This window comes from Scandinavium sp. (assembly GCF_051650185.1).
Lineage (GTDB): Bacteria > Pseudomonadota > Gammaproteobacteria > Enterobacterales > Enterobacteriaceae > Scandinavium.
The window spans coordinates 1-57,671 of record NZ_JBOFIN010000135.1 but is presented as its reverse complement, the minus strand read 5'-3'; the positions used below and the strand labels follow the sequence as shown (position 1 = coordinate 57,671).

Genomic DNA, 57,671 nt, shown 5'->3' with positions numbered 1-57,671 from the left:
GGGGTCAGCATTTTGCCGTCGGCTTTTTTCCCACCGCTGCTTACATCCACCAACGAGATGTAATAAGGCGAGTTGTTTTTGACATGCAGGCCATGGCCTGTGTGGCTCCATTGCAGATCGGTCGCGGCGGCTTTCGGGCTGCCGGACAAACCTTTCGGGCGCCAGAAGAATTTGATGCGGCTGCGGAAAGCGACCTGCAGGTAATTATTTTTTTCCGCCGCTGCGTCTTTCGGCTTCGCCGGGATTTCCAGCACGTTTAGCCAGAAAATAGACTCGCGGTCGGCGGGTAAATTATTGGGCAGCGAGCGAATACGCAGCGTCTGACCGCTACCTGGCTCGATACGGTTAATCGGGGGAGTCAGTACAAACGGGACTTTAATTTGGTCGGGTTTGGCTTTTATATCGCCGTTATCCATCCAGCTTTGAATTAATACCGGCGATTGGCCTTTATTACTGACCTTGACGCTAACTTCCCGGGAATCGGACGGATACACCACACGGGTGCCCGTAATCACGATACTGGCCTGCGCAGCGAAACAGAGAGACAACGTAAATAAAGCGAATAAGGGACGAAACACAGGGAAAACCTCCAGAAAAACGGGGGAACTCACATTCCCCCGAACGGCATTATTTGTACTGGATGGAGTACACAACGTCGCTCACAACGGTACCCGCGGTGGTCGCGCCGTCTGCAAAGTACTCAACGGCGTACGGCAGATCAGCAGAACCAGAAGAGATATCGTAGTAAGTGGCGTTAGCCGTCTGGTTGGAGTTACCCGCCTGGATAACAGACTCAGATGCACTTTCTTCACGCAGCTGCAGGCTAACGTTGGTCGCATCACCGGTCATGTTTTTCAGGTGACCAGTAGGCAGGTCAACAGAAGAGCCAGCCTGGAAGAAGGCAGAAGCTGTCTGCAGGGTACCGGCACAGTTGCTCAGGTTGATGTTGAAGCCAGTACGGCCTGCAGTATCACCGGCAGCAGTCAGCTGGTTAGTACCGATAGTTGGCAGTACGATGGTCGCGTCTGCGCCCTGACCGTCAACGTTCGCGTCACAGGTAGTTGCAGTGAGTTCACCGTTAAAGGTGATAGTACCGGTAGATTCGGCCTGTGCGCTCATTGCAGCAGCAGACAGTACTGCCAGCAGGGCAGCAGAAGTGATTACTTTTTTCATTTGTAAGTCCTGTTTTACAAGTTAATAAGCATGAGAAGATGTGCGCTATTTTCATGTAGAAAATAACGTTTATAATTTACATATTCAGATACTCAATTTTTATTAAGACATGCACATTCTCAAATAAACAGAGGAAGAGAGAAGCACCGCTGTTTACGGTTGGGAAGCTTACATAAGCTGACGTTCAAGGTCAAAACAGTCATTAAATCTCAAATTAAAGACACAACTAAACAACGAAAAAGCACGAGGCGACATCATCAACTAAAAAACCGTTAAAGAACAATAAAAAAAACCAGTGAAACCAAAAGTACCCAACAAATAAGCTGGGGGTTAATTAAATGCATTAATTCAAGAAAATGCAAAAGCAAACAAACCAAAACTCTCTAAAGTAAGTATAAGCACTTGTTTTTAAAGCGCTTGCGCTGCAGAAAAACAATTCACCTATATAGTCAAAACAATAAAAACTGAAAATAGAGGTGATGACAATAAAAACCATAATTTTCAAGTGGTTACTAATTGCTTTAATTTATGCTTTCATAATAAAATTTAACGCGGAAATTCTATATTAATGTCAGCAAAAGCCTTGCAAAGCTAATTTTCAACTTAACTAAATATAAGTATTCAATAAAGGTGAGCTTTCGTAAGGTGGCGTTCATTAATCATGCCAGCCTGCGGTGCTTCGCCGAATTACTTCTCAGCAATCGCCGCAGTGCTTACATGTCGACGAACATTCATCATTCGACCATAAAATGCATGGGGGTCAGAGTCAGAAGCCGATTATTCATGATTAGGGTGGGGGCATATTCGGGGTCAGTCCATCAACATTGAAGAAATGTCTGGATTATCCATGGCGATTCAGTATGTGTTGACTAACCTGGTAGGCAGAAGTTGGGCTTTGCCCAGGATAGAGGGTGATGACCGGGCTCGTTCTCTATTGATTGACGCACGGCACTGCTGGCAACATCCATGACGACTCAATTGCCAATGGCCGTTCTTCGCTCAGAGAGGACATTAGACATAGGGTTTCGTGAGAAAACCCTCATCCCCTACCGTGATCGAGTCAATAATCCAACCCAATGTTACACCATAAATAATTGATTTAAATGATGTAAACAACCAAAGGAAATTACATCTCACATTGGGATCTTCCTTCCGGTAATGTCCCTCGTTGGGATCGTTCACCTACGGCCCATTAAGTTGCGGTATCGCGGAGTGAAATTGAAAACGCTCCAGTCTGGAGCTGGAGCGTTTCGCAAAGCGGGTAGGGGAATCAGACACCCTCTGATAACTAAGGGTGTCCTGTGTTCTTATGCCACGTTTTGCTCTTCGGCATCCGGCAGTTTCGGGGCCAGCAGCGTGGGTTTGCTGTCGATGCGGGTCACCAGCAGCTGATCGATGCGGTAGTTGTCGATATCCACCACCTCGAACTTGTAGCCTGAGAACTTCACGAAGTCGGTGCGTTTCGGGATCTTACGCAGCATAAACATCATAAAGCCGCCGATGGTTTCGTAGTTGCCGGATTGCGGGAACTCGTCGATATCCAGCACGCGCATGACGTCATCGATTGGCGTGCCGCCGTCGATAAGCCAGGAGTTCTCGTCACGGGCGACAATTTGCTCTTCCAGCCCCTGGCCGACCAGGTCGCCCATCAGGGTGGTCATCACGTCGTTGAGGGTGATGATACCTACCACTAACGCGTATTCGTTCATGATCACCGCGAAGTCTTCACCCGCCGTTTTGAAGCTTTCCAGCGCTTCTGAGAGCGTCAGGGTGTCCGGCACGATCAGCGTATTGCGAATTTGCACGCCGCTGGTCAGCAGCAGGCTTTGATTCGCCAGCACGCGGTTCAGCAGGTCTTTCGAATCGACATACCCGATGATGTGGTCGATATCCTCTTTACACACCAGGAACTTGGAGTGTGGATGCCCGGCGACTTTGCTCTTCAGGCTCTGTTCATCTTCGTTGATATCGAACCAGATAACATTTTCACGCGAGGTCATTGAGGATGGAACGGTACGCGATTCCAGTTCAAACACGTTTTCGATAAGCTCGTGTTCCTGTTTACGCAGCACGCCCGCCAGCGCACCGGCTTCCACGACCGCGTAAATGTCGTCAGAGGTGATGTCGTCTTTACGCACCATCGGCAGTTTGAACAGGCGGAAAATCATGTTGGCCATGCCGTTGAAGAACCACACCAACGGGCGGAAGACGGCAAGACAGAAGCGCATCGGGTTGATGATGCGTAAAGCCACGGCTTCAGGCGCGATCATACCGATGCGTTTCGGCGTCAGGTCGGCAATCAGAATAAACAGGCTGGTGACGACGACGAATGACAGGGCGAAGCTGATTTGCTCGGCCAGTTCGGCAGACATGTAGTTAATGAAGACACTGTGGAAGGCCGGTGAAAACGCGGCATCACCGACAATACCGCCAAGAATGGCGACGGCGTTAAGCCCAATTTGCACCACGGTAAAGAACATACCGGGGTTTTCCTGCATTTTCAGAACACGTTGTGCATTAACGTTGCCCTCATCGGCGAGTAGCTTCAGTTTGATCTTGCGGGAAGCTGCCAGCGAAATCTCGGAAATCGAGAAAAACGCACTGATGCCGATGAGGCAGAGTATGATTAATATACTGTTTAGCATAGTTTTTCTGGCGGTTTACGCCAGGACCTCGGAAGGGTGGTTGATGATGATTTTGAGTGTGGAATTACACTTAAAAAAACCGGCCCGAAGATTCTGGACCGGTAATATCGGGGATCAGTATAGCGTAAGGGACTGTAAATTCGCCAGAGGTTAACTTCCAGGCTCTAACGCGGCACGTTTTTGGGTACCCTCCGGGCTTGCATCCCACACTTCATCCCAGGCTCGTCCTGTGAGTGCTTTAATCACCAGGCGGGTCTCATCATCGCAATCCTCAGCGTTGCCACCGAGTTTGCGCCGGGCAATTTCTTTGATGAGGATTTTGTGATTCTTTTGCGTCAGTTTGAACCTGAAGGTCATCCAGAAACTGATGGCCAGCAGGGCCGCGGTGGCGAAAACCATCAAACCGATGATCGCATGCAGGGCGCTAATCGGCTGCGAACCGCCGCCTTTCACGAAGCCACTTTCCTGCAGCACCACACCGATAAGCATGATAGCCAACGCAACGGTGCTCTTACGGGTCAGCACCATCACGCCTGCAAAGATGCCTTCCCGTCGCTGGCGGGTGACTATTTCATCCACGCCCGGGATGAAGCTGTAGATGTTCCACGGAATGTAATAAAGGCCGGCACGGGCCACCCCCAACACTACAAAGACCGCTGAGAAGAGCAGCGTCGGCACCACGATATGATTGATATACACCACGAACAGAAACGCCAGCACTGCAAAAATGCAGCTGTAAGACAGGCGCAGCGCGCCTGAAGGCGTCATGTTCAGTTTGTTCATCAGCATCATAAAGCCGAAGGTACCGGGAATAGACACAAAGGCGGCAATGCTTAGCCATCCTGAAACGGCCGCCGCATCACGCCCCAGCCCGTACACCACGAAATAGGTGAAGACTGAGCCGAAGACATCCATCGCCGTAAAAGAGCTAATGTAGATAATAATGTGCTGGCGAAACGCTCTGATTTTAAAGGCAGAGAAGAGGTCTATGACCAGATATTTGAGGTGATTTAGTAAGCCAGACTGGCGGTTGTTATCCGGCGTGAAGGCATACTCTTCACGAACGTCTTTCGCTTCCCAGGTACAGGCCCAGGTAGTCAGGACGGCGAAGAAATAAATGACGGCAAAGACGCTGCCCGTCAGGGTATAGGTCAACGAGTTATCCTTGCCGGTGAACTGCATAATAACGCCGGGCACGGAGACCGCCAGAAACCCGCCCAGCGATGAGCACATCATACGTACACCCGCCAGGCGAGTACGTTCACTGAAGCGGTTAGTCATTTCCGCCGCCAGGGTTTCCCACGGCACTAATACCATCGCGGAGAGCAGCTCGATGGAAAGGTAGGTGCCGAGGTAATACCAATAGTTCATGTCTGTGACCCAGACGAGCGCATACAGGAACATCAGCGGCGCGCTGATCAGCAGGAAAAAACGGCGGCGACCAAATTTTTGCCCAAGCCAGGTATTGCCAAAGTTATCCGTGATGTAGCCCATTATCGGGCTCAGAAGGGCATCAATCACCCTCGCAATCGCGAAGATTGACCCTGCTTCAAGGACAGACAGGCCGCAGTAGGTGGTATAGAAAAAGAGTAACCAGGTGCCGATAACGGCAAAAGCCCCTCCGCCAAAAAGGTCGGTGACGCCGTAGCCTAGCGCCACGCCGTAACCCACTTTGCGTTCGGTCGGTTTTGTCATTTTATTATTCTCATGCTGGTAGTGATTAAGGTTGGCGTACCGCAGTACGCCCCATCGGAATACAGCAAAAGGGGGGTTAGTGGGTCAGCGTGACCCATTGACGTAGTTGTGATGAGCGGTAGATAGCCTCCACGAGTTGTAAGGATTGCGCGGCATCGTTAATGCCTGAAAAACCGGTGCGTACCTGCTGGCGGATAGCGGCATAAAACTGGCTGATGGCCTGAAAATGCCCGACGCCCCAGTAGCTTTTACTGTGGTTGTAAGGTGTGGTGTCGCTGGCAACCATAACCCGTTTATCGCCAGCGACGCGCCAGAGGGTGTTATCCCGCAGCTGTAGCTCGCCGTGCTCGCAGTGGATATCAAGCTGAAGCGGGGCATCGAGCGTGTGGTTATTGCTGGCGAAAAACAGGCCGCGTGCGCCATTGTTGAAGTCCAGCGTTGCCATCGCGGTATCTTCGGTCTCGATGATGTCCGCCAGTCTGGCGCAATCCACCACGCCTTTCAGACGAGTGACGCCGCCGCCAAACCACTGCATTAAATCCAGAGTGTGGATGGCCTGATTGATCAGCAAACTGCCGCCTTCAAAAGCAAATCGCCCACGCCACGAGCTATTGAGGTAGTAAGGTGCTGTACGTGACCAGGTGAGAAATGCCTTAATGCTGAGCATCCGTCCAAGGGCTTTTTCATCCAGTAACTGACGTAGCGCCAGGCTGGTGGGGTTAAGACGGTTTTGATAGCACACGCCTAATAGCCCTTCCGCCTGACGTTCTGCGGCCTTGATTTCCTCAATATCGGCACCGTTCATCGCGACAGGTTTTTCGCAGAACACCTGCTTTCCCGCAGCCAGCGCCGCAAGGATCATCGGCTTATGCTGGTCGTGCGGCGTGCAGATATGCACTGCATCAATGGCGACATCGTTCAGCATTTCCTGATAGTTCTGATAAAAGCGGCAGTCGTATTCCGCAGCCAGCCGCTGCCCTTTCTCGATATCGATATCCACAACGGCGCGGAGTACAACGTCGGGTATCTGTTGCAGCGCTTCAAGATGGCAAGTGTGAATGGCTCCGCATCCGACAATGGCGGCAGTCAGTGTTCTCATGGCAGCCTCCGGTCAGCGAGCGTTCGCCAGCATTTGTGCCTTAATGCACAGCTCCGCTGCTTTGAAAGCATGAGCCTGCGTCATGGCGTTTTCTGTACGGTTCAGACAGTCCTTAATCAGCTCGCCGAAGTAAGGGAAACCGACTTTGCCCGCGACCGGATAGCGGTGTTCGCCTTCGTTATTCACCAGATACACCACGTCCTGCTCGCCGCGAGTCAGGTCGATATATTTGCGAATTTCGATATAACCTTCAGTGCCGAGCAGCGTCAGGCGTCCATCGCCCCATGTCGGCAGCCCGGCAGGGGTAAACCAGTCGCAGCGGAAATAGCCGGTTGCGCCGTTCTCACCGCGCAACATGGCATCACCGAAATCTTCAAATTCCGGGTAGTGCGGGTGATTCACATTGCGCACCTGGCTCGCGACGATTTGCGCGTTTTCATTGCCGGTGTAATAGAGGAATTGTTCAATCTGGTGGCTGCCAATATCGCAGAGAATGCCGCCGAAATAGCGCTTCTCGTAGAACCAGTCAGGGCGGCCTTCCCCTTCACGGTGTGGCCCGGTGCCGAGCGTTTGTATCACCGTGCCAATCGCGCCCTGTTTCACCAGTTGCCCGGCGAAGACGGCGCTTTCGACGTGCAGACGTTCGCTGTAATAAACCGCGTATTTACGCCCCGTCTTCGCCACCATCGCTTTGGCTTCTTCCAGTTGGGCGAGCGTAGTAAGAGGCGCTTTATCGACGAAATAATCTTTCCCTGCCGCCATCACCTTTAAGCCCAGCGGACAGCGCTCAGAAGGAATGCCTGCGCCAGCAATCAGTTGCACCTGCGGATCGTTGAGCAGCGTTTCCAGCGACGGCGCAACCTGCACCTGCGGATACTGCTGCACAAACTTATCTACTTTTGCCGGGTCCGGGTCCCAGATCCATTTCAGATCCGCACCGGCTTCAATCAGGCCGTTGCACATGCCGTAAATATGGCCGTGATCGAGGGCTGCGGCGGCAAAAACAAATTCACCTGGTTTGACAACCGGCTGGGGTTTTCCTGTTGGGGCGTAATTCATACCGTCGTTTTTGTTCATGCTGAGGCTCCTGAGTCCAGATTTTTGCCAAGGGGAATGGCGCCCACTTCGCTGAAGTTGGCTACTGAGGCGGATTTTTGGTGAAAATGCGGGGCGAGGGCGACCAGGCCGCCGGTGCGATAAAACGCGTCGTCTTCCGCTATCGGTAAGGTGACGACAGATCGGGTAAGGGCAGATTTATAAATGGCGGTGATCAGCTCCAGCGAGCGTTTGCCCTGTAAGCCATCCACCAACGGTGCGGTCTGCTGCTCAATCGCGCGGAGGACGTTGTCGATTTGCCCGCTGTGGAGCGTCCATTGCAACGCTGGCGTGCTCCGGAAGACAGTTTCCAGTTCATCTTCAAGTGCGGTGTTATGGATTTCCTGGGGGAAACCATTGTCCGCAGACTGGCTGGCGAATGTAGCCCAGGGCGCGGAGATTCGGGCTTTCTCTCCCTGAATCACAATTTTCTGATCTTCCCCGTGATGGACCACGGAAGCGGTCAACTGCGTCAGCGCACCGGAGGAATATTTAAAGATGGCGGCACTCAGGTCTTCCACTTCTGCATTGTCGTGGGCGACATTGCTCATCATCGCCACCACCTCGCTCGGGAAACCGAGCATCCACTGAATGGCATCGATGTGGTGAACGGCGTGATTGAGCGTGCAACCGCCTCCCTCTTTTTCCCAGGTGCCGCGCCACCACAGGTCGTAATAGCAGTGTCCGCGCCACCAGAAGGAGTCCACCTGGGCGTGGCAGATTTTCCCCGCCAGCCCGGAATCTACGGCGGCTTTCAGTCGCCAGAAGGCGTCGGTGAACCGGTTCTGAGCGATAACTGAGAGCATTTTTCCGCTGGCTTTTTGTGCCGCGATCATCGCGTCGCACTCTTCCAGCGAGGCCGCCATCGGTTTTTCGCACAGCACATGTTTGCCCGCATTCAGCGCGTTAATGCTGATTTCCGCGTGGACATACGGCGGCGTGCAGACATCAACGATATCAAGATCAGGTTCTTCCTCCAGCATTTGCTGGTGGCTGCTGTACACCCGTGCGTGAGGCAGGCCATAGCGGGTTTTCTTCTCCTCGGCCTTTTCCGGGTAGATATCGACAAGCGCGACAATCTGGCTGCGCGCGCCCATCGCCTGATATCCCTGAATATGGCTGTGTGAGATATTCCCTGTTCCCACGATCGCAACACGTAACATAAGCCCTCCTTACCAGGTGCCAGAGGCGTCGAGCGTACGGCTCTCAATCTGCTTCTCCACGGAACCCGCAATGCGTTCGTCGAGCAGCGCTTTGAAGCGTTCTTCATCGAACGGCAACTCGACCCAGCTGTCGGTCCAGGTTGAAAGGTGCATGGCGTTGGAAAGGGTGAGTCCGCGAATGCCTTCGAGGCCGGGAGCAATCAGCGGTTCGCCGCGCAGAACGGCGGCACAGAAATTCGCAGTAATGACGTGGTGATCGCTGCATTCCGGTGCGACGGGAAGGGTGATTTCCCAACATTCCGGTTCGCCAAACCCGTTTTGCCAGCGGGTATTAAATTCGTCTTCGGATTCACGCAGGCGCCAGTAGCGCAGACGGCCTTCCTCCACGACGACTTTGCCGCGTGAACCCGCGATTTCGAGACGGTTGGTTCCCGGCGTTTCAGCGACGGTGGTGATAAAGACGCCGGTGGCACCGTTGGCATATTCGGCGTACGCGGTGACTTCATCCTCCACTTCAATCTGGCGGTGCTTGCCGAACTGGCAGAAGGCACGCACACGTGTCGGCATGCCAACCAGCCACTGCCACAAATCGAGCTGATGCGGGTCCTGGTTGAGCAGCACGCCGCCGCCTTCCCCTTTCCAGGTGGCGCGCCAGCTGCCGGAGTTGTAGTAACTCTGCGAGCGATACCAGTTGGTGATAATCCAGTTGGAGCGACGGATCTCGCCCAGTTCACCGCTGTCGATCAGATCTTTGACCTTCTGATACAGCGGGTTAGGGCGCTGGTTATACATGATGCCGAACACCACCTCGCATTCGCGTGCGCAGGCATTCATTGCCTGAACTTGTGCCGTATAGACGCCAGCCGGTTTTTCACAGAGGGTGTGAATGCCGCTACGCATAGCGAGCATGGAGAGTTCGGGATGGGAATAATGGGGGGTTGCAATAAGTACGGCGTCGATTAATCCACTTTGCAGCAGGTCTTCAGCGTCTTTAAAAATCTCGACTTTTTCACCCACGACATGGCGAATGGCATCGTGCTTATTTTCGTCAATATCACAAACCGCTGTCAGAACGGCATCTTTTACGGTGCCAGCCAGTAAATAGCGTGCGTGGACGGTGCCCATATTACCCACACCCATTATGCCGAATTTGATTCTTTTCATGTCGCACCTTATTCAGAGTTAAGGAGAGGTCAGGTGAAAATAGAAAAGGCAGAGAGGACAAACAAAAGGATTTTGTGAGAATGCTCGCAGGCCAATTATCAAAATCGTCTGCGCCAATAAAATCTGTTTTAGAATCAGATTACTGCGTCTGCAAAAATTTGCAGATATTGATTGCTAGCGAGATCACACCATGTCCGGCAAGCTGAAAATGAATCAAATTGCAGAGATAACAGGGTATTCGGTGAGCACCGTTTCCCGTGTATTGAGCGGCAAGTCATATACCAGCGAACAGGCGCGAGATGCTATTGTGGCCTGCGCCAGAAAGCTGGGCGTCCTGGATGAGCTGGCAAGCGGGCGTTTGTTAATTAATGGGATTGCGGTGTTTGCTCCGGCGAGAACATTCACCGCGCGTGGGGATATTTTTTATCAGGAAGTCACGCGTGGTATAGCCGATGCGGTTGAGCCTCACGACGTCTATCTCACCTATTGTGGGCTGGAGGAACAACACGCCGATATAAAAGTATTTCTCGATAAAGTAAATAATAAAAATATAAATGCGATAATTATCATCGGGACTGATGATTCCACCGTATTAAAGCTCGCGCAGACCCTGAATAAACCTTGTGTGTTAATTAATACAAATGATCATGACCGGTTACTTGATGCCGTCTCTCCCGATCATCGGGCGATCGGATTTAATGCGATGCGTCATGTCTTCGAGCAGGGCCATCGACGCGTATTGACCCTGACGACGCTACGGCGCGAAACGCTGTATGCCCGTCTGGACGGCATTAAAGAGGCGTATCGGCATTATCATGTGCCCTTTAGCGTGCAGCAGAATTTGATCATCACCGAAGGTTTTACCGCGGATGAATCCGAGCAAGCACTGAGCCACTGGCTGGAAAGTACGCCGCGCGAACACTGGCCGGAAGTTATCTTCCCGGGCAGCACCCATATGACCCTTGGCGTACAGCGAGTGCTGGAAAAGCACGGCCTGAAGGTTCCGGAAGATATTTCGCTCATCACCACCGATTTTATCTGGCGCATGGACAACGAACTGCCGAGACCGGTGACCAGCGTTATCGTGCCCTGTAGGGAACTGGGTGTTGAAGCCGTGCATCTGTTGCAAAACCAACTGAACCGGCAGAGCACGTCGGTGCTGAACGTGTTATTGCAGGGCAAATTGCAGGACGCCGGGACGGTCAGCAACGCGACACGGCATGCCGCCCGCGTCGCGATGGAGAGCTAATCAGGCAAGCTGAGGAGGCAGGCAAACGCCGATGCCGCCAATGCCGCAATAGCCGTACGGGTTTTTGTGCAGATACTGCTGGTGATCGTCTTCTGCATAATAGAACGGTTTTGCCGTGGCGATTTCAGTGGTGATTGCGCGGTCATCTTTGGCTTCATGCATCGCAGCCTGGAAGCGTGCCAGGCTCTCTTTCGCCGCTTTTTCCTGTTCAGGGGTCAGCGGATAAAGGGCAGAGCGATACTGTGTGCCCTTATCGTTGCCCTGGCGCATTCCCTGAGCCGGGTCGTGGTTTTCCCAAAACACCTGCAATAACTGCTCATAGCTGACGACTTTTGGGTCGTAGACCACACGTACCGCCTCTGCATGCCCTGTTTCACCCGAGCATACTTCACGATAAGTCGGATTTGGCGTATAGCCGCCTGTGTAGCCCGCCGCGGTACTATAAACGCCGGGAACCTGCCAAAAGAGACGCTCTACGCCCCAAAAGCAGCCCATCGCAAACAGCGCCACTTCCATCCCTTCAGGGACATTTGTCATGGAATGACTGTTAACAGCGTGTAATGTGGCGACAGGCATCGGCGTGTTGCGGCCAGGCAGCGCTTCCGATTGAGCAACCAGGTGATTTTTATCGAATAAGCTCACGGTTTAGCCTCCGGATAAAGGAAATTGGGGTTAAGGTTGTCACAGCGCTTCACTTTGAACACAATAAAGGCAATGAATACGTCTAGATTTAAACATAAGAAATATTGGGGTAGACGTCTTTTTTTCAACCGATAGTGTTGAACTTTTGTTAAGTCGTGGATCGGACTTTGTGTTTCCTGACAGGGTGGAAACAAGGACATTTGGGAGATAACGTGCCACAAATTCGCCAGTTATGTTGGGCCAGCCTGTTGCTGGTCAGTGGTGTTGCCGGTGCGGCAAACATACGTTTGCAGGTAGATGGACTGTCGGGTGAGCTGCTGAAAAACGTTCGCGCTCAGCTCTCAACGATTGAAAGCGACGAGGTCACGCCGGATCGCCGTTTCCGTGCGCGCGTGGATGATGCCATCCGCGAAGGGCTGAAAGCCCTGGGGTACTACGAACCTAGGATTGATTTTGAGCTGAAGCCGCCGCCGGAAAAAGGGCGGCAGGTATTGATTGCGCACGTTACTGCGGGTGAACCCGTGAAAATTGGTGGCACCAGCGTGATTTTGCGCGGCGGTGCGCGCACCGATCATGATTATCTGGATTTGCTAAAGAAGCGGCCTGCGGTCGGCACCGTGCTGAATCACAGCGATTATGACGGCTTCAAAAAGGACTTAACCGGCGTCTCGCTGCGCAAAGGGTATTTCGACAGTGAATTCAAAAAGAGCCAGCTCGGGGTATCGCTCGAACGGCATCAGGCGTTCTGGGATATCGATTACGACAGCGGCGAACGTTACCGCTTTGGCAAAGTGACGTTCCAGGGTTCGCAAATTCAGGACCGTTACCTGCAAAACCTGGTGCCATTCAAAGAAGGCGACTACTACACCTCTGACGATCTGGCTGAGCTGAACCGCCGTTTGTCGGCTACGGGCTGGTTTAATTCTGTGGTGGTGGCCCCCGAGTTCGATAAAGCGCGTAAAACTAAGGTGTTACCGCTGGATGGCGTAGTTTCACCGCGCGCCCAAAATACCATTGAGACCGGGGTCGGTTACTCGACGGATGTCGGCCCTCGTCTGAAGGCCTCGTGGAACAAGCCGTGGATCAACTCCTATGGCCATAGCCTGACGTCCGATCTCAGTCTATCCGCGCCGGAACAGCAGCTCGATTTTACCTACAAAATGCCGCTGCTGAAGAACCCGCTTGAGCAGTACTACACCGTGCAGGGCGGCTTTAAGCGTACCGATCTTAACGATACCGAATCGGATTCCACCACCCTTGGCGTGTCACGCTATTGGGATCTTTCCAGCGGCTGGCAGCGCGCCATCAACCTGCGCTGGAGCCTTTCTCACTTTACTCAGGCAGACGTCACTAACACCACTATGCTGCTCTATCCGGGCGTGATGGTGAGCCGCACCCGTTCACGCGGTGGGCTGATGCCCACGTGGGGCGATTCGCAGCGTTATTCTGTGGATGTGTCGAACACCGCCTGGGGTTCGGACGTCGACTTCCTCGTTGCCCAGGCGCAGAACACCTGGATTCGTACGCTGTACGAACGCCACCGTTTCGTGGTTCGCGGCAATATCGGCTGGATTGAAACCGGCGATTTTGACAAAGTGCCGCCGGACCTGCGCTTCTTCGCCGGGGGCGACCGCAGCATTCGTGGTTACTCCTACCAGTCGATTTCCCCGAAAGATGCTAACGGCAAACTCACCGGGGCCTCGCGCCTGGCAACCGGCTCACTGGAATATCAGTACAACGTGACCGGCAAGTGGTGGGGCGCAGTGTTTGTCGACAGCGGCGAAGCGGTGAATGATTTCCGTGATAACGACTTCAAAACCGGTGCGGGCGTTGGCGTTCGCTGGCAATCGCCTGTAGGCCCGATCAAGCTTGATCTGGCGGTGCCGGTGGGCGACAAAGAAGAGCACGGTTTACAGTTCTACATCGGTCTGGGGCCTGAATTATGAGTTTATGGAAGAAAATTAGCCTCGGCGTGCTGGTCTTTATCGTTCTGCTGCTGGGCGCGGTGGCCTTTTTGGTGGGCACGACAACGGGCCTGCATCTGGTCTTTAAAGCCGCAGATCGCTGGGTGCCGGGCCTGTCGATTGGCCAGGTGACTGGCGGCTGGAGAGATCTCACCGTTAAAAATCTGCGTTATGAGCAGCCGGGCGTAGCCGTTGACGCCGGGCAGTTCCATCTGGCTGTCGAGACGAAATGCCTGTGGAACAGCAGCCTGTGCGTGAACGATCTTTCACTCAGCAACGTGAACGTGGCTATCGACAGTAAAAAAATGCCGCCGTCTGCTCCGGCACCAGAAGAGGACAGCGGCCCGCTAAACCTCTCAACGCCTTATCCCATCACCCTGAGCCGGGTGGCACTCAATCACGTCAATATCAAAATCGACGACACCACCGTGTCAGTGATGGATTTCACCTCCGGCCTGAACTGGCAGGAGAAAAACCTGACCCTGACGCCGACCTCGCTGCAGGGCTTGCTGATTGCCTTGCCGAAAGTCGCGAAAGTGGCGCAGGAACAGGTGGTTGAGCCGAAAATCGACAAGCCAAAACCGGATGAAAAACCGCTTGGCGAAACAATGAAAGATCTCTTCTCCAGGCCTGTGCTGCCGGCAATGACCGATGTGCATTTGCCGCTGAACCTCAACATCGAGGAGTTTCGCGGTGAGCAGCTTCGGTTAACGGGCGACACCGATTTGACGGTCTACAACCTGCTGCTGAAAGTCAGCAGTATCGACGGCAATATGAAGCTCGATGCACTGGACGTCGACTCCAGCCAGGGCACCGTCAACGCCACCGGGACCGCGAAATTACAGGACAACTGGCCGGTTGATTTAACCCTCAACAGCACCCTGAACATCGATCCGGTGAAGGGTGAGAAGATCAAAATGAAGATCGGCGGCGAAGTGCGGAAGCAACTCGACGTGGGGATCAATCTGTCTGGCCCTGTCGATGTGGATTTGCGGGCTCAGGCACAGCTGGCGGAAGCCGGGCTGCCATTGAATCTGGAAGTACTGAGTAAACAGGTTTACTGGCCGTTCACCGGGGAAAAGCAGTTCCAGGCGGATAACCTGAAACTGAAGCTCAGCGGCAAAATGACCGATTACACCCTCTCTTTCCGCACCGCAGTAAAAGGGCAGGGCGTGCCGCCAGCCACCGTCACGCTGGATGCCAAAGGTAACGAGCTGCAGGTGAATCTCGACAAGCTGACCATCGCGGCGCTGGAAGGTAAAACCGAGCTTAAAGCGCTGCTCGACTGGCAGAAAGCCATCAGCTGGCGCGGTGAACTGACCCTCGACGGGATCAATACCGCGAAAGAGACTCCTGAGTGGCCGGCGAAGCTGAATGGGCTCATCAAAACCAGCGGCAGCCTGTACGGCGGCAGCTGGCAGGTGGATGTGCCTGAGCTGAAACTCACTGGCAACGTGAAGCAGAACAAGGTCAACGTTGAGGGCAAGCTGTCAGGGAACAGCTATCTGCAATGGAAAATCCCAGGTCTGCATCTGGAGCTGGGTCGCAACAGCGCGGACGTGAAGGGTGAGCTCGGTGTGAAAGAGCTGAACCTGGATGCCACCATCGATGCGCCGGGTCTGGACAATGCGCTGCCAGGTCTTGGCGGCACAGCGAAAGGCTTGCTGAAGGTGCGCGGCACCGTCGATGCGCCGCAGCTGTTGGCTGATATCACCGCTCGCCACCTGCGCTGGCAGGAACTGAGCGTGGCGCAGGCCGACATTAAGGGTGACATCAAATCTACCGACCAGATTGGTGGCAACCTGGATGTGCGCGTGAACAACATCGCACAGCCTGGCGTTAACATCAGTCAGGTAATACTGTCGGCTAAAGGCGATGAGAAGCAGCACAAGCTGGAGTTGCGAATTCAGGGCGAACCGGTATCGGGTCAGCTTGATTTAGCCGGAAGCTTTGATCGTAAAGAGGTGCGCTGGAAAGGCACGCTGAGCAATACCCGCTTCCAGACGCCAGTGGGGCCGTGGTCGCTCTCTCGCGCTATCGCCCTTGATTACCGTAACAAAGAGCAGAAAATCAGCGTCGGCCCTCACTGCTGGACTAACCCGAACGCCGAGCTGTGCGTGCCGCAAACCATTGATGCGGGCGCGAGTGGGCGTGCGGTAGTGAATCTTAATCGCTTCGATTTGGCGATGCTCAAGCCGTTTATGCCGGAAGCCACCCAGGCCAGCGGCGTGTTTAGCGGTAATGCTGACGTGAGCTGGGATACCACCAAAGAAGGCCTGCCACAGGGCAAGGTGACGCTTAGCGGTCGCAACGTGAAGGTGACGCAAACCGTCAACGATGCGCCGCTACCGGTGGCGTTTGATACGCTGAATCTGAGTGCCGATTTGCACAACAACCGCGCGCTGTTGGGCTGGACAATCCGACTGACCAATAACGGTCAGATGGACGGGCAGGTTGAAGTCACCGATCCGCAAGGGCGGCGTAATCTGGGCGGCAACGTCAACATTCGCAACTTCTCGCTGGCAATGGTTAACCCGATTTTCTCTCGCGGTGAAAAAGCGACAGGTTTGCTTAATGCCAACCTGCGTCTGGGCGGCAACGTTCTGAGCCCGCAACTGTTCGGGCTGCTCGCTCTGAGCGGTCTGGATATCGATGGCAACTTCATGCCGTTTGATATGCAGCCGAGCCGTATCGCGATGAACTTCAACGGTACCCGTTCCACGCTGGATGGTGTCGTTGCGACGAAGCAAGGCCAGATAAGCCTGAGCGGGAATGCGGACTGGACGCAAATCGATAACTGGCGTGCGCAGGTGGCGGCGAAAGGCAGCCGCGTGCGAATCACTGTGCCGCCGATGGTGCGTCTGGACGTCTCACCTGATGTGGTGTTTACCGCGACGCCGAGCCTGTTCACGCTCGATGGCAACGTGGATGTGCCGTGGGCGCGAATCGTGGTTCACGATGTGCCGGAAAGTGCAGTCGGCGTGTCCAGTGACGAAGTGATGCTCGATAAAGATCTGAAACCGGTGAATCCACAGACGGCCGGTATTCCGATCAACAGCAACCTGACGATTCACGTGGGCAACAACGTGCGCCTCGATGCGTTTGGCCTCAAAGCTCGCTTAACCGGTGACCTGAAGGTAGCGCAGGACAAACAAGGGTTGGGCCTTAACGGGCAGATCAACATTCCGGAAGGGCGTTTCCATGCTTACGGTCAGGATCTGATTGTGCGCAAAGGCGTGCTACTTTTCTCAGGCCCACCGGACCAGCCGCTGCTGAATATCGAAGCTATTCGTAATCCGGAAGCGACGGAAGATAACGTCATTGCCGGTGTTCGCGTGACCGGTATGGCGGATCAACCAAAGGCCGAAATCTTCTCCGATCCCGCAATGTCGCAGCAGATGGCGCTTTCTTACCTGCTTCGTGGGCAGGGACTTGAGAGTGAAGGCAGCGATGGCGCGGCGATGACATCGGCGCTGGTCGGACTAGGGGTTGCACAAAGTGGGCAGATTGTGGGTAAAATCGGCGAGACCTTTGGCGTAAGCAATTTAGCGCTGGATACCGCGGGCGTAGGTGATTCCTCGCAAGTGGTCGTCAGCGGCTATATCATGCCGGGTCTGCAGGTGAAATACGGTGTGGGTATCTTTGACTCTTTAGCCACACTCACGTTACGCTATCGCCTGATGCCTAAGCTATATCTGGAAGCGGTGTCTGGCATAGACCAGGCACTTGATCTGCTCTATCAGTTTGAGTTTTAGCAATGCGAATATTTGTTTACGGCAGTTTACGACGCAAACAGGGCAACAGCCACTGGATGACTAACGCTCAGTGGCTGGGCGATCACAGCGTCGATAACTATCAGCTCTACAGCCTGGGCCACTATCCAGGCGCCGTTCCCGGCGAAGGAACAGTAGCAGGTGAAGTGTATCGAATCGACGCCTCGACGCTCGCCGAGCTTGATGCGCTGCGCACCAAAGGCGGTGAGTATGCACGTCATTTGATCCAGACACCGTATGGCAGCGCGTGGATGTATGTCTATCAGCGCTCGGTGGAAGGATTTACCAGGATTGACACCGGAAACTGGCTCGATAAAGACCAGTTCTGACAGGAATAACGCCACTTTCGGGTGGCGTTATTTTTTTGCGAGCAACGCAGAAGAATTTCCTGCAACGTAGTCCCGTTTTCCTCCCTTCTCCGTATCGCCACGCAGTTTTGTTCAAAATCTAAAATCTGTTCTGGCAGGTTAAAATAGAAGCGCGTAGAACATGACATCAGCTCACCAGAAGTTATACTTTGTCTAACTTCTGGAGGGGCTATGAAAATCGTCATTAAAAAATGGGGAAACAGTACCGGTATGGTCATTCCTGGCGTCGTGGTGAAAGCGCTTGGCCTGGTGCCAGGCCAGAGCATGGAGGCAGAAGTGAAAAACAATCAGCTGATTTTGACGCCCGTGGCCCGCAAGCGTTACACGCTTGAGGAATTGCTCGCGCAGTGCGATCTGGATGCGCCTAAGCGTTCGGAAGAGGAAGTCTGGGGCAAAGATAAGCCAACGGGTAACGAGGTATGGTGAAACGACCAGGCTTTGAACGGGGAGACATCGTCCTGGTGAGTTTTAACCCAGTGTCCGGAAGAGAGCAGCAGGGGGAAAGCCGGCCAGCGCTTGTTTTATCGACCCGTGCATTTAACCGGACAGGCACGGCCCTGGTGGCTCCCATAACCCAGGGCGGACACTTTGCCCGTGATGCCGGTTTTAGCGTCTCTTTAAGTGGATGCGGGACACAAACTCAGGGAGTTGTCCTGATGAATCAGGTGCGGATGATCGACCTGGAAAGCCGGGGAGCGAGAAAAATCGAAACGGCGCCGGGTGAGATTGTGGAAGACGCACTGGCAAGGCTGATGGCTATCTTAGAATGAAAAACACCGCCCGGAGGCGGTGTTTTCAAAGACAAAAAAGTCTTATTTCTTCTGAGCGCGCTCGAAGGAAGCAACGATTTCAGCTTTTGCTGCTGCGGCGCTGTCCCAGCCTTCTACTTTCACCCATTTGCCTTTCTCAAGCGCTTTGTACTGCTCGAAGAAGTGGGAGATCTGCGCTTTCAGCAGTTCTGGCAGGTCGTTCACATCTTTGATGTGATCGTACTCTTTGCTCAGTTTGGTGTGCGGTACCGCAACCAGTTTCGCATCTTCACCGGCTTCGTCGGTCATTTTCAGCACGCCAACGGGACGGCAGCGGATCACAGAACCCGGCTGCAGTGGGTACGGCGTTGGGACCAGAACGTCAACCGGGTCACCGTCCAGAGACAGAGTGTGGTTGATGTAACCGTAGTTGCACGGATAGAACATCGCGGTAGACATGAAACGGTCTACAAACAGCGCACCGGTGTCTTTGTCGATTTCGTATTTGATAGGATCTGCGTTAGCCGGAATTTCGATAACGACGTAGATATCTTCAGGCAGCTCTTTGCCCGCTGGGACGTTGAGTAAGCTCATGTCTGATTCCTTTAAAATGTAGGTCAATCAAGTGCCCGGTATTATAGCCAACTCACTGTAAATGTCTTCGCTTCTTTTCAGCGACCGCCCACGTCTGCGCTGATTTTCAGAGCCTTTAACCAGGTGAAAAATCCATAAACATAGCTGCTTCCTCGATACGTTTGTGGAAGCGCTTACAATTTGTGAATTCTCTTTTTGGAAGTGTGATGTAACGCATCCCGTTACATTTCCCATTGTCTATAGTTTTTCGGCAGATGTCGCTTTTACCAACAATAACCCGAAGAGGATACCCTTATGTGGAAGCGCTTACTTCTTGTCTCCGCTGTTTCCGCAGCTATGTCGTCTATGGCGATGGCTGCCCCTTTAACCGTAGGATTTTCGCAGGTCGGATCGGAGTCCGGTTGGCGTGCTGCCGAAACCAGCGTGGCGAAAAGTGAAGCTGAAAAACGCGGTATCACCCTGAAAATTGCCGATGGTCAGCAAAAACAGGAAAACCAAATCAAAGCGGTACGTTCGTTTATCGCTCAGGGCGTGGACGCTATCTTCATCGCACCAGTCGTGGCAACAGGCTGGGAGCCGGTGCTGAAAGAAGCTAAACAGGCGAAGATCCCCGTGTTCCTGCTTGACCGTTCCATCGACGTCAAAGACAAATCGCTCTACATGACCACCGTGACCGCCGACAATATCCTCGAAGGGAAACTCATCGGCGACTGGCTGGTGAAAACCGAAGCGGGCAAACCGTGTAACGTGGTTGAGCTGCAAGGCACCGTGGGCGCAAGCGTCGCCATTGACCGTAAAAAAGGCTTTGCAGAAGCGATCGCCAAAGCGCCAAACATCAAAATCATCCGTTCTCAGTCCGGTGACTTTACCCGCAGTAAAGGGAAAGAAGTCATGGAGAGCTTTATCAAAGCGGAAAACAACGGCAAGAACATCTGCATGGTTTACGCCCATAACGATGACATGGCTATCGGGGCCATTCAGGCCATCAAAGAAGCCGGTCTGAAGCCGGGCAAAGACATCCTGACAGGCTCCATCGACGGCGTGCCGGATATCTATAAAGCGATGCTGGCCGATGAAGCGAATGCCAACGTCGAGCTGACGCCAAACATGGCAGGCCCGGCCTTTGACGCACTCGAGAAGTTCAAGAAAGACGGCACGATGCCGCCGAAGCTGACGCTGACCCACTCACAGCTTTATCTGAAAGACAGCGCTCAGGCGCAGCTCGATAAGAAAAAAGATATGGGTTACTGATGTATGACCCCTCACCCTGGCCCTCTCCCCTGAGGGGAGAGGGGATGGACGGGTGTTCTCCCTCTCCCTTTTAGGGAGAGGGTCGGGGTGAGGGTGATTTTTAGGGGCTGACAATGACCGATGCAATCCACAAGCAGGACATTTTGCGCACGGAAGGCCTGAGCAAATTTTTCCCCGGCGTAAAAGCGCTGGATAACGTTGACTTCAGCCTGCGTCGTGGTGAAATCATGGCGCTTCTCGGCGAAAATGGCGCCGGAAAATCGACCCTCATTAAAGCCCTGACCGGTGTCTATCACGCCGATCGCGGCACCATCTGGCTGGAAGACCAGCCCATCTCCCCGAAAAACACCGCGCATGCTCAACAGTTGGGCATTGGGACGGTGTATCAGGAAGTGAACCTGCTGCCGAATATGTCGGTGGCGGATAACTTGTTTATCGGCCGTGAGCCGCGCAGGTTCGGCCTGATACAACGTAAGGAGATGGAAAAGCGTGCCACTGAGTTGATGGCCTCGTACGGCTTTTCGCTGGACGTGCGCGAGCCGCTGAACCGCTTCTCTGTGGCGATGCAGCAAATTGTCGCCATCTGCCGTGCCATCGATCTCTCCGCCAAAGTCCTGATCCTCGATGAACCCACCGCGAGTCTCGACACCCAGGAGGTGGAGATGCTCTTCACCCTGATGCGCCAGCTGCGCGATCAGGGCGTCAGTCTGATCTTCGTTACCCATTTTCTCGATCAGGTTTATCAGGTCAGCGACAGGATCACCGTCTTGCGTAACGGCGGCTTTGTCGGCTGCCGGGAAACCAAAGCGCTGCCGCAGATAGAACTGGTCAAAATGATGCTGGGCCGCGAGCTGGACAACAATGCGTTGCAACGCGCAGGCCGTACGTTGCTGAGCGACAAACCCGTCGCTGCGTTCAAAGGTTACGGCAAGAAAGGCGTCATCGAGCCATTCGATTTGCAGGTAAGACCTGGTGAAATTGTGGGGCTTGCCGGGCTGCTCGGTTCCGGGCGTACTGAAACCGCAGAGGTTATCTTCGGGATCAAACCCTCAGACAGCGGCAGCGCGGAGATCAAAGGCAAGCCGCAGACGCTGCGCTCGCCGCATCAGGCTTCTTGTCTGGGCATTGGCTTCTGCCCGGAAGACAGGAAAACAGACGGGATTATCGCCGCCGCCTCGGTGCGCGAGAATATCATTCTGGCGCTACAGGCTCAGCGTGGCTGGCTGCGGCCCATCCCTCGGCGTGAACAAAATGAGATTGCCGAGCGGTTTATACGCCAGCTTGGCATTCGCACGCCGAGTGCCGAACAGCCGATTGAGTTTCTTTCCGGCGGCAATCAGCAAAAAGTGTTGCTGTCCCGCTGGCTGCTGACTCGACCACAGTTCCTGATCCTCGACGAACCGACCCGAGGCATTGATGTGGGTGCGCATGCGGAAATTATTCGCCTCATCGAAACGCTTTGCGCTGATGGCCTGGCGCTGTTGGTTATCTCCTCTGAGCTTGAAGAATTAGTAGGTTATGCCGATCGGGTGATCATCCTGCGCGATCGTAAACAGGTGGCAGAGATCCCGCTGGATGCGCTGTCCGTTCCGGCGATCATGAATGCTATTGCGGCATAAGGGGTAAGCAGTGATGCCACAATCCGTTCCTCAAACCACCCCGCCGAAACGCCGCTTTCGCTGGCCGACGGGGATGCCGCAAATAGCGGCGTTGATTTTAGTTCTGCTGGTCGACAGCCTCGTCGCGCCCCACTTTTTCCAGGTGGTGTTACAGGACGGGCGCTTGTTCGGCAGCCCCATCGACATTCTTAACCGCGCGGCACCTGTGGCGCTGCTGGCGATTGGGATGACGCTGGTGATTGCTACCGGTGGCATTGATTTGTCCGTGGGCGCAGTGATGGCGATTTCCGGCGCCACGGCGGCTTCAATGATTGTGTCCGGGCACAGTTTGCCTGTTGTGCTGCTGGCGGCGTTAGGCACGGGCGTGCTGGCAGGGCTGTGGAACGGCATTCTGGTGGCGATCCTCAAGATCCAACCGTTTGTCGCGACGCTGATCCTGATGGTCGCCGGGCGAGGCGTGGCGCAGCTGATCACCTCCGGGCAGATCGTCACCTTTGATTCCCCGTCTTTAGCCTGGATTGGCAGCGGCAAGCTACTGCTGTTTCCAACGCCGGTGATCATCGCCCTGGTCACGTTGATCGTGTTCTGGCTCTTTACGCGTAAAACGGCGTTGGGGATGTTTATCGAAGCCGTTGGCATCAACATCCGCGCGGCGAAAAACGCCGGGGTGAACACACGTATTGTCGTCATGCTGACTTATGTGCTGAGTGGCGTTTGTGCGGCGATTGCCGGGGTGATTGTGGCCGCCGACATTCGCGGTGCGGACGCCAACAACGCAGGATTATGGCTGGAGCTGGATGCGATTCTGGCGGTGGTGATCGGCGGCGGTTCACTGATGGGTGGGCGTTTCAACCTGCTGCTGTCGGTGATTGGCGCGCTGATTATTCAGGGCATGAACACCGGGATTCTGTTATCCGGGTTCCAGCCGGAGCTCAATCAGGTGGTGAAAGCGGTGGTGGTGATGTGCGTGCTGATTGTCCAGTCTCCGCGTTTTATCAGCTTACTGAAAGGAGTGCGCGGCCATGATAAAACGTAATCTGCCGCTGATGATCACCCTCGGGGTGTTTATCCTCGGTTACCTCTACTGCCTGACGCAGTTTCCGGGCTTCGCCTCCACTCGCGTCATCTGCAACATTCTGACCGATAACGCTTTTCTGGGGATTATCGCCGTCGGCATGACTTTTGTGATCCTCTCCGGCGGGATCGATCTCTCAGTCGGCTCGGTGATCGCCTTCACCGGCGTGTTCCTGGCGAAAGCGATCGGCTTCTGGGGGATGTCTCCGCTGGTGGCATTTCCGTTGGTGTTGCTGATGGGCTGCGCGTTCGGCGCGTTTATGGGGCTGCTTATCGATGCCCTGAAAATCCCTGCTTTTATCATTACCCTCGCGGGCATGTTCTTCCTGCGCGGCGTGAGCTATCTCGTTTCGGAAGAGTCGATTCCGATTAACCACCCGCTGTACGACAAGCTTTCGGATATGGCGTGGATGATCCCCGGCGGCGGGCGTCTGAGTGCCATGGGAGTGCTGATGCTGCTGGTGGTCGTGGCGGGGATGTTTATGGCTCACCGTACTCGCTTTGGTAATCAGGTTTACGCCATCGGCGGCAGCGCGATTTCAGCTAACCTGATGGGGATTTCCACCCGTAGCACCACGGTCCGCATTTACATGCTTTCAACGGGCCTGGCGACGCTGGCGGGTATTGTGTTCTCGATTTACACCCAGGCGGGTTATGCGCTGGCGGGTGTGGGCGTTGAGCTGGACGCGATTGCTTCGGTGGTCATCGGCGGTACGTTGCTGAGCGGCGGCGTGGGAACTGTTTTGGGCACGCTGTTTGGCGTGGGCATTCAGGGGCTGATCCAGACCTACATCAACTTCGACGGCACGCTCAGTTCCTGGTGGACCAAAATCGCCATCGGCATCCTGCTGTTCATCTTTATTGCCCTACAACGTGGGCTGACTGTGCTTTGGGAGAACCGTCAGAGTTCGCCGGTGACGCGCGTGGCTCCGGCAATAACAAAGCAATAACATACTGAATTTATTCATAACCCTAAAGTCTTTCCGGTAGCCGCCGATACTTTTTGTTTACGCCAAAAAGTCACTTTGCTACCGGGAATGACATCATGCTGAAAATGCTTTCAATCCGTACCGGCCTGCTTTCTCTACTGGCCGTGATGACCCTGCTTCTGCTGCTCGTCAGCGGCATCGGAATCTACGCTCTCACCAAAAGTTCCTCCTCTTTATCACGCATTAATCATCTCCAGGGCGAGCAGCTTGTGCAGCTCAATAAGGGCTACACGCTTATCCTGCGCGCGCGCAACGAAGCCGGCCAGGCTGTACGTCTGATGGAAATCGGCATGCTTGATGATGCGGCGAAATCGGTGCAGACCATCAACCGTGAAGTCACCACCGCGCAAAAGACGCTGGCGAATGTGATGGCCTCAAACATCGACGATCCTGAGGGGGAACAGCTGCTGGCGAAAGTGGCAAAAAGCTATGCCGCCTACAATCAGCAAGGTATTACCCCGATGCTGGCAGCACTGAATCAGCAAAGCGCAGACAGCTACTACGATCTGCTGGAAAATCACCTGATCCCGGTTTCCCGTCAGTTCGACAACGACATGCAGGCGTTCCAGAGCTGGGTCGACGCGCGCGGCCAGGCGGAAGTTAAAGTCGTTCACGCGAGCAAAAATCGGGTGATGACGCTGATGTTTATCGCCATGCTGCTGACCATTGGCGCGATCGTGCTGGCGTGGCTGGCGCTGCGCCATATGCTGCTCAAACCGCTGAATAAAGCGATTGTCCAGCTGGAGCAAGTCGCTGCGGGCAATCTGACTCACAGCGACAACCCGCCAGTCAGTCTCGAAATTACTCGCCTCAACGCGGCTATCAGCGAAATGCGCCAGTCGCTGATGGATTCCGTGCTGCGCGTTCGCGATGCCAGTTCGCAAATTGATATCGGTAGCCGTGAGCTGACCGCAGGCAACAACAACCTCGCGCAACGAACGGAATCTACCGCGACTTCGCTGGAGCAAACCGCTGCCAGCATGGAGCAGATCACCGCTACCGTGAAACAGAACGCCGATAACGCAGAGCAAGCGCATCAGCTGGCTAAAACCGTGTCCGATACAGCCGACCGCGGCAGCGAAATGGTGTGCTATGTCATCGAGAAAATGCGCGATATCTCCGGCAGCTCCAGCCGCATCGGCGACATTCTCAGCGTCATCGACGGCATCGCCTTTCAGACCAATATTCTGGCGCTGAACGCCTCTGTCGAAGCCGCTCGCGCCGGTGAGCAAGGTCGAGGCTTTGCGGTGGTTGCGGGTGAAGTGCGTAATCTGGCAAGCCGCAGTGCTGACGCCGCGAAAGAGATTCGCACGTTGATTAGTGACTCTCAGACTCACGTCAGCGAAGGCAGTGACCTTGCACAGCAGGCCGGGGAAACCATGGATGAAATCGCGTCCGAAGTGATGCGCATGACCAAACTGATGCGTGAAATCGCCAGCGCTTCGCAAGAGCAAAGCCGGGGGATTGAGCAGGTCAATATTGCGGTGAGTCAGATGGATGAAACCGCGCAGCAAAATGCGGCGCTGGTGCAGCAGTCTTCAGCGGCAACGCGTTCACTGGAAGAGCAGTCTCGTGAGCTGATGGAGGCGATGGCTTCGTTCCGATTGCAGAATCAGGCTGCTTGAGTTTTGAGGGAACCCCTCTCCCTAACCCTCTCCCGTGGGGAGAGGGAACTGTTGGGTGCGGTTTTTGACTTTCTCCCTCTCCACCAACAAGGAGTACTTGTTTTATCTCCCTCTCCCTTTGGGAGAGGGCAGGGGAGAGGGGCGCGCTCAGGCCTGATTACGCGTCCGGGAACTCACGCATAAAGCGCTCAAGGTCATCGACCATGTGTTCGGTGCCGACAAAGAACGGACGGCGCTGGTGCAGCGTTTCCGGCACGATATCCAGAATACGTTCTTCCCCGTCGCTGGCCTTGCCACCGGCCTGTTCTGCAAGGAACGCCATTGGGTTGCATTCATACAGCAGGCGCAGTTTGCCCTGCGGGTGGCTGGCGGTGCTTGGGTAGAGGTAAATCCCGCCTTTCAGCAGGTTACGGTGGAAATCGGCCACCAGTGAGCCAATGTAGCGTGAGGTATAAGGGCGCTGGGTGAGCTTATCTTCTTCCTGGCAGAACTTGAGGTACTTCTTCACGCCCTGCGGGAATTTGATGTAGTTGCCTTCGTTAATGGAGTAAGTATTGCCTTTTTCCGGGAAGCGCATGCGCTCCTGGCACAGGCAGAATACGCCGAGAGAAGGATCGTAAGTAAAGGCATGAACGCCACAACCGGTGGTGTAAACCAGCATGGTTGAAGAGCCATATACCACGTAACCGGCAGCGACCTGGCGGTTACCAGGCTGGAGGAAATCTTCTTCTGTGACCGGCGTACCGACTGGCGTCACGCGGCGGTAGATAGAGAAAATCGTCCCCACAGAAACGTTAACGTCGATGTTGGACGAGCCATCCAGCGGATCCATCAGCACCACATATTTCGCGTGCTCGCAGCCCTCAAAGACGACAATTTCATCTTCTTCTTCGGAAGCAATGCCCGCCACAATGTCGCGTGCGCGAAGGGCTGCTTTTAGCTTTTCATTGGCGAACAGATCCAGCTTCTGCTGGGTTTCGCCCTGAATATTCTCAGCACCGCTGGCACCCAGGATATCGACCAGTCCGGCCTTGTTGATATCGCGGTGGATGATCTTGGCGCCCAGCTTTATTGCCGACAGTAAAGCCGTGAGCTCACCGGTCGCGTGAGAGAACTCATGCTGCTTTTCGACAATAAATTCACCTAACGTTTTCATAACACTTTCCCTGCATGTGAGGTTGAGTAAAGCGGTTGATGTCCAACAACCTTAACAAATATTCAAATAATCGCGTACAGGTGAATCGCGCCAGCAAAGTACGGAATTAACCGAAATGCGTTTCTCACTCCTCCCACAAGAGGGTAAAATACGCGGCTGATGAAAGAGGAACAGTGACGTATGCGCATTCATATTTTGGGTATTTGTGGCACTTTTATGGGCGGACTGGCTATGCTGGCTCGTTCCCTTGGCCACGAAGTGACCGGTTCGGACGCCAACGTGTATCCGCCGATGAGCACGCTGCTTGAAGAGCAGGGTATTGATTTGATTCAGGGTTATGACGCGAGCCAGCTTGAGCCGCAGCCAGACCTGGTGATCATCGGTAACGCCATGACTCGCGGGAATCCGTGTGTTGAAGCGGTGCTGGAAAAAAACATTCCGTTCATGTCCGGCCCGCAGTGGCTGCATGATTTCGTGCTGCGCGATCGTTGGGTTGTGGCTGTGGCGGGCACGCACGGCAAAACCACCACCGCTGGCATGGCGACCTGGATTCTGGAAGCCTGCGGCTACAAACCTGGCTTTGTGATCGGCGGCGTACCGGGCAACTTCGAGGTTTCTGCGCGCCTGGGTGACAGCCCGTTCTTCGTGATTGAAGCCGATGAATATGACTGCGCCTTCTTCGACAAACGCTCCAAGTTTGTGCATTACTGCCCGCGCACGCTGATCCTCAATAACCTTGAGTTTGACCACGCGGATATCTTTGACGATCTGAAAGCTATTCAGAAGCAGTTCCACCATCTGGTGCGCATCGTGCCGGGTCAGGGTCGTATTATTGCGCCTGAAAACGACATCAACCTGAAGCAAACGCTGGCGATGGGCTGCTGGAGCGAGCAGGAGCTGGTGGGCGAACAGGGCCACTGGCAGGCGAAGAAAATCAGCACTGACGCCTCTGAGTGGGAAGTGTGGCTGGACGGTGAGCAAGTCGGGCAGGTGAAGTGGAACCTGGTGGGTGAGCACAACATGCATAACGGCCTGATGGCGATTGCGGCTGCGCGTCACGTGGGGGTTAAACCTGCTGATGCCGCAGAAGCGCTGGGCTCGTTTGTGAACGCGCGTCGCCGTCTGGAACTGCGCGGTGAGGCCAACGGCGTCACTGTTTATGATGATTTCGCTCATCACCCCACGGCGATCCTTGCCACATTGCAGGCGCTGCGCGGCAAAGTGGGCGGAACGGCTCGCATTCTTGCGGTGCTGGAACCGCGTTCGAACACCATGAAAATGGGCGTATGTAAAGACGACCTCGCGCCGTCACTGGGCCGCGCCGATGAAGTCTTCCTGCTGCAACCGCCGCACATTCCATGGCAGGTTGCTGAAGTGGCGGAAGCCTGCATTCAGCCAGCCCATTTCAGTGCTGACGTCGATACGCTGACGGATATGATCGTGAAATCGGCCCAGCCGGGCGATCACATTCTGGTCATGAGCAACGGTGGGTTCGGTGGGATTCACCAGAAACTGCTGGATGCGTTGGCGAAGAAAGCGGAAGCGGTAGAGTAAAACAGTGCCCGGTGGCGGCAACGCCTTACCGGGCCTACAAGCCGGGCCGACTGATTTTGTAGGCCGGGCCAACGCAGTGCCGCCCGGCAATGACGCAAAACTTACCCTTCGTTCTCTGCCAGTTCGCGCAGATACTGGAAAATCAGGCGATAAGATTTCGGCGGCTTATTGCCTTCTTTCTCTTTTTTGGCGTTGCGGATAAGCGAGCGTAACTGCTGACGATCGGCGTCAGGCCACAGTTTCAGCACGTCGGCAACGGCATCATCCCCTTCATCAACCAGACGATCGCGCAGTTGTTCCAGTTTATGGAACAATGAAACCTGTTGGTTGTGGCGGTTCTTCAGCTTGTCGAGCGCCTGGCGAATCGGGTCTACATCGCGCTGGCGCAGCATTTTGCCGATCAGCTGCAGCTGGCGGCGGCGGCCTTCTTTCTTGATCTTCTGCGCCAGTTCAATGGCGGCACGCAGATCCTCATCGAGCGGGATTTTATCCAGCGCGTTCTTACCAAGTTCTACGATTTCGGCTCCGAGATCTTTTAACTCCTCGGCGTCGCGTTTAATTTCACTTTTGCTGACCCAGATGATTTCATCATCATCGTCGTTCTCGTCATCACCGGGCACGTCGTCGAGCCAGTCTTCGGGCTGCTTTGTCATCTCAGGCTCCTAAAAAAAGAGATACATGTTATCAGTTAAGAAGCGCACTGAAAAACGGTTCTCTGTTAGACTTCACTAAACTCCTTTCTACATTATGGCATTAGCGATGAAAGTCATCACACAGGTTGCAGAACAGCGTAAAGCATTAGAAAAAGCCGTCTCTACCGCGCTGGAGCTGGCTGCGGGCAAGTCTGACGGTGCGGAAGTTGGCGTCTCGAAGACCACCGGGATCAGCGTCAGCACCCGCTACGGTGAAGTGGAAAACGTGGAATTTAACAGCGACGGTGCCCTGGGGATCACGGTTTACCACCAGAACCGCAAAGGCAGCGCGTCGACCACAGATTTAAGCCCGGACGCCGTGGCTCGTACCGTACAAGCTGCACTGGATATCGCACGCTATACCTCGCCAGACCCGTATGCGGGCGTGGCGGAAAAAGATCTGCTGGCGTTTGACGCGCCGGATCTCGACCTGTTCCATCCGGCAGAAGTCACGCCGGATGAAGCCATTGAGCTGGCGGCGCGTGCGGAACAAGCGGCGCTGAAAGCCGACAAACGCATCACCAATACCGAAGGCGGCAGCTTCAACAGCCACTACGGCATTCGCGTCTTCGGCAACAGCCACGGCATGCTGCAAAGCTACTGCTCCAGCCGTCACTCGCTTTCCAGCAGCGTCATTGCGGAAGAAAACGGCGATATGGAACGTGATTACGCATACACCATCGGTCGCGCCCTGAGCGACCTGGACTCGCCGGAATCTGTTGGCGCAGACTGCGCACAACGCACGCTTTCTCGTCTTTCGCCACGCAAGCTTTCCACCATGAAAGCGCCGGTGATTTTTGCCAATGAAGTGGCGACCGGGCTGTTTGGTCATCTGGTGGGCGCGATTGCAGGTGGCGCGGTTTATCGTAAATCCACCTTCCTGCTCGACTCGCTCGGCAAACAAATTCTGCCGGAATGGCTGACCATTGAAGAGCATCCGCACCTGCTAAAAGGGCTGGCCTCCACGCCGTTTGACAGCGAAGGTGTGCGCACTGAACGCCGTGACATCATCAAAGACGGCATTCTGACTCAATGGCTGCTGACCAACTATTCTGCACGCAAGCTGGGGCTGAAAAGTACCGGGCATGCGGGCGGCATCCATAACTGGCGCATTCCTGGTCGTGGCCTCAGCTTTGAAAAGTTACTAAAAGAGATGAATACAGGCCTTGTCGTCACTGAGTTGATGGGGCAGGGTGTGAGTGCTGTCACGGGCGATTACTCTCGTGGTGCGTCAGGTTTCTGGGTCGAAAATGGCGAAATCCAGTATCCGGTGAGTGAAATCACCATCGCCGGAAATCTGAAAGAGATGTGGCGTAATATCGTGACCGTGGCCGACGATATCGAAACGCGCAGCAACATTCAGTGCGGTTCCGTGCTGCTGCCAGAGATGAAAATCGCCGGTCAGTAATGTGTGTTCTCATGGTGGCGCGGTCGAGCGCCACACCTGTTCAATAATAAAAAAGGATATGAGCAATGCGTAAACACCTCCTGGCAATGCTGGCTGTCTCCACCCTGATGATGGGCGCGGCTCCGGCATTTGCCGACCTTGGCGAAGACATGGACACCCTGTCCGAAAACCTGAAGATTGTGCAAAAAACCGATGACGCGACCGAGATGAAAGCGGCACTGGCGAAGATGCGCACCGCGGCACAGGACGCGCAGAAGCAGACGCCACCGAAGCTTGAAGGCAAAGCGCCTGACAGCGCAGAAATGAAAGATTTCCGCCATGGCTTCGACGTTCTGATTGGCCAGATTGACGGCGCAACCAAGCTTGCGAATGAAGGCAAAATCAAGGAAGCGCAGGGCGTGGCTCTTGATTTGGCAGGCACCCGTAACACCTATCACAAGAAGTACCGTTAATCGGCTGCCTGGTCGCCCAGGCGAGCGCTGATTCACTGACGAGGAAAATTCCCTTTCCTCGTCACTCCTTCCGTTTTCGCTTCCAGTTTGCATAACAAAACCTTATCGACATCACAGTTTTACGTGTTGCCTCGCAATGCATTTCCCCTTTAGTCGACCCGCTTTCCAGTTCATTCCCGTGACACTCATCACGCTAATCCAGCATTTATGACGTATTCGGCCGAATTCTGTGGGACAGATCACTCCTGCCGCCCGCCTTTCCACTTTGAAGTGGAAAACAACTCGCTACAAACCTCCCTCTTGCCACGTTAGTTTTTACTCAGACGCAACAAACGGGGTCAGAAGAGTGAACAACGGAGCAGTCATTACCGACGCAGGGAGTCAGACCGAAGAACTTGCTACACGCATGCTGAGCCAGGTGTACAGCCTGCTCAAAGGTCACGACATCATCCCGAACGACGTCCAGGAGCAAATGCTGACATCACATGTCCGTGCCATGGCTCATCGGTCTATTACCGGTGAACCGTTGCCCGAAGTGGAAGCCAGCCTGTTTGAAGAAATTTCACCCGAATCAATGACGCTTGCCCGCGAAGTGGTGGCGCAGTTTGGCAACCTTCCGGACGAAGAGGCCTGGCTGCTGTCGGTGCACTTCGAAGTGGCAAAAGAAAACCTTTAAGGAGAGAAACATGGGACAGATTACCGTAGTGATTGGCGACCGTCTGGGCAAAGGCCAGAAAGTGGCTGCCGGTGTTGAGAAAGCGGGTGGACGTGCCGTAGTCGTACCTGGCGTTGCCGCTGATATGAAGCTTGGCGATGTCATGAAAGCAGAAGGCGCAACCTTCGGCATTTCCTTCTGTGGCAGTGGTGGCGCAGGCGCTATTACCGCGCAGACCAAGCACGGCTACAAAGCGAAATACGGCATGCGTTCTGTTGAGGAAGGCGTGACCGCCATCAACGAAGGCGCGAACGTACTGGGCTTTGGCTTTATGGATAAAGAAGAGCTGGGCGAGCGTCTGGTTCAGGCCTGGCAGAAGAAGTACGGCGAATAAGTATGAAAGAACAATTCACCACCACGGTGAGGGTGAAGGGCAAAGGCGAGGCGAAAGCACGTGCCTTTGCCGATGCACTCAACCAGGTACAAGGGACGGTGATGAAAGCATCACCGCATATCTTACTGCGCATTGAACCCCAGGACGTGGCTGTTGTTCAGGCGCAGGAGGCGGTTCGGAAAGAGGCGTTTCTGTTTTTCTTTCTGCGCCGGGAACGTCGCACATTCAGTGTGGAGCTGGATGTCACCGTCAACGTGACAGCGTTAAACCTCGACAAAGTGGATTTCGTCACGACAACATAACCATTAGAAAAGGACAGACTCATGTTCCTGATTATTCTCTTTAAATCGCTGATCATCGGTGGCCTCGTGGGCGTCGGTGTGGGCGCTGGCGCAGCACGCATGTTTCATGCACCCACCACGCAAGGGATGGGTGCTTTTCGTACGTTGGGCGAACTCAACTCCTGTGAGGGCGACCCGGCTTCCCACTTCTCCTTTGGTCTGGGCTTCTTCTTTAACGCCTGGGCATCGTCCGTTGCGGCGGGTGCCTTCACCCAGGACGTTGATCACCGCATCATCCCGCACTGGGGCGCTTCAGCGCTGATGCTGAAAAACCGTAACGTCGCAGAAACCCTGCACGATCCGAAGAAAATGGCGATTGCCTGTGGCCTTATCGGCATGGTCGTGGTGGCGTTCCTCAACTCTACCGCGTCGGCTGTACCGGAAGCGTTGCAGGTCACTGCGGTCAAAGTGCTGGTGCCTGCGGCTAACCTGCTGGTGAACATCATCATGCCAGTGATTTTCTGGCTGGCGGCGATTGATGCCGGTAAGAAATCCGGCTTCTGGGCCACCATCTTCGGCGGCGCAGCGCAGCTGATTATGGGTAACGCCGTACCGGGTCTGGTACTGGGTATTCTGATTGGTAAAGGCGTTGAGGACGCGGGCTGGAACCGTGTCACCAAAATCATGATGGCAGCCATTATCGCCCTGTTCGTTCTGAGTGCCTTCTTCCGTGGCTTCGACATGAAGATGATCGAGTCCTTCCACATGACGGTGCCGAACTGGCTGGATCTGCTGCATAACGCGCTGAGCGGCAAATAAGGGGATAACAGATGGAACAGAATAAAGGTTTTTGGTACGCGGACTGGTCATTCCCGATCTTTGTCGGCCTGCTTTCCTCCGGCGTCTTCGCCGGGACACACATGTACTACCTGTACGGCATCGGTGCTTTCAACGAAGTGGCCTTCGTGGCCATGCTGAAATCCGGCATCGACACTGGCGTTTACGGTGCGGTCGCGGCGTTTGGCGCGAGCTTCCTGTTTGCCCGAATCATTGAAGGTTCTCTGGTAGGGATCCTGGATATCGGCGGCGCGATTCAGACGGGCGTAGGCCTCGGCGTTCCAGCGTTGCTGCTGGGCGCAGGGATTGTTTTCCCGGTGGCTAACTTTGCCGCTTCCCTGGCAACGGGTCTGATTATCGGCCTGGCGATTGGCTACATCATCATTCTGGCGCGTAAGTTCACGGTCAATCAGAGCAACTCCACCTACGGTGCAGACGTGATGATGGGCGCGGGTAACGCTTCAGGCCGCTTCCTCGGTCCTTTGATTATTCTCAGCGCGATGACGGCGTCCATTCCTATCGGCATTGGTTCGCTGGTTGGCGCGTTACTGTTCTACATCTGGCAGAAGCCTATTACCGGTGGAGCGATCCTCGGGGCAATGATCCTCGGTTCCATCTTCCCGGTGGCGATTGGTTAAGCCAGCAAGGAGAAAGCGATGTTTGATTTACTGCTTAAGGGCGCACGCCTGGTTGACGATACGGTAACGGATATCGCCATTAAAGACGGCAAAATTGCGGCCCTGGGCGACATTAACGGCGAGGCGACGAAAGTCGTCTCCCTCAATGGCGAGCACTACGTCAGCGCGGGCTGGATTGACCTCCACGTCCACTGCTACCCGAAATCACCGATTTACAACGACGAGCCGGACAGCGTAGGTATCGCGACCGGCGTCACCACGGTGATTGATGCAGGCAGTACCGGTGCCGATGACGTAGACACCTTCTATGAACTCACCCGCCCGTGCGCCACTGACGTTTATGCGCTGCTGAACATCTCCCGCGTGGGGCTGATTGCGCAGAACGAACTGGCGAACATGGCGAACATTGATGCGCAGGCTGCGAGTGCGGCCATCAAGCGCCACCCTGATTTCATCGTTGGTCTGAAAGCGCGTATGAGCAGCAGCGTGGTCGGTGAAAACGGCATCACGCCGCTGGAAAAAGCGAAGGAAATTCAGAAAGCCAACGGCGATTTACCGCTGATGGTTCACATCGGCAACAACCCGCCGAATCTGGATGAAATCACCGAACTGCTGACCTCCGGCGACATCATCACCCACTGCTATAACGGCAAACCAAACCGCATTCTGACGCCCGCTGGCGAGCTGCGTGCGTCCGTTTCCGGTGCGCTCAAGCGCGGCATCAAACTGGATGTCGGTCACGGCACCGCGAGCTTTAGCTTTGAGGTGGCGAAGCAGGCCATTGCGATGGGCATTCTGCCGCACACCATCAGTTCCGATATTTACTGCCGCAACCGCATCAACGGCCCGGTGCACTCACTGGCGCGCGTGATGGCGAAATTCCTCGCCATTGGCATGTCGCTGCCGCAGGTCATCAACTGCGTGACCTCAAATGCGGCTGAGGCGATCCGTCTTAAGCAAAAAGGCCAGCTGGCCGTCGGCTTTGACGCTGACCTGACCATCTTTACGCTCAAACACCAGCCGGTGACGCTGGTGGATGCTGAAAACAACGCCCTGCAGGCGGACCAGGATCTGGTGCCGCTCGCCGCCATCCGTGCTGGCAGGGGCTATATGACCGAACAAGGGAGTGCTGAACATGCCTTCGATTTATGAGAAATACCAGCTTAAACAAGTGATTAACGCATCAGGCCGTATGACGGCGCTGGGCGTATCCACCCCGCGTCCGGAAGTGGTTGACGCGGTGCTGACCGGGATGAATCACTACTTCGAAATGAAAGATCTGGTGAACAAGACCGGGGAGTACATCGCGAAGCTGCTGGACGTAGAAGGGGCGACCGTGGTGTCCTGCGCCTCTGCGGGTATCGCACAGTCCGTCGCTGGTGTGCTGGTGAAAGACAGCGACTGGCTGCTGGAAAACCTGCATGTCACCCCGATTGAGAACAACGAAATCGTTCTGCCACGCGGCCACAACGTTAACTTTGGCGCACCGGTTGGCACCATGGTTGCCCTCGGCGGCGGCAAGCTGGTCGAAGCGGGCTATGCGAACGAGTGTTCAGCCGATCAGCTGGCGGCGGCCATCACCCCGCGTACTGCGGCAATCCTTTACATCAAATCTCACCACTGCGTGCAGAAAAGCATGCTCAGCGTCGAACAAGCCGTTGTGGTGGCGCGTAAACACAACCTGCCGCTGATTGTCGATGCTGCGGCTGAAGAAGATTTGCAGTGCTACTACCGCTCTGGCGCAGACCTGGTGATTTACAGCGGCGCGAAAGCTATCGAAGGGCCAACCAGTGGTCTGGTTATCGGCAAAACCCAGTATGTTGAGTGGGTGAAGCGCCAGACTGGCGGGATTGGTCGCGCGATGAAAGTCGGCAAAGAAGGCATTCTTGGCCTGACCTGCGCCATCGAACATTACCTGACGGCCGAAAAAGAAAGCGGCGCGCAGATGGTGGAGAAGATGACGCCATTTATCGCAGCGCTCAACAACCTCAACGGCGTGACTGCCCGCGTGGTGTGGGATGCGGCGGGTCGTGACATCGCTCGTACCGAAATCAAGTTCGATGAAGCGGTAACAAAAATCGCTACTGGTGAGCTGGTCGCAGAACTGAAGAAAGGCGAATACGCCATTTACTTCCGTGGCTACAAAGCTAACGAAGGCATTATTGAGGCGGATGTGCGCAGCGTGAACGCACAGCAACTGGATATCGTGGCAGCTCGCATCGGCGAAGTGCTGAACAAGGAGAAAAACGCATGAAACTGACCCCAAACTTTTACCGTGACCGCGTGTGCCTGAACGTACTGGCAGGCTCTAAAGCCAACGCCAGCGCGGTTTATGAAGCAGCAGAAGGTCATGTGCTGGTCGGCGTGCTCTCCAAAAACTATCCGGATGTTCCAGCGGCTGTGGCTGACATGCGTGAATACGCGAAGCTCATCGACAACGCCCTCTCCGTAGGCCTGGGCGCGGGCGACCCGAACCAGTCTGAAATGGTGAGTCTGATTTCCCGCGAAGTGCAGCCGCAGCACGTGAACCAGGTGTTCACCGGCGTCGCAACCAGCCGCGCGCTGCTGGGGCAGAAAGAGACTGTCGTCAACGGTCTGGTTTCGCCAACCGGTACGCCGGGCATGGTGAAAATCTCCACCGGCCCGCTGAGCAGCAAAGAGCAAGATGGCATCGTGCCGATTGATACCGCCATTGCCCTGCTGAAAGACATGGGCTGTAGCTCCATCAAATACTTCCCGATGGGCGGCCTGAAATGCCGCGATGAGTACCAGGTTGTCGCTGAAGCCTGCGCCCGTCACGATTTCTGGCTGGAGCCGACCGGTGGGATCGATCTGGAAAACTACAGCGAGATCCTGAAGATTGCCCTCGATGCGGGCGTGAAGAAGGTTATCCCGCATATCTACAGCTCAATCATCGACAAAGCCAGCGGCGACACGCGTCCTGAGGATGTGCGTACTCTGCTGGAGATGACGAAAAAGTTAGTAGGTTAATTTCCCCCCTCTCCCTAACCCTCTCCCCGTGGGAGAGGGGCGGGGAGAGGGCATCAGGCCGCACTTACGTTCAACCACCGTCAAGGAGTCATCATGCTGTCTGCACGTCACCTGCTTGTCGCTTCATTCTCGTTACTTGCCACCGCCGCCACCGCACAGACACAGTTCGCCTGGGTTGGCACCTACAATCCCAACGGTGAAGGGCTTTATCGCTTCACCATCGATCCGCAAACTGGCGATCTTCACGATAAAACGTTGGTCAGCTCCCTCCCTAACGCGGCGCAGTTGACGGTGTCTCACGATGGCAAAACGCTGTACGTTGCCAGCGAAGCGGAAAAAGGGCTGGTGCAGGCGCTGAAAATTGGCGCAGACGGGACGTTGACCGAACTGAATCAGGTTTCTTCTGGCGGGGCCGGGCCGGTGTATTTGAGCCTGACGCCAAACGGGCGTCATCTGCTGGTGGCAAACTACGTCAGCGGCACGATTGCGGTTCTGCCGGTCAACGCTGATGGCTCGCTGGGCGAAGCGTCTGATACGCATCAGGATGAAGGCCCGGCGGGTGCAGGAAAACCTGAAGCCGCAGCAGAAGGCAGCTTTGCCATCAGCGATCATAACGGGCCGCATGCGCACATGATCGCTGCCGACCGCCAGGGCAAATATGTCTTCTCAACCGATCTGGGTCTGGATCGCATCTACCAGTATCACTTCAACGACGAAACCGGAAAGCTGACGCCGAACGATCCGCCGTTTATCAATGCCTCTTCGAAAGGGGCGGGCCCGCGCCACTTTGTCTTCACGCCAAAGGGCGATGCGCTGTGGCTCATCAACGAAGAAGCCTCCACGCTGACCCATTATCGGCTGGATCTCGCGAAAGGCACGCTGACGGAAGGCAAAACCGTCTCGTCACTGCCCAAAGAATTTAAAGGCACCAACTTTGCCTCCGGGCTGGTGCTGAGCCATGACGGCAAGCAGTTATATGTTGCCAACCGATTGCATAACAGCGTCGCACACTTTACGGTATCCGCCGACGGCGAACTCATTCATCAGGATGATGTCTGGACCCGAGGCGACTACCCGCGTACCGTCACGCTGGATCCGAAAGGCCAGTGGCTGTATGTGATGAATCAGCGTAGCGACAATATTACCCGCTTTAAGGTCGCGCCGAAGAGCGGCAAGCTGAGTTTTGAACCTGGCTATACTGCCGTAGGCAGCCCGTCACAAATGGTGATATCACCGTAAACCCTGCAAGGAATACGGGCCGACCTGGCCCGTTTGAGCAAAGAGGATATTGAGTGCGATTCCCGAACCAACGCCTGGCGCAACTGTTCACTCTGTTGCAAAACGAAACGCTGCCACAGGACGAGCTGGCACAGCGGTTGTCCGTTTCCACACGTACCGTTCGGGCCGATATTACTGCGCTTAATGCTTTGCTGGCCCAGCACGGGGCGCAGTTCGTGCTGAGTCGCGGCAATGGTTATCAGCTGCGGGTCGACGATCAGGCGCTCTTTCAGTCGTTGCAGGAGGCTCAGCCCCGCGCGCCGCGCATCCCTCGCACCGGGCCGGAGCGCGTTCACTATCTGATGGTTCGCTTCCTGACTTCCGCCTTTTCGCTCAAGCTCGAAGATTTGGCTGATGAATGGTTTGTCAGCCGCGCGACGCTACAGGGCGATATGGCGGAAGTGCGTGAGTGGCTGGCGCGTTATCAACTGACGCTCGAGACCCGCCCTCGTCACGGCGTGAAGCTGTTCGGCAGCGAAATGTCTATCCGCGCCTGCCTGACCGATTTGCTGTGGCAGCTGGCACAGCAGGACAGCAACAATCCGCTGCTGACCGAAGAAGCGCTGAATGCAGGCGTGCCGGAACAGCTCGCCGGAGTGTTGCAGGAGGTTTTCAGCCGCTGGCATATTCGTCTGACCGATGAGGGCGAGCTGTTTGTGCGCCTCTACTGCGCTGTAGCGGTACGACGCATCAGCGAGGGTTATCCGCTGCCCGAATTTACCGCCGACGATGTCGACGAGAAGGTGTTCCACGCGGCGCGCAACATTGCCGCCACGCTCGAAAAAATGACCGGCAAAACGCTGGCGGATTCGGAAGAGAACTGGCTGCGGGTGCATATCGCGGCGCGTCAGGTGCAGGAGATAGCGCCCAGCCACATCAATGCCGACGACGACGAAGCGCTGGTCAATTACATCCTGCAGTTCATCAACACGCACTATAACTACAATCTTTTGAGCGACGAGCAGCTGCACGCCGACCTGCTGACGCACATCAGGACCATGATCACCCGCGTGCGCTACCAGATTATGATCCCCAATCCGCTGCTGGATAACATCAAGCAGCACTATCCGATGGCCTGGGATATGACGCTGGCGGCGGTGTCCGGCTGGAGTAAATACACCCCGTGGACCATCAGTGAAAATGAGATTGGTTTCCTGGTGCTGCACATCGGCGTGGGGCTTGAGCGGCATTACAACATTGGCTATCAGCGCCAGCCGCGCGTGCTGCTGGTGTGCGATGCCGGTAACGCGATGGTGCGCATGATTGAAGCGGTGCTACAGCGCAAATATCCGCAGCTGGAAATGACCGCCACCATAACGCTGCGTGAGTATGAGCAGCGGGAAGCTATCAGCGAAGATTTTGTGGTGTCGACGGTCCGCATCGCGGAGAAAGACAAGCCGGTGGTGGTGATGTCGCCGTTCCCGACGGAATATCAGCTTGAGCAAATCGGCAAGCTGGTGCTGGTCGACAGAACCCGTCCGTGGATGCTGGAAAAATATTTCGACGCGCGGCACTTCCGCATTATCAACGAACCGATGGAAAGACAAACGCTGTTCAGCGAGCTTTGCCAGCAGCTAAGCCACGAAGGGTTTGTGGATGCAGAATTTTTAGATTCCGTGGCCGAGCGTGAAGCCATCGTCAGCACCATGTTGGGGGATGGAATCGCGCTGCCGCACGCCTTAGGCTTGCTGGCGAAGAAAACCGTGGTTTACACCGTGCTGGCCCCGCAAGGCATTGCCTGGGGTGACGAAACCGCCCACGTGATTTTCCTGCTGGCGATAAGCAAAAGCGAATACGAAGAGGCGATGGCGATTTACGATATCTTCGTGACGTTCCTGCGGGAAAGGGCGATGACGCGGCTATGCGGCTGTAAAAACTTCAGTGAGTTTAAAACGGTGGCGATGGAGTGCGTCAGCCGCTTCTGATCGTCAACGCAGGTGATGCACCACCTGATTACTGCTGCCTCGCCAGATAAGTGCGGGATCTTTCAGATCCTGCACGAACTTCCCGTCAATCAGCACGTTGATCAGATCAACGACTTCCATCTGGGCTTCGGTCAGCTCAGCCAGCTTATAGCCTGTCCAGACCCAGATATCCTTTCCTTCGCATTCCGCGTGGACACGCTTCACCAACCGTAAAATATGCGGCACGTTCTGCGGGTGTAGCGGATCGCCGCCAGACAGCGACAGCCCCTGACGTTTGATACGAGTGTCGTTGAGATCGGCAATGATCCTGTCTTCCCTTTCCTGGGTAAAAGGCTCACCGGAGTTCAGCCGCCAGGTGCTTTTGTTGTAGCAGCCAGGGCATTCGTGGACGCAGCCAGAAACAAAAAGCGTGCAACGAGTGCCGGGGCCGTTAACGATGTCGACAGGGTAGTACTGGTGATAATTCATAGCGTATAACCTGATACCCTCACCCCGGCCCTCTCCCTAAGGGAGAGGGAGAATACCAGCGCAAGGCCTTAACAATGTGCTCGATCAGTTCCCTCTCCCTTGAGGGAGAGGGCTAGGGTGAGGGGGAAAACTAACAGCGTACGCAAATGATCAGCCGATCTGCCCATTCTCCAAATGCTTCACGCGGCGCTTCACTTCTTCCTGCTTACCGGCGTTAAACGGACGCGCGTCCGGGCTGCCTAAATAGCCACACACCCGGCGGGTGACGGACACGCGAGCCGCGTCGTGGTTACCGCATTTCGGGCAGGTGAAGCCTTTGCTGGTGCACTCGAACTCACCGGTGAAGCCGCACTCGTAGCACTCGTCGATCGGCGTGTTGGTGCCGTAATACGGCACGTGCTGATAGCTGTAATCCCACACGTCTTCCAGCGCTTTCAGGTTGTGCTGAATGTTCGGGTATTCGCCATAGCAGATGAAGCCGCCGTTGGCGATCGGCGGGTAGCCCGCTTCGAAATCAATCTTGTCGTACGGGTTCACCTTTTTCTCCACGTCGAGGTGGAAGCTGTTGGTGTAGTAGCCTTTGTCGGTTACGCCGTCGACCAGGCCGAACTGTGCGGTATCAAGGCGGCAGAAGCGGTCGCACAGGTTTTCACTTGGGGTGCTGTACAGGCTGAAGCCGTAGCCGGTTTCTTCTTTCCACAGATCCACCGCATCGCGCAGGCGCTGCACAATCGCGATACCTTTCTCACGCAAGGCTTCGCTGTCGTACATATGCTGATTGCCGAACAGCGCGTTGATGGTTTCGTGAATACCGATGTAGCCCAGTGAAATGGACGCGCGGCCGTTTTTGAAGATTTCCGCCACATCGTCGTCGGCTTTCAGACGTACGCCGCAAGCGCCTTCCATATAGAGGATGGGGGCGACACGGGCTTTCACGCCTTCAAGACGTGCGATACGGGTCATCAGCGCTTTGCGCGCCAGCTGCAGGCGTTCGTCCAGCAGCATCCAGAACGCGGCTTCGTCGCCTTTGGCTTCCAGCGCGATGCGCGGCAGGTTGAGGCTGATCACGCCGATGTTGTTACGGCCATCATGCACTTCTTCGCCGTTCTCGTTCTCCCACACGCCGAGGAAGCTGCGGCAGCCCATCGGGGTTTTGAACGAGCCGGTAACTTTGACGACCTGATCGTAGTTCAGGATATCGGGATACATGCGCTTGCTCGCGCACTCCAGCGCCAGCTGTTTGATGTCGTAGTTGGCATCGCCGACTTTGTGGTTCAGACCATCGCGGATTGCAAACACCAGTTTCGGGAACACTGCGGTTTTGCGGTTTTTGCCCAGGCCGGCAATGCGGTTACGCAGGATCGACTGCTGGATCATGCGCGATTCCCAGCTGGTGCCGAGGCCAAAACCGAAGGTGACGAACGGCGTCTGACCGTTGGCGGTGTGCAGGGTGTTGACTTCATACTCCAGCGACTGGAACGCGTCATAGCACTCTTTTTCGGTGCGGGAGTGGGCATAGCCTTCCGCATCCGGAATCTGCCACTCTTCTGCGGTTTTACGGTGCTTCTCGTAGCTCAGGGTGACGAACGGCGCCAGCACTTCATCAATGCGGTTGATGGTGGTGCCGCCGTAAATGTGGCTGGCGACCTGGGCGATGATCTGCGCGGTGACTGCCGTGGCGGTTGAGATGGATTTCGGCGGCGCAATTTCCGCGTTGCCCATCTTAAAGCCCTGAGTCAGCATGCCTTTCAGGTCGATCAACATGCAGTTGAACATCGGGAAGAACGGCGAATAGTCGAGATCGTGGTAGTGAATTTCCCCACGCTCGTGCGCCTGCACCACGTCATACGGCAGCAGATGCTGGCGTGCGTAGTGTTTCGCCACGATACCCGCTAGCAGGTCGCGCTGGGTTGGGATCACTTTGCTGTCTTTGTTGGCGTTCTCGTTGAGCAAGGAGGAGTTGGTCTGCTCAACCAGACCGCGAATTTCCTGGTTCAGGCGGCCGCGCTTTTCACGCTGCACGTCACGGTCGTGACGGTATTCGATATAGGCACGAGCCAGCTGCTTGTACGGCCCGGACATCAGCTGGTTTTCAACCGCGGTCTGGATTTCATTGATATCAACCCGGTCGCGACCCTGCATTTGCAGGCTGACGGCCTCTGCGACGGTGGCGCAATAGTCTGCGTCATCGACTCCCGCTGCTTTGGCCGCACGCAGGATAGCTTCCTGGATGCGTGCTGAGTTGAAAGGCGCTTTACAGCCATCTCGTTTCATCACATGCGGTGTCATGATCACTCCATATTTAAAGAACAGGTTATCCACAGAGGGGGAATGCAAACCTCGGAGAGGATTCAGCTTGTCAGCCAAACACTTTCTTCAGTACCGGCCCTTTTTATCCACACTTCTCACCGCCAGTCTTTGGCAGTTATTGATGAGAGAATAGACGATTAATACAATATGTAGGGCCGGGGTGCATTCTAAGTTCTATATGTAGTGATTTGCATCAAACATGTTTGCGATTTTTTTGATTCAGAACAAAGTAAAAATGGGACGGCGCGGCAGACGGGCTGTTTCGCTTAAGGCGAAATTTCTGATACCGGGGGCTGTGCAAAAAAGCAACGAAATCAGGTGGTCACAGCGCGATCAACGCTGTGAAAACGATCACGCTATGAGGTTATCGTTCAGCAGGTCAGCCAGCATCAACAGCGCGTAGCGCGCCGCCTGGGGTGAGGGGGCAAGCGGCAGGACTTCAGCGGCCATGTTGCTGAGTGCGTGGCCGTCCGGCGTGAGGGCGAAAATGGTGGCCCCCTGCATTCGCGCCTGTAGCGTCGCACCTTGCAGGATGCTGTCGGCGGCACCAGTGGCCAGCACCATCAGCACGTGATCGTCGCTGAGCGTGCTGGCAATCATCCGCATCAGGTTGCCGTCCTGACACAAATTGATGACGATGCCTAACGGCAACAGCTGGTGCTGAAGCAGCGTCGCCAGCGGAATATCGTGATCGCCAAGCGCGAAACAGTGGACCGCACGGGCGCTCAGCAGCCGCGCCTTCAGTTTTTCTACCGCGCTTTCACTGGTGTGCTGAAGCTGGTGTGCCAGCGTCAGGTTGATGACATCGAAACGGTCACGCCAGCTGGAGGGCAGCGCGGCGCTATTTTCCTGAAGCCAGGTCGAGCGACGCTCACTGGCCTGCGCCAGCTGCTTACGCAGGTCACGAATATCATCACAGCCCACCGAACGGGCAAAGCGGGTGATGGTCGCCGGGCTGACGCCCGCTTTTGCCGCCAGCTCGTCAATCGAGGCGCTGGCGGTAAAGCTCATGTTTTCCAGAATAAACGCCGCCACCCGGGATTCCTGGGCGCTGAAACGTCTCATCCCATCCTGCAGTTGACCCACGATATCCATCGGCTGTTTTCCTTTGCGTGATGTCACGGTTTGAAAATATTTTTCACTTATCGGTAAGGCTGGTTATACCACTTAATCGTGATGACGCCTATATTTTCGCTTGAATCATGGCTGTGTTGCGGACAAATAATGCGCGGAAAGTGTACCTGGATCACATGCATGAAAATAAATTTCATATAGCCTTCTCCATTACATAATCTTAACAATATAGTCGCACTCATCTGACAGGTAGTGCGAATCACCCAAGGGGATGTTATGCAACGTATCGTCTTATGCTGTGCCGCTGGGATGTCAACCAGCATGCTGGTCAACAAAATGAAAGCCGAAGCCCAGCTGCGCTCGCTGGAGCTGGATATCTACGCGGTGCCAGTGGCTGAATTTGAACGCGAGTTGCCCGGTGCGGACGTCGTTCTGCTTGGGCCACAGGTCAAGTATGAAGCGGCGCGACTGACCGCGATTGCCGCCCCGCAAGGCAAAGCCGTGGCGGTTATCGACATGGCTGATTATGGCCTGATGCGTGGCGCAGCCGTGCTCGACAAAGCGCTGGCACTTATCGCTCACTAACTTTTTCCATCACTCCTGACAGGCACTTCCGCGTGACGCTGGCGTTCACGCGCAGGCTTTCGTGTGCCGAAAATGAGGTCGTCATGCAACCATTGAAAATCGCCGTCATCGGCGGCGGCAGTAGCTACACCCCGGAACTGATTGAAGGCATCATCGTGCGCTACGAACAGCTGCCGGTCACGGAGCTTGCGCTGGTGGACGTGGAATCCGGGCGTGAGAAGGTCAACATCATCGCGGCGCTGACGGAGCGAATGCTGAAACATAAAGGGCTGGAGCACGTGAAGGTCAGCGTGCATTTCACCCTCGACGACGCAATTCGCGGCGCGAAGTTTGTCCTGACTCAGCTGCGCGTCGGGCAACTGGCGGCGCGCGCTCAGGACGAGCGTTTAGGCCTGAAATACAATCTGCTGGGCCAGGAAACCACCGGCGTGGGCGGTTTTGCGAAAGCGCTGCGCACGATTCCGGTGATCCTTGAGGTGGCCCGTAAAGTGGAAGAACTGGCCCCGGACGCTTCTATCCTCAACTTCACTAATCCGGCGGGCATAGTGACCGAGGCCGTCAGCCGCTACAGCAAAGCGAAAATCATCGGGCTGTGTAATGTGCCGATCAATATGCAGCACATGATTGGCAAAATGCTGAATGCCGATGAGGCCACGCTGAACCTGCGCTTCGCCGGACTCAATCACATGGTCTGGATCCACAAGGTCATGCAGGGTGAGAAAGACGTCACCGCTGACGTGATAGAGATGCTGTGCGACGGCACTGCGCTTTCGATGAACAACATTAAAGAACTGCCGTGGCCTGCCGATTTCCTGCGTGCCCTGAAGGCGATCCCGTGTCCGTATCACCGCTATTTCTGGCTGACGCCTGCCATGCTGGCCGATGAGATTGAGGCGGCAAAAAGCAAAGGCACTCGCGCCGAGCAGGTGATGAAAGTCGAGCAGGAGCTGTTTGATCTGTACGCCGATCCGAACCTCGATGAAAAGCCAGAACAGCTGAGCTTCCGCGGCGGTGCGTATTACTCCGAAGTGGCCGTTGAGCTGATCAACGCCATTCATAACAACCTTGGCAAAGAGATGGTGGTCAACACCCGTAACAACGGTGCGATCCACGGCCTGGACGATGACGCGGTGGTGGAGACCAACAGCATTATCGATGCGCAGGGCGCGCGTCCATTGGCCTTCGGGCCGTTGCCTCCTGCCATGAACGGCCTGACGCAGCAGGTCAAAGCTTTTGAGCATTTAACGATTGAAGCGGCGGTTCATGGCTGTCGCGAGAGTGCGCTGCTGGCGCTGGTCACTAACCCGCTGGTGGGCAACGTGACGGATGCGCAGGCGCTACTGGAAGAAGTGTTAACCCTGAATCGTCAGTGGTTGCCGCAGTTTAACTAACTTTTTTAGACGGGATTTCACCATGTCAAAAACGACTTTGATTGAACGCTATGTCATGCCCGTCGCGCTGAAAATCGCCGGGCAAAAACACGTGCTGTCGGTGCGTGACGGGATCATTCTCAACATGCCGTTTATGCTGATTGGCTCGTTTTTCCTGATTTTCGCCTATCTGCCGGTGCCAGGCTATGCCGAGATGATGACGCATCTGTTCGGCGACGTCTGGCGCGATAAAATGCTCTACCCGGTGAAGGCGACCTACGACATCATGGCGCTGATTTCGAGCTTCGGGATTGCCTATCGTCTGGCGGAAAAATACCGCACGCTCGACCCGCTCACCGCCGGGGCGATGTCGCTGGTGGCGTTCGTGATGACCATCCCGCAGAACACGCTGTTCACGCCGGTTCACGGCGCGGCGGAAGTGGTGAAAGGCGTGATTCCGGTGAGCATGGTGGGCAGCCAGGGGCTGTTTGTGGCGATTGTCATTTCGCTGATTTCGACCGAGATTTATCGCTTCGTCGCCGGTCGCAATCTGGTTATCCGCATGCCAGATGGCGTACCGCCTGCGGTGGCAAAATCGTTCCTCGCGCTGATCCCCGGTTTTTGCGTCCTTGCCGTTGTGCTGGCGTTGCGTCTGGCGGTAGAAGCCTCACCGTTTGGCGACATTAACAGCATGATCGCGACGATCATCGGTATCCCGATGCACCACGTTGGCGGCACGCTGCCTGGGATGATCATCTCAGTGATCCTGATTGGTATTCTGTGGACGCTCGGCCTGCACGGTGACGCCATTGTGCTGGTCTTCATCCAGCCCGTGTGGCTCTCGAACATGGCGGAAAACCTGACCGCGTTCCAGCAGGGCCTGCCGATCCCACACATCATTACCCAGCAGTTTTACGATTTATGGATTGCTCCGGGCGGCACGGGCGCGCTGTTAGGTCTGGTGCTGTTTATGCTGTTCAGAAGCCGCAGCGTGCAGCTGAAGCAGCTCGGTAAAATCGCGGCACCGGGTGCGCTGTTCAACATCAGCGAACCGATGGTGTTCGGTATTCCGCTGGTGATGAACCCGTACTTCTTCCTGCCGTTTATTCTGACGCCGGTTATCCTGGTGATTGTGACCTACACCGCGATGGCAACCGGGCTGGTCGCGCCGCCAGCGGGGATTGCGCTGCCGTTCACCACGCCGATTTTCATCAGCGGCTACCTGGCAACGGGCGGGCATGTTTCCGGCACGGTATTGCAGGTGGTGAATCTGGCGATTTCGCTGGTGATTTACTATCCGTTCTTCCGGATTTGGGATCGCCTGAAGGCGAAAGAGGAGCACGCATCGCAGCAGAAAGAGAGTGCGGCGGCGGCGGTAGAAGGATTGCCTAACGCATAAAGCAAACGCCGGGCGGCACTGTGTTTGCCGGGCCTACAAGGTCCGTAGGCCTGTGCAAGCGCAGCGCCGCCAGGCAATGTTACGCTCGCTGTATCCACCAAATAGCTTCAAACGGGCGCAGCGTTATCGCGCCCGGTTTGTTTTGAGGCTGCGGGTAGTTGCTCATCGCAATTTCCCATTCACCGTCCATTTCACCCGGCTCACAGTGCTGCGTGTCGCGACTGAGGTTAGCCGCGACGATCAGCGTTTGCCCTTGCCATTCGCGGCGATAACACCACAGCGACGGATGCTTCGGCAGCAGATCCTGATAGTTGCCCCAGGTCAGCAGCGGCTCGTTTTTTCGCAGCTGAATCAGCTGTTGATAGGCGTAAAACACCGAGTCCTTGTCGTTAAGCGCGGCCTGGACGTTGATCTCCTGCGCGTTGTCACCCAATGCTATCCACGGCTTTCCTGTGGTGAAGCCACCGTGAGCTTCTGCGCTCCACTGCATTGGCGTGCGGCTGTTATCGCGGGATTTGCTGGCGAGGATGGCCAACAGCTCATCGGCATCGCGGCCCTGCGCACGCAGTTCAGCGTACATATTGTGGCTTTCTACATCGCGATAGTCCCCGATGGTCGTGAAATGCGGATTGGTCATGCCAATCTCTTCACCCTGATAGATATACGGTGTGCCTTGCATGCCGTGCAGCACCATCGCCAGCATCTTCGCCGCCGAAACCCGGTATTCACCTTCATCACCAAAGCGCGACACGATGCGCGGCTGGTCGTGGTTACACCAGAACAGTGCGTTCCACGCGACGTTGTGCATGCCTTGTTGCCAGTGGCTGAACAGGGCTTTCAGGGCGACGTAATCCGGCAATGCCCGCGTCCACTTCTCACCGTTCGGATAATCCACTTTCAGGTGATGGAAGTTAAAGGTCATCGACAGTTCGCTGCCGTCGAGTGCGGCGTACTGCTGGCAGTTATCCAGGGTGGTGGATGACATTTCGCCGACGGTCATTAAGTCGCGCGGGGCAAACACGTCGCGGCTCATTTCCTGAAGGAATTCGTGGACGCGCGGTCCATCGGTATAGAAGCAGCGGCCGTCGCCAACCGGATCGCTCGGGAAGCTCTGATCTTTGGAGATCAGATTGACGACATCGAGGCGCAGGCCGTCCACGCCGCGATCGGCCCAGAACTCACAGACTTTTTTCAGCTCGGCACGTACTTCCGGGTTTTCCCAGTTCAAATCTGCCTGCTCGGTGGCGAACAGATGCAGATAGTACTGTTCGCTTTCGGCGTGCCACTGCCAGGCGTTGCCGCCAAACTTCGAGCGCCAGTTGTTCGGCACTTCGCCGGATTTGCCGTCGCGCCAGATATAGAAATGACGGTACGGGCTTTCCGGGTTTAACGAGGCCTGGAACCACGCATGTTGGGTGGAGGTGTGATTCAGCACCATATCCAGCACGATGCGGATGCCGCGCGCTTTGGCTTCAGCGACCAGTTCGTCGAAATCCTCCAGCGTGCCGTAAGCCGGATCGATGGCGGTGTAGTTTGCCACGTCATAGCCGTTATCCACCTGCGGGGAGACGTAGAACGGTGTCAGCCAGATAGCATCAATACCGAGGGTTTTCAGGTAGTCGAGGCGCAGCGTGACGCCGCGTAAATCGCCGGTTCCGCTGCCGGTAGTGTCCTGAAAACTCTTTGGATAGATCTGGTAGATAACGCCGTTTTGCCACCAGTGGGGAAGGTTGTTCATAAGGCTGTCCTGGTCAAAAGAGGAAGGGGCGCAAAGGCGCCCCAAAAAGAGTTACACAATCTGCAGCGTGCCCTGGCGGAACTTACGCTGATACATCACGGTGGTGAGTGCGACTGGCACGATAATCGCGATGGCCATGGCGAGGGCAAACACCTGCCAGTAAGTTGGCTGAATGGAGAGGATGCCCGGCAGGCCGCCGACGCCAATCCCGTTTGCCATCACGCCATTCAGGCCACACAGCAGGCCAGCGAGGCCGGAGCCAATCATGGCGCACAGCATCGGGAAGCGGTATTTCAGGTTGATGCCGTACATCGCCGGTTCGGTTACACCGAGGAAGGCGGAAATCGCTGCCGGAACGGAAATTTCACGTTCGTTCTGTTTACGGCTACAGATGATGATGCCGACAACGGCAGAAGCCTGAGCGATGTTAGACAGGGCAATCAGCGGCCAGACTGGCGTGCCGCCCATGCTCTGGATCATCTGCATGTCGATAGCGAGCGTGGTCTGGTGCACGCCGGTGATCACCAGCGGCGCATACAGGAAGCCGAACAGCGCGGCGCCAATCGGAGCGAAGCTGCCGGTCATCAGGTGGCGAACCGCGAAGGCCACACCGTCGCCAATCCAGCGACCAAACGGGCCGATAAAGGCGTGAGCGAGGAACACCGCGAGGATCAGCGAGCACACCGGCACAATCACCAGATAGAGGTAATCCGGCACGATGCGCTTCATACGCGTTTCAATAAAGCCCAGCATCAGGCCTGCCAGCAGCGCCGGGATAACCTGTGCCTGATAGCCCACTTTTTCAATGGTAAACAGGCCGAAGTTCCACACGTCCGGGATTTTGCTGCCGAGTTCGTAGGCGTTCATCAGTTGCGGGGAGACCAGCGTCACGCCCAGCACAATACCGAGGATCGGCGTACCGCCCATTTTCTTCACCGCAGACCAGCAGATACCCACCGGCAAATAGAAGAAGATGGCTTCGCCAATCAGCCACAGGAAGTCATACAGGCTTTGCAGGCCGGGGTACATTTTGGCCAGCGTCAGGCCGTTGCTCATCGGCACATCGCCAATGACGTTGCGGAAGCCGAGGATCAAACCCCCGCTGATCAACGCTGGCAGAAGCGGGAAGAAGATCTCCGCGAAATGCGAGATCATCCGCTCGTGCCATTTCATGTTCTGACGCGCGGCCAGTTTAGCCTGCTCTTTGTCGGCAGAAGCCTGACCTGTGCTCGCCAGCAGCGCTTTGTAGTAATCGCCCACTTCGGTACCAATCACCACCTGGAACTGCCCGGCGTTGGTGAAGCAGCCTTTGACCATCGACAACTCTTCAATGGCTTTCGGACTGGCCTTCGCCGGATCGTTCAACACGAAACGAAGACGGGTAATGCAGTGGCTGACGGTGGCGATGTTGTCGCGACCGCCGACCAGCTCTATCAGGCTATCGATATCCTGTTGTTTTACTTTGCTCATCATGAAGCCTCATGACCGTAGGGGAGAGGGAGTGTCATTGTCTGGCTGCAAGACTATCCGTTTCGCTTTTACGGGAAAATGGGAACGTTCCCGAAGTTGGGGAAAGATCACACTATTTCGTTTTCAGGCAGGGTTAGAAATCAGGCAAGAGTTGCGGGGATCACCAGCTGCTGCGGCTCGCTGCGGCCGTTGATCTGCTCGATCAGTTGATTCGCGGCCTGGCGACCCGCTTCGCCGTAGCCGGGATCAACGGCCACGATTTCCGGGTGCAGAAACTTCATCAACGGCGTGTTGCCGACGCTGGCAAGTTGCAGGCTGTCGATGCGTTGATCCTGCAGATATTTGCTGGCACCCATAGCGAGGGTGTCGGTGGCGCAAACCAACGCCGTCGTCTTTTCATGTTTGACGCTGGCCACGGCTTCATAACCCTGTTTCATCGCAAGGCCTGGCAGGGCGGCGACCGGGTCGAGTTTGTGCTTTTTACAGAAGGCAAGATAAGCATCGTGACGGCGTTTCCCGGTGGTGACATCGCTTTGCGGCACGCCGAGATAGCTGATATGGCGATGCCCTTTGTCGTAAAGGCGCTGCATTAAGAGGGTGATCGCCCCTTCATCGTCATAGCAGACGGAAGCAATGCCTTTGGCATCACGCGCCAGCATCACCAGCGTTTCCCGCCATGGCGTTAGCATACTTTGTGAAACGCCGGTAAAGCCAAACAGTACCACGCCATCGATGTTCCGGCGTTGCAGCATCCCAAGATGTTCTTCCACTTTCTCTGGCGAGAACTGGCTTTCCATCATGATCGGATCGTAACCCTGCTCGTAGAACACCGGGAGCATGGTCTGTACCGCCAGATTTTCCGACAGCGAATCAAGGCGGGTGACGATAATTGCCACCACTTTATCGCTCTGACCGCGCATCGCCCGCGCAGAGCGGGAAGGGGAGAATCCATGCTGGTTCATCACCGCTTCCACCCTTTCACGGGTGCTGTCGCTGACGCCGCTTTCATTGTTGAGGACGCGAGAAACCGTCGATTTTCCGACGCCGCTTAAGCGGGCAATGTCTTTAATGGTCAGCCGGTTTTGCATCTTTTTATCCGTATCAGCGAAGCGGTCAATGTGTCAGAGCGTAATCGTACTCAACGTCAGTTCAATGAGTAAAGTCTGGTATACGTGCCGTTTAAAGAGCGGCGCGTAGAATACTGCCATTATCGCTACGCATTGTAAGGCTATCGGCGTATACTGCGCGGCGTTTTCTTTCACTTACCGGAGGCGTTATGGATCCTGATCCCACTCCCCATCCTCGATGGAGCAACTTGTCTTTCCGGTAAGCCAGTCTTTTCACTGCCTTGCCGGTAAACCGTGAGGCAGTGACGTCACCTTTTTGATGTCCCTGTTTTAACTCAAAAGTGCCATTCGGGTGCGGATTTTCTGTGCCCGGAAGTTACCAGCGATCGCCGAACGGCGAGCGCAGAGGGACTTATTATGCTGAAAAACATCACCCGGCAGCTGCTCGCACAGCTCAGCCGCCACCTCCCACATCGTCTGGTCAGCCGCGATCCGCTGCTGGACGGAAAAACAGTTGCCAGCGGGCCGATCCCGGAAACGCTCGGCAAGCAGTGCCTGAACGTCGCTGCGATGGATGAAAATGAAATCTGGCGCGCGTTCAACAGCCATCCGGAAGGGCTTAACCCGCAGGATGTGGCCGATTCACGTGAAAAACACGGGGAAAACGTCATCCCGGCGCAGAAGCCTTCCCCCTGGTTTGTGCACCTGTGGCTCTGCTATCGCAACCCGTTCAACCTGCTGCTGACTATTCTCGGCGTTATCTCTTACTCGACCGAGGATCTGTTTGCCGCAGGCGTGATAGCACTGATGGTGGTTATCTCCACGCTGCTGAACTTCATTCAGGAAGCACGCTCCACCAAAGCCGCCGATGCGCTGAAAGCGATGGTCAGCAACACCGCGACCGTGCTGCGAGTGGTCAACGAGCAGGGCGAAAGCCGCTGGCTGGAGATCCCTATCGATCAACTGGTGCAGGGCGATATCGTCAAACTCTCTGCGGGCGACATGATCCCTGCGGATCTGCGCGTGTTCCAGGCTCGCGATCTGTTTGTGGCGCAGGCGTCGCTGACTGGCGAATCGCTGCCGGTAGAAAAAGTGGCGCGGACTCGTGAACCGCAGCAAACCAACCCGCTTGAAGCCGATACCCTGTGCTTCATGGGCACCAACGTGGTGAGCGGTTCTGCGCAGGCGATTGTCTTTGCGACGGGCGGCAACACCTGGTTTGGTCAGCTCGCCGGGCGCGTCAGCGAACAAGAGAACGAACCTAACGCGTTCCAGAAAGGCATCAGCCGCGTCAGCATGCTGTTGATTCGCTTCATGCTGGTGATGGCGCCGGTGGTGCTGATCATCAACGGCTACACCAAAGGTGACTGGTGGGAAGCCGCGCTGTTTGCGCTCTCCGTAGCCGTGGGCCTGACTCCAGAGATGCTGCCGATGATTGTGACCTCCACCCTGGCCCGCGGAGCGGTGAAACTGTCGAAACAGAAAGTGATTGTGAAACACCTCGACGCCATTCAGAACTTTGGCGCGATGGACATCCTCTGCACCGATAAAACCGGGACGCTGACCCAGGACAAAATCGTGCTGGAGAACCACACCGATGTTTCCGGTAAAACCAGCGAACGCGTGCTGCACAGCGCATGGCTGAACAGCCATTACCAGACCGGGCTGAAAAACCTGCTTGATGTGGCGGTGCTGGAAGGCGTGGAACAAGAGCCTGCCCGCTGCCTGTCTGAACGCTGGCAGAAAATTGATGAGATTCCGTTCGACTTCGAGCGCCGCCGTATGTCGGTGGTGGTGGCTGAACAGGACGATGTGCATCAGCTGATCTGCAAAGGTGCGTTGCAGGAGATCCTCAACGTCTGTACCCAGGTGCGCTACAACGGTGAGATCGTGCCGCTGGATGACACCATGCTGCGTCGCATTAAGCGCGTCACGGATAACCTCAACCGCCAGGGGCTGCGAGTGGTGGCGGTGGCCACCAAATACCTGCCAGCCCGCGCGGGGGATTACCAGCGTATTGATGAATCCGACCTGATTCTGGAAGGCTATATCGCGTTCCTTGATCCGCCGAAAGAGACGACGGCTCCGGCGCTGAAGGCCCTCAAAGCCAGCGGCATCACCGTGAAAATCCTCACCGGAGACAGCGAACTGGTGGCCGCGAAAGTGTGCCATGAGGTTGGCCTGGATGCAGGTGAGGTGGTTGTCGGCAGCAGCATCGACGCGATGAGCGATGATGAGCTGGCTGAGCTTGCCAAACACACCACGCTCTTTGCCCGCCTGACGCCAATGCACAAGGAACGCATAGTGACCCTGCTGAAACGCGAAGGCCATGTGGTCGGTTTTATGGGCGATGGCATCAACGATGCTCCGGCATTGCGCGCAGCAGATATCGGCATCTCCGTGGACGGCGCGGTCGATATTGCTCGTGAAGCGGCGGACATCATTCTGCTGGAAAAAAGCCTGATGGTGCTGGAAGAAGGGGTGATCGAAGGGCGTCGTACGTTCGCCAACATGCTGAAATACATCAAAATGACCGCGAGTTCTAACTTCGGTAATGTCTTCAGCGTACTGGTGGCGAGCGCCTTCCTGCCGTTCCTGCCGATGTTGCCGCTGCACTTGCTGATTCAGAACCTGCTGTATGATGTATCCCAGGTGGCGATCCCGTTTGATAACGTCGATGACGAGCAAATCAAGAAACCACAGCGCTGGAACCCGGCCGATCTTGGGCGCTTTATGGTGTTCTTCGGGCCGATAAGCTCCATCTTCGATATTCTGACCTTCTGCCTGATGTGGTTTGTGTTCCATGCCAACACGCCGGAACACCAGACCCTGTTCCAGTCCGGCTGGTTCGTGGTGGGCTTACTGTCGCAGACGCTGATTGTGCATATGATCCGCACCCGTCGTATTCCGTTCATCCAGAGCCGTGCCGCATGGCCGCTGATTGTGATGACGCTGGTGGTGATGGCGGTAGGTATCGCGCTGCCGTTTACGCCGCTCGCAACCTGGCTGTCACTGCAACCGCTGCCGCTGTCCTACTTCCCATGGCTGGTCGCGATTCTGGTGGGGTATATGACGCTGACTCAGCTGGTGAAAGGGTTCTATGCCCGTCGTTATGGGTGGCAGTAGGAATTGTGCAAACCCCTCTCCCTAACCCTCTCCCGCAGAGAGAGGGAACTGTCCGGTGATGGCATTTGAATTCCCCCCTCTCCCTTTGGGAGAGGGCAGGGGAGAGGGGGAGCTGCACTCTTTCAAACTGGCATTTCACTGAATCTCAACAAGTTGTGACCCACGTCGTCTCCCGCCCTTGACCCCATTAATCCACAAGTGTTAACTGAGTGCTTTGCCGTTTTTGGCCCGTCATAAAGGAAACCCTGATGCTTAAAACTGTGCGCTACAGCTTGTTGACGACTGGACTGTTGTTGAGTGGCTTCGCTCTGGCAACGCCCGAGGGCGATCTCCCTCTGATGCCCTGGCCTGCGCAGGTCGAGCGGCCTTCTGCGCAAGGTGCGCTGGTGCTGAATAATCAACTTACCATCAATTTGAGCGGTGACGATCTGGGCGATGCGGTTAATCGCCTTCGTGGACGCATTGCAAAGCAAACGGGGTGGGAGATGGTGCCGCAAAGCGGCCCGGCGAAAACACCGACCATTGATATCGTGATAGCCAAAAAAGTGCCCGAGCTTCCGCGTCCGGACAGCGATGAAAGCTACAAGCTGGTGGTGGATGAGAATGGCGCGAAGCTGACGGCCAACACTCGTTTTGGTGCGCTACACGGTATCGAAACACTCCTTCAGCTTATTCAAAATGGGCCGGATAACACCGCTATTCCTTATGTCACCATTGAAGATTCCCCACGCTTCCCGTGGCGCGGTGTGCTGCTGGATTCCGCCCGCCATTTCCTGCCAATTGAAGATATCAAACGCCAGATTGATGGGATGGCAGCGGCTAAGCTGAACGTCTTCCACTGGCATTTGACGGATGACCAGGGCTGGCGCTTCGCCTCAACGCGCTATCCGAAACTGCAACAGCTAGCCAGCGACGGGCTTTTCTATACGCCAGCACAGATGAAGGATGTCGTTCACTACGCGGCTGAGCGTGGGGTTCGCGTGGTGCCGGAAATCGATATGCCGGGTCATGCCTCGGCCATTGCGGTGGCCTATCCTGAACTGATGAGCGCACCGGGGCCGTATGCAATGGAGCGCCATTGGGGCGTATTGAAGCCGGTTCTCGATCCGACAAAAGAGGCAACCTATACCTTTGCCGATGCGATTGTCGGTGAGCTTGCCGCCATCTTCCCGGACCCTTATCTGCATATCGGCGGGGATGAAGTTGACGATACCCAGTGGAAAAACAATCCGGCTATCCAGAAATTTATGCAAGAGAACAAGCTGGCGGACAGCCACGCCTTGCAGGCTTATTTCAACCGCAAGCTGGAGCTGATCCTTGAAAAGCATCACCGCCAGATGGTGGGCTGGGATGAGATTTACCACCCGGATCTGCCAAAAAGCATTCTGATCCAGTCCTGGCAGGGGCAGGATGCGCTGGGCGACGTGGCGAAAAATGGTTACAAGGGCATCCTCTCAACCGGTTTCTATCTCGATCAGCCGCAAAGCGCGGCCTATCACTATCGCAATGAGATTGTCCCGCAGGGGCTCAACGGCGTGGACAACATCAGCGATGCTGACAGCGCCCAGAGCTGGAGTTTCAGCATGCCGCGTCTGAAAGGCAGCCCGGTTGAAGGCACCTTCACGCTGGTGAAAGGCGACCAGGAGTGGCGTGGGTTTATTGATTTCAAAGGCAAATCTCGCCGCGCTGTGGACGACATCGAATGGCTGACGCCGGATCAGGTGACATTCACTGTTGATACCTGGATGGGGGAAACCAGCCCGGTTGTCAGCATCCACGACGATCGCCTGAGCGGCTATTTCCTGGTGGGCAACGTGCGTTACCCGATTACCGGGGCGCGACTGGATGATGTGCCGAAAGGCATTCCGCCGGTGCTCCCGAACGCTGAGCAGCAGAAGAATTTAATGGGCGGTGAAGCCGCGCTGTGGGCGGAAAATATCGTCGCTCCCGTGCTGGATATCCGCCTCTGGCCGCGTGCGTTTGTGGTCGCAGAGCGCCTGTGGTCGGCGAAAGACGTGAACGATACCGACAACATGTATCAGCGTTTGCAGGCCATTGACGGCTGGTCGACGGTCTCCGTCGGGCTGCAACAGCACACGCAGCAGCTGGTGCAGTTCACGCGCCTGGCAAACGGCAACGACACCTTACCATTGCAGGTTCTGGCTCAGGCGATTGAACCGGCGCAGTATTACACTCGTCAGCACTTGAAGTTCCAGGCCGGAAACTATCACCAGTTTGAGCCGCTCAACCGCTTTGCGGATGCGCTGCCGGCCGAAAGCAACACCGTGCGTCATCTCAATGAGTGGGCGGACAATCTGGTGAGCGATGCGGAAGACAACGAAAGCGCCGATGCGCTGCGCCACGTCTTCACCCGCTGGCAGAACAACACCGCTGACGTGCTGGTACTGACCGATGGCAATCATCAACTGGCGGCAATCAAACCGGTGGCGTTGCAGGTAGATAAGCTGGCGGCGCTTGGACTGCGCTTAACCGATCTGGTGGCGCGTCAGGGCACGCTGGATGACAAAGAGTATGCGTCGATTCAGACCCAGCTTGATGAAGCCGCGAAAACGCAGGATGAAGTGGTGATTGCGGCGGTATATCCGATTGAGACTTTGCTGCGGGCGACGCGGATAGAGTAGTGCCAGTATGGTATTTTCCCCCTCTCCCCGGACCGTACACCCTCAGGGAGAGGGAGAAATGCAGCGCTCACCGTTCAGTCCCCTCTCCCTTTGGGTGTACGGTCCGGAGACATCATGAACACTTGTTCGGGGACATGGTAGACACTTACAACTAAGGCATAAGAACCCGTTTATGGAGTCGCTTATGCCCTGGGATGCGAGAGATACCATGTCATTACGTACCGAGTTTG

General features: G+C 55.6%; 48 protein-coding genes (1 of these 48 running past the window's edge). 30 read left to right on the top strand and 18 right to left on the bottom strand.

Annotation, left to right across the window (positions count from 1 at the left end; genetic code table 11):
• The 8 genes from ACRCWW_RS18530 to ACRCWW_RS18495 all read right to left on the bottom strand — a co-directional run.
• A protein-coding gene (locus tag ACRCWW_RS18530) for a fimbrial biogenesis chaperone (RefSeq protein ID WP_438683699.1) crosses the window boundary here: on the bottom strand, positions 1-578 show its 5' portion. The gene continues 109 nt to the left of window position 1, outside the view; the window shows 578 of its 687 coding nt (coding positions 1-578); the start codon lies at positions 576-578; its stop codon lies off the left edge, out of view.
• Between the two features lie 49 nt (positions 579-627).
• Positions 628-1,173 carry a fimbrial protein gene (locus ACRCWW_RS18525; RefSeq protein WP_438683698.1) on the bottom strand — a complete coding sequence of 182 codons (546 nt, stop codon included), beginning with the start codon at positions 1,171-1,173 and terminating at the stop codon, positions 628-630.
• A gap of 1,307 nt (positions 1,174-2,480) precedes the next feature.
• A complete protein-coding gene (locus tag ACRCWW_RS18520) occupies positions 2,481-3,818 on the bottom strand; it encodes a hemolysin family protein (RefSeq protein ID WP_438683697.1) in 1,338 nt (445 codons plus the stop codon).
• 150 nt (positions 3,819-3,968) lie between these two features.
• A complete protein-coding gene (locus tag ACRCWW_RS18515) occupies positions 3,969-5,513 on the bottom strand; it encodes an MFS transporter (RefSeq protein WP_438683696.1) in 1,545 nt (514 codons plus the stop codon).
• A 76-nt stretch (positions 5,514-5,589) separates the two neighbouring features.
• Positions 5,590-6,612: a Gfo/Idh/MocA family protein gene (locus tag ACRCWW_RS18510; RefSeq protein ID WP_438683695.1), complete on the bottom strand. Its 1,023-nt coding sequence runs from the start codon at positions 6,610-6,612 to the stop codon at positions 5,590-5,592.
• Between the two features lie 12 nt (positions 6,613-6,624).
• Positions 6,625-7,689, bottom strand: a complete 1,065-nt coding sequence (locus ACRCWW_RS18505) for a Gfo/Idh/MocA family protein (protein ID WP_438683694.1) — start codon at positions 7,687-7,689, stop codon at positions 6,625-6,627.
• Positions 7,686-8,870, bottom strand: coding sequence for a Gfo/Idh/MocA family protein (locus tag ACRCWW_RS18500; RefSeq protein ID WP_438683693.1), 1,185 nt, complete (start codon positions 8,868-8,870; stop codon positions 7,686-7,688). Before ACRCWW_RS18500 ends, ACRCWW_RS18505 begins: the two co-directional genes overlap by 4 nt.
• 9 nt (positions 8,871-8,879) lie before the next feature.
• Positions 8,880-10,034 (bottom strand): Gfo/Idh/MocA family protein, encoded by a 1,155-nt coding sequence (locus tag ACRCWW_RS18495; RefSeq protein WP_438683692.1) that lies wholly within the window; start codon positions 10,032-10,034, stop codon positions 8,880-8,882.
• Positions 10,035-10,224: 190 nt separating this feature from the next.
• Here ACRCWW_RS18495 and ACRCWW_RS18490 point away from each other — a divergent pair, with 190 nt between their 5' ends.
• Positions 10,225-11,283 carry a LacI family DNA-binding transcriptional regulator gene (locus ACRCWW_RS18490; RefSeq protein WP_438683691.1) on the top strand — a complete coding sequence of 353 codons (1,059 nt, stop codon included), beginning with the start codon at positions 10,225-10,227 and terminating at the stop codon, positions 11,281-11,283.
• On the opposite strand, the gene msrA is transcribed toward ACRCWW_RS18490, so the two are convergent.
• The gene (gene msrA / locus ACRCWW_RS18485; protein WP_438683690.1) at positions 11,284-11,925 is read right to left on the bottom strand and encodes a peptide-methionine (S)-S-oxide reductase MsrA; all 642 of its coding nucleotides are present in this window, start codon (positions 11,923-11,925) and stop codon (positions 11,284-11,286) included.
• 212 nt (positions 11,926-12,137) lie between these two features.
• Between msrA and tamA the strand changes: the two genes are divergently transcribed.
• From tamA to ACRCWW_RS18460, 5 genes are all read left to right on the top strand, one after another.
• The gene (gene tamA / locus ACRCWW_RS18480) at positions 12,138-13,871 is read left to right on the top strand and encodes an autotransporter assembly complex protein TamA (RefSeq protein ID WP_438683689.1); all 1,734 of its coding nucleotides are present in this window, start codon (positions 12,138-12,140) and stop codon (positions 13,869-13,871) included.
• The gene (gene tamB, locus ACRCWW_RS18475; protein WP_438683688.1) at positions 13,868-17,644 is read left to right on the top strand and encodes an autotransporter assembly complex protein TamB; all 3,777 of its coding nucleotides are present in this window, start codon (positions 13,868-13,870) and stop codon (positions 17,642-17,644) included. Before tamA ends, tamB begins: the two co-directional genes overlap by 4 nt.
• 2 nt (positions 17,645-17,646) lie before the next feature.
• The gene (locus ACRCWW_RS18470; protein ID WP_404659178.1) at positions 17,647-17,991 is read left to right on the top strand and encodes a gamma-glutamylcyclotransferase family protein; all 345 of its coding nucleotides are present in this window, start codon (positions 17,647-17,649) and stop codon (positions 17,989-17,991) included.
• 210 nt (positions 17,992-18,201) lie between these two features.
• A complete protein-coding gene (locus tag ACRCWW_RS18465; RefSeq protein WP_438683687.1) occupies positions 18,202-18,456 on the top strand; it encodes an AbrB/MazE/SpoVT family DNA-binding domain-containing protein in 255 nt (84 codons plus the stop codon).
• Positions 18,450-18,800 carry a type II toxin-antitoxin system ChpB family toxin gene (locus ACRCWW_RS18460; protein ID WP_438683686.1) on the top strand — a complete coding sequence of 117 codons (351 nt, stop codon included), beginning with the start codon at positions 18,450-18,452 and terminating at the stop codon, positions 18,798-18,800. The genes ACRCWW_RS18465 and ACRCWW_RS18460 overlap by 7 nt, the downstream gene beginning before the upstream one ends.
• 42 nt (positions 18,801-18,842) lie before the next feature.
• Here the strand turns inward: ACRCWW_RS18460 and ppa are convergent, their stop codons facing one another.
• Positions 18,843-19,373 carry an inorganic diphosphatase gene (gene ppa / locus ACRCWW_RS18455; protein ID WP_438683685.1) on the bottom strand — a complete coding sequence of 177 codons (531 nt, stop codon included), beginning with the start codon at positions 19,371-19,373 and terminating at the stop codon, positions 18,843-18,845.
• A 294-nt stretch (positions 19,374-19,667) separates the two neighbouring features.
• Between ppa and ytfQ the strand changes: the two genes are divergently transcribed.
• The 5 genes from ytfQ (at position 19,668) to ACRCWW_RS18430 (ending at position 25,931) form a co-directional block, all read left to right on the top strand.
• Positions 19,668-20,624, top strand: a complete 957-nt coding sequence (gene ytfQ / locus ACRCWW_RS18450; RefSeq protein WP_438683684.1) for a galactofuranose ABC transporter, galactofuranose-binding protein YtfQ — start codon at positions 19,668-19,670, stop codon at positions 20,622-20,624.
• A 113-nt stretch (positions 20,625-20,737) separates the two neighbouring features.
• Positions 20,738-22,243, top strand: a complete 1,506-nt coding sequence (gene ytfR, locus ACRCWW_RS18445) for a galactofuranose ABC transporter, ATP-binding protein YtfR (protein ID WP_438683683.1) — start codon at positions 20,738-20,740, stop codon at positions 22,241-22,243.
• A 13-nt stretch (positions 22,244-22,256) separates the two neighbouring features.
• Entirely contained in the window at positions 22,257-23,279 is a 1,023-nt protein-coding gene (gene ytfT / locus ACRCWW_RS18440; RefSeq protein ID WP_438683706.1) for a galactofuranose ABC transporter, ATP-binding protein YtfT, read from the top strand.
• A complete protein-coding gene (gene yjfF, locus ACRCWW_RS18435) occupies positions 23,266-24,267 on the top strand; it encodes a galactofuranose ABC transporter, permease protein YjfF (RefSeq protein ID WP_404659183.1) in 1,002 nt (333 codons plus the stop codon). Before ytfT ends, yjfF begins: the two co-directional genes overlap by 14 nt.
• Positions 24,268-24,362: 95 nt before the next feature.
• The gene (locus ACRCWW_RS18430) at positions 24,363-25,931 is read left to right on the top strand and encodes a methyl-accepting chemotaxis protein (RefSeq protein ID WP_438683682.1); all 1,569 of its coding nucleotides are present in this window, start codon (positions 24,363-24,365) and stop codon (positions 25,929-25,931) included.
• Between the two features lie 157 nt (positions 25,932-26,088).
• Here the strand turns inward: ACRCWW_RS18430 and fbp are convergent, their stop codons facing one another.
• A complete protein-coding gene (gene fbp, locus ACRCWW_RS18425; RefSeq protein WP_438683681.1) occupies positions 26,089-27,087 on the bottom strand; it encodes a class 1 fructose-bisphosphatase in 999 nt (332 codons plus the stop codon).
• 180 nt (positions 27,088-27,267) lie between these two features.
• Between fbp and mpl the strand changes: the two genes are divergently transcribed.
• Positions 27,268-28,641, top strand: coding sequence for a UDP-N-acetylmuramate:L-alanyl-gamma-D-glutamyl-meso-diaminopimelate ligase (gene mpl, locus ACRCWW_RS18420; protein WP_438683680.1), 1,374 nt, complete (start codon positions 27,268-27,270; stop codon positions 28,639-28,641).
• Between the two features lie 101 nt (positions 28,642-28,742).
• Here the strand turns inward: mpl and yjgA are convergent, their stop codons facing one another.
• Complete coding sequence (gene yjgA / locus ACRCWW_RS18415) at positions 28,743-29,294, bottom strand: ribosome biogenesis factor YjgA (RefSeq protein WP_438683679.1); 552 nt, start codon at positions 29,292-29,294, stop codon at positions 28,743-28,745.
• A gap of 94 nt (positions 29,295-29,388) precedes the next feature.
• Here yjgA and pmbA point away from each other — a divergent pair, with 94 nt between their 5' ends.
• From pmbA to ACRCWW_RS18355, 12 genes are all read left to right on the top strand, one after another.
• On the top strand, positions 29,389-30,741 hold the full coding sequence (gene pmbA / locus ACRCWW_RS18410; protein WP_438683678.1) for a metalloprotease PmbA: 1,353 nt from the start codon (positions 29,389-29,391) through the stop codon (positions 30,739-30,741).
• A 65-nt stretch (positions 30,742-30,806) separates the two neighbouring features.
• Positions 30,807-31,193 (top strand): cytochrome b562, encoded by a 387-nt coding sequence (cybC, locus tag ACRCWW_RS18405; protein WP_438683677.1) that lies wholly within the window; start codon positions 30,807-30,809, stop codon positions 31,191-31,193.
• A gap of 346 nt (positions 31,194-31,539) precedes the next feature.
• A complete protein-coding gene (locus ACRCWW_RS18400; protein ID WP_438683676.1) occupies positions 31,540-31,869 on the top strand; it encodes a glycine dehydrogenase in 330 nt (109 codons plus the stop codon).
• Between the two features lie 10 nt (positions 31,870-31,879).
• Positions 31,880-32,242, top strand: coding sequence for an SFCGS family glycine-rich protein (locus ACRCWW_RS18395; RefSeq protein WP_438683675.1), 363 nt, complete (start codon positions 31,880-31,882; stop codon positions 32,240-32,242).
• A 2-nt stretch (positions 32,243-32,244) separates the two neighbouring features.
• Positions 32,245-32,544, top strand: a complete 300-nt coding sequence (locus ACRCWW_RS18390; protein WP_438683674.1) for a DUF4312 family protein — start codon at positions 32,245-32,247, stop codon at positions 32,542-32,544.
• A gap of 21 nt (positions 32,545-32,565) precedes the next feature.
• On the top strand, positions 32,566-33,342 hold the full coding sequence (locus ACRCWW_RS18385) for a DUF4311 domain-containing protein (RefSeq protein ID WP_330985381.1): 777 nt from the start codon (positions 32,566-32,568) through the stop codon (positions 33,340-33,342).
• Between the two features lie 11 nt (positions 33,343-33,353).
• A complete protein-coding gene (locus ACRCWW_RS18380) occupies positions 33,354-33,998 on the top strand; it encodes a DUF4310 family protein (protein ID WP_097162682.1) in 645 nt (214 codons plus the stop codon).
• An 18-nt stretch (positions 33,999-34,016) separates the two neighbouring features.
• On the top strand, positions 34,017-35,150 hold the full coding sequence (locus ACRCWW_RS18375) for an amidohydrolase/deacetylase family metallohydrolase (RefSeq protein WP_438683673.1): 1,134 nt from the start codon (positions 34,017-34,019) through the stop codon (positions 35,148-35,150).
• Positions 35,134-36,252, top strand: a complete 1,119-nt coding sequence (locus ACRCWW_RS18370) for a DgaE family pyridoxal phosphate-dependent ammonia lyase (protein WP_438683672.1) — start codon at positions 35,134-35,136, stop codon at positions 36,250-36,252. The genes ACRCWW_RS18375 and ACRCWW_RS18370 overlap by 17 nt, the downstream gene beginning before the upstream one ends.
• Positions 36,249-36,989 (top strand): 2-dehydro-3-deoxy-phosphogluconate aldolase, encoded by a 741-nt coding sequence (gene dagF, locus ACRCWW_RS18365; protein ID WP_438683671.1) that lies wholly within the window; start codon positions 36,249-36,251, stop codon positions 36,987-36,989. The genes ACRCWW_RS18370 and dagF overlap by 4 nt, the downstream gene beginning before the upstream one ends.
• Before the next feature lie 93 nt (positions 36,990-37,082).
• Positions 37,083-38,228 carry a lactonase family protein gene (locus ACRCWW_RS18360; RefSeq protein ID WP_438683670.1) on the top strand — a complete coding sequence of 382 codons (1,146 nt, stop codon included), beginning with the start codon at positions 37,083-37,085 and terminating at the stop codon, positions 38,226-38,228.
• Between the two features lie 53 nt (positions 38,229-38,281).
• Positions 38,282-40,192, top strand: coding sequence for a BglG family transcription antiterminator (locus tag ACRCWW_RS18355; protein WP_438683669.1), 1,911 nt, complete (start codon positions 38,282-38,284; stop codon positions 40,190-40,192).
• Between the two features lie 3 nt (positions 40,193-40,195).
• Here the strand turns inward: ACRCWW_RS18355 and nrdG are convergent, their stop codons facing one another.
• The 3 genes from nrdG to ACRCWW_RS18340 all read right to left on the bottom strand — a co-directional run bounded on the left by nrdG (position 40,196) and on the right by ACRCWW_RS18340 (position 44,065).
• The gene (gene nrdG, locus ACRCWW_RS18350; RefSeq protein ID WP_438683668.1) at positions 40,196-40,660 is read right to left on the bottom strand and encodes an anaerobic ribonucleoside-triphosphate reductase-activating protein; all 465 of its coding nucleotides are present in this window, start codon (positions 40,658-40,660) and stop codon (positions 40,196-40,198) included.
• A 150-nt stretch (positions 40,661-40,810) separates the two neighbouring features.
• The gene (nrdD, locus tag ACRCWW_RS18345; protein WP_438683667.1) at positions 40,811-42,949 is read right to left on the bottom strand and encodes an anaerobic ribonucleoside-triphosphate reductase; all 2,139 of its coding nucleotides are present in this window, start codon (positions 42,947-42,949) and stop codon (positions 40,811-40,813) included.
• 372 nt (positions 42,950-43,321) lie between these two features.
• Positions 43,322-44,065, bottom strand: coding sequence for a MurR/RpiR family transcriptional regulator (locus tag ACRCWW_RS18340; protein ID WP_438683666.1), 744 nt, complete (start codon positions 44,063-44,065; stop codon positions 43,322-43,324).
• 255 nt (positions 44,066-44,320) lie between these two features.
• Here ACRCWW_RS18340 and ACRCWW_RS18335 point away from each other — a divergent pair, with 255 nt between their 5' ends.
• The 3 genes from ACRCWW_RS18335 to celB all read left to right on the top strand — a co-directional run bounded on the left by ACRCWW_RS18335 (position 44,321) and on the right by celB (position 47,398).
• Positions 44,321-44,629, top strand: a complete 309-nt coding sequence (locus tag ACRCWW_RS18335) for a PTS sugar transporter subunit IIB (RefSeq protein WP_438683665.1) — start codon at positions 44,321-44,323, stop codon at positions 44,627-44,629.
• Between the two features lie 83 nt (positions 44,630-44,712).
• Positions 44,713-46,020: a 6-phospho-beta-glucosidase gene (locus ACRCWW_RS18330; RefSeq protein ID WP_438683664.1), complete on the top strand. Its 1,308-nt coding sequence runs from the start codon at positions 44,713-44,715 to the stop codon at positions 46,018-46,020.
• Positions 46,021-46,042: 22 nt separating this feature from the next.
• Positions 46,043-47,398, top strand: a complete 1,356-nt coding sequence (celB, locus tag ACRCWW_RS18325; RefSeq protein WP_438683663.1) for a PTS cellobiose transporter subunit IIC — start codon at positions 46,043-46,045, stop codon at positions 47,396-47,398.
• Between the two features lie 79 nt (positions 47,399-47,477).
• On the opposite strand, the gene treC is transcribed toward celB, so the two are convergent.
• The 3 genes from treC to treR all read right to left on the bottom strand — a co-directional run bounded on the left by treC (position 47,478) and on the right by treR (position 51,694).
• Positions 47,478-49,136, bottom strand: coding sequence for an alpha,alpha-phosphotrehalase (treC, locus tag ACRCWW_RS18320; protein ID WP_438683662.1), 1,659 nt, complete (start codon positions 49,134-49,136; stop codon positions 47,478-47,480).
• Positions 49,137-49,187: 51 nt separating this feature from the next.
• On the bottom strand, positions 49,188-50,606 hold the full coding sequence (gene treB, locus ACRCWW_RS18315; RefSeq protein ID WP_438683705.1) for a PTS trehalose transporter subunit IIBC: 1,419 nt from the start codon (positions 50,604-50,606) through the stop codon (positions 49,188-49,190).
• A gap of 140 nt (positions 50,607-50,746) precedes the next feature.
• Positions 50,747-51,694, bottom strand: coding sequence for a trehalose operon repressor TreR (gene treR, locus ACRCWW_RS18310; RefSeq protein ID WP_438683661.1), 948 nt, complete (start codon positions 51,692-51,694; stop codon positions 50,747-50,749).
• Between the two features lie 188 nt (positions 51,695-51,882).
• Between treR and mgtL the strand changes: the two genes are divergently transcribed.
• The 3 genes from mgtL (at position 51,883) to ACRCWW_RS18295 (ending at position 57,441) form a co-directional block, all read left to right on the top strand.
• Entirely contained in the window at positions 51,883-51,936 is a 54-nt protein-coding gene (gene mgtL / locus ACRCWW_RS18305) for a mgtA regulatory leader peptide MgtL (protein ID WP_219340445.1), read from the top strand.
• Between the two features lie 154 nt (positions 51,937-52,090).
• Positions 52,091-54,799: a magnesium-translocating P-type ATPase gene (gene mgtA, locus ACRCWW_RS18300; protein ID WP_438683660.1), complete on the top strand. Its 2,709-nt coding sequence runs from the start codon at positions 52,091-52,093 to the stop codon at positions 54,797-54,799.
• A gap of 248 nt (positions 54,800-55,047) precedes the next feature.
• Positions 55,048-57,441, top strand: a complete 2,394-nt coding sequence (locus ACRCWW_RS18295; protein WP_438683659.1) for a beta-N-acetylhexosaminidase — start codon at positions 55,048-55,050, stop codon at positions 57,439-57,441.
• The last annotated feature ends 230 nt before the right edge of the window (positions 57,442-57,671 follow it).

Excerpts from the sequence above, each read along its gene's own strand:
- ACRCWW_RS18340 (WP_438683666.1), bottom strand. The coding sequence starts at position 44,065 with ATGGATATCGTGGGTCAACTGCAGGATGGGATGAGACGTTTCAGCGCC.
- ACRCWW_RS18510 (WP_438683695.1), bottom strand. The coding sequence starts at position 6,612 with ATGAGAACACTGACTGCCGCCATTGTCGGATGCGGAGCCATTCACACT.
- ACRCWW_RS18505 (WP_438683694.1), bottom strand. The coding sequence starts at position 7,689 with ATGAACAAAAACGACGGTATGAATTACGCCCCAACAGGAAAACCCCAG.
- ACRCWW_RS18460 (WP_438683686.1), top strand. The coding sequence starts at position 18,450 with ATGGTGAAACGACCAGGCTTTGAACGGGGAGACATCGTCCTGGTGAGT.
- ytfQ (WP_438683684.1), top strand. The coding sequence starts at position 19,668 with ATGTGGAAGCGCTTACTTCTTGTCTCCGCTGTTTCCGCAGCTATGTCG.
- nrdD (WP_438683667.1), bottom strand. The coding sequence starts at position 42,949 with ATGACACCGCATGTGATGAAACGAGATGGCTGTAAAGCGCCTTTCAAC.
- treB (WP_438683705.1), bottom strand. The coding sequence starts at position 50,606 with ATGAGCAAAGTAAAACAACAGGATATCGATAGCCTGATAGAGCTGGTC.
- ACRCWW_RS18375 (WP_438683673.1), top strand. The coding sequence starts at position 34,017 with ATGTTTGATTTACTGCTTAAGGGCGCACGCCTGGTTGACGATACGGTA.
- tamB (WP_438683688.1), top strand. The coding sequence starts at position 13,868 with ATGAGTTTATGGAAGAAAATTAGCCTCGGCGTGCTGGTCTTTATCGTT.
- ACRCWW_RS18495 (WP_438683692.1), bottom strand. The coding sequence starts at position 10,034 with ATGAAAAGAATCAAATTCGGCATAATGGGTGTGGGTAATATGGGCACC.
- ACRCWW_RS18465 (WP_438683687.1), top strand. The coding sequence starts at position 18,202 with ATGAAAATCGTCATTAAAAAATGGGGAAACAGTACCGGTATGGTCATT.
- yjgA (WP_438683679.1), bottom strand. The coding sequence starts at position 29,294 with ATGACAAAGCAGCCCGAAGACTGGCTCGACGACGTGCCCGGTGATGAC.
- ACRCWW_RS18515 (WP_438683696.1), bottom strand. The coding sequence starts at position 5,513 with ATGACAAAACCGACCGAACGCAAAGTGGGTTACGGCGTGGCGCTAGGC.
- ACRCWW_RS18370 (WP_438683672.1), top strand. The coding sequence starts at position 35,134 with ATGCCTTCGATTTATGAGAAATACCAGCTTAAACAAGTGATTAACGCA.
- dagF (WP_438683671.1), top strand. The coding sequence starts at position 36,249 with ATGAAACTGACCCCAAACTTTTACCGTGACCGCGTGTGCCTGAACGTA.
- ACRCWW_RS18335 (WP_438683665.1), top strand. The coding sequence starts at position 44,321 with ATGCAACGTATCGTCTTATGCTGTGCCGCTGGGATGTCAACCAGCATG.
- ACRCWW_RS18295 (WP_438683659.1), top strand. The coding sequence starts at position 55,048 with ATGCTTAAAACTGTGCGCTACAGCTTGTTGACGACTGGACTGTTGTTG.
- ACRCWW_RS18395 (WP_438683675.1), top strand. The coding sequence starts at position 31,880 with ATGGGACAGATTACCGTAGTGATTGGCGACCGTCTGGGCAAAGGCCAG.
- yjfF (WP_404659183.1), top strand. The coding sequence starts at position 23,266 with ATGATAAAACGTAATCTGCCGCTGATGATCACCCTCGGGGTGTTTATC.
- pmbA (WP_438683678.1), top strand. The coding sequence starts at position 29,389 with ATGGCATTAGCGATGAAAGTCATCACACAGGTTGCAGAACAGCGTAAA.
- ACRCWW_RS18385 (WP_330985381.1), top strand. The coding sequence starts at position 32,566 with ATGTTCCTGATTATTCTCTTTAAATCGCTGATCATCGGTGGCCTCGTG.
- ACRCWW_RS18525 (WP_438683698.1), bottom strand. The coding sequence starts at position 1,173 with ATGAAAAAAGTAATCACTTCTGCTGCCCTGCTGGCAGTACTGTCTGCT.
- ACRCWW_RS18330 (WP_438683664.1), top strand. The coding sequence starts at position 44,713 with ATGCAACCATTGAAAATCGCCGTCATCGGCGGCGGCAGTAGCTACACC.
- ACRCWW_RS18500 (WP_438683693.1), bottom strand. The coding sequence starts at position 8,870 with ATGTTACGTGTTGCGATCGTGGGAACAGGGAATATCTCACACAGCCAT.
- ACRCWW_RS18380 (WP_097162682.1), top strand. The coding sequence starts at position 33,354 with ATGGAACAGAATAAAGGTTTTTGGTACGCGGACTGGTCATTCCCGATC.
- ACRCWW_RS18360 (WP_438683670.1), top strand. The coding sequence starts at position 37,083 with ATGCTGTCTGCACGTCACCTGCTTGTCGCTTCATTCTCGTTACTTGCC.
- ytfR (WP_438683683.1), top strand. The coding sequence starts at position 20,738 with ATGACCGATGCAATCCACAAGCAGGACATTTTGCGCACGGAAGGCCTG.
- ytfT (WP_438683706.1), top strand. The coding sequence starts at position 22,257 with ATGCCACAATCCGTTCCTCAAACCACCCCGCCGAAACGCCGCTTTCGC.
- ACRCWW_RS18470 (WP_404659178.1), top strand. The coding sequence starts at position 17,647 with ATGCGAATATTTGTTTACGGCAGTTTACGACGCAAACAGGGCAACAGC.
- fbp (WP_438683681.1), bottom strand. The coding sequence starts at position 27,087 with ATGAAAACGTTAGGTGAATTTATTGTCGAAAAGCAGCATGAGTTCTCT.
- ppa (WP_438683685.1), bottom strand. The coding sequence starts at position 19,373 with ATGAGCTTACTCAACGTCCCAGCGGGCAAAGAGCTGCCTGAAGATATC.
- treR (WP_438683661.1), bottom strand. The coding sequence starts at position 51,694 with ATGCAAAACCGGCTGACCATTAAAGACATTGCCCGCTTAAGCGGCGTC.
- mpl (WP_438683680.1), top strand. The coding sequence starts at position 27,268 with ATGCGCATTCATATTTTGGGTATTTGTGGCACTTTTATGGGCGGACTG.
- celB (WP_438683663.1), top strand. The coding sequence starts at position 46,043 with ATGTCAAAAACGACTTTGATTGAACGCTATGTCATGCCCGTCGCGCTG.
- ACRCWW_RS18390 (WP_438683674.1), top strand. The coding sequence starts at position 32,245 with ATGAAAGAACAATTCACCACCACGGTGAGGGTGAAGGGCAAAGGCGAG.
- ACRCWW_RS18490 (WP_438683691.1), top strand. The coding sequence starts at position 10,225 with ATGTCCGGCAAGCTGAAAATGAATCAAATTGCAGAGATAACAGGGTAT.
- treC (WP_438683662.1), bottom strand. The coding sequence starts at position 49,136 with ATGAACAACCTTCCCCACTGGTGGCAAAACGGCGTTATCTACCAGATC.
- nrdG (WP_438683668.1), bottom strand. The coding sequence starts at position 40,660 with ATGAATTATCACCAGTACTACCCTGTCGACATCGTTAACGGCCCCGGC.
- ACRCWW_RS18430 (WP_438683682.1), top strand. The coding sequence starts at position 24,363 with ATGCTGAAAATGCTTTCAATCCGTACCGGCCTGCTTTCTCTACTGGCC.
- cybC (WP_438683677.1), top strand. The coding sequence starts at position 30,807 with ATGCGTAAACACCTCCTGGCAATGCTGGCTGTCTCCACCCTGATGATG.
- mgtA (WP_438683660.1), top strand. The coding sequence starts at position 52,091 with ATGCTGAAAAACATCACCCGGCAGCTGCTCGCACAGCTCAGCCGCCAC.
- ACRCWW_RS18520 (WP_438683697.1), bottom strand. The coding sequence starts at position 3,818 with ATGCTAAACAGTATATTAATCATACTCTGCCTCATCGGCATCAGTGCG.